Raw genomic sequence first — 57,671 nt, forward strand, 5'->3', positions numbered from 1 at the left:
TGCCGTACACTGCGCCCGATTGTACAAGCACTATATCATTGGCCTGCAACGTGTAGCCGATGCGTTCCAGTTCATCTTCTACCTCCTGCGCGGTCACGACATGCCCTGCGGGCAGATGCGAGAAATCAAGTTTTACCCCGGGCCGGAAAAACAACTCTAGCGGAGCTTCGTCTATCGATGGGGCAGGGGTTGCGCCGCTATCGGTCGTGGAATGAAAGTGCCAGGGCGCATCCATATGCGTCCCGTTATGCGTACTCAGGGTCAGGTTTTCGACTGCCCATCCTTCGCCGTCGGGTAAATCCTCTTTTTTCAGCCCGGGAAAGAACATCGCGATCTGTTCCCATGTCGTGTCATGTGTCATGTAGGTAATCTGCGGACGCATGACGGGCGGGTCGGACACGACATCATTGGTAATCGGTATAGACAGGTCGATAAAGCGGGACATGCGGATCTCCTCTGCCCGAAAGCTTAGGGCCGTTGTGGATAAACGCAATAAGCCGCTTGAACCGCGCATGGTTCGCGATAAGACAGGACCAAGAGCTAGAGGGGAAAAACATGGCGGATGCTGCTGCAACCGAAGTCACGCTTGATCCGAAACGGGATCGGCTCGTTATTACCGCATCATCTTTGGGCACCGTGTTCGAATGGTATGACTTTTTTGTCTACGGTATCTTGGCGGCCCTGATCGGAAAACTGTTCTTTCCAGCGGACAACCCTACCGCAGCCACCTTGGCATCGCTGGCTATATTCGGGGCCGGTTTCGGCGTCCGTCCCTTCGGTGCCATTCTCTTCGGTTATTTCGGTGACAAGATCGGCCGCAAATATACGTTCCTCGTCACCATCACCTTGATGGGTCTTGCAACGGCCGCAATCGGCATTTTGCCGACATTCGAAACCGCCGGCCTATGGGCCGCTGGAATGTTGCTGATACTTCGTTGTTTGCAGGGTCTGGCATTGGGCGGTGAATATGGCGGCGCGGCAATCTATGTCGCGGAGCATGCCCCAGACGGAAAACGCGGCCAATATACCAGCTGGATCCAGGCTTCGGTTGCGGGCGGCTTTCTGCTCGCCGTCATTGTCGTTTTGGCAACGCGTCAGTCAATGAGCCCGGAGGCTTTTGATGCATGGGGCTGGCGGGTGCCGTTTCTGACCTCAATCCTGCTTCTGGCCATTTCACTCTACATGCGGCTCAAATTAGCCGAGAGTCCTGTTTTCAAGGCGATGAAAGAGGCGGGCACAACATCCAAAAACCCCTTCGTCGACAGCTTCAAATATCCCGGAAATGTGAAACGGATTTTCGTGGCGATGTTCGGCGTGGCGGCAGGCCTGACGGTAATCTACTACACATCGCAATTTGGCACGCTGTATTTTTTGACGGGCACGGCGCGTGTTCCCGAAACAGATGCGCTACTCTACATGGCCGTTGGCGCGGCATTGGCAGCCCCTACCTATGTGGCGTGCGGATGGTTGTCCGACAAATGGGGGCGCAAGCGCCTGTTGCTGCTGGGCTATGCTCTCGCGATCGTCGGCGTTTTTCCCATTTTCTGGATGATGGCCGATGCCGCCAATCCAGCGCTGGAGCGGGCAACCAAGAGCAACCCTGTTACACTCTCGCTACCCGAATGCGATTTCAACGCGCTCAACAGGGTACATGAAAGCGAATGCGCAAAGGCTCTCAACTTCCTGACCAAACGCGGAATTGCGTATAGCAAGGTCGAGGGCGACACTGTTGCCCTGAAGGTGGGATCGACGGAGCTGAAGGGCTTTGATGAGAAAGCCTATGTGGCAACGTTAGAAAAGGCGGGCTATCCTGACAAATCGGACCCGGCGGAACGGCAACCGTGGAAGATAATCTTGTCGGTGTTCCTGATGGTCGCCCTGTCCGGCATGACCTATGGGCAAGTCGCCGCGATCATGGTCGAGATGTTTCCGGCAAAGATACGTTACACATCCATGTCGATACCCTATCATATCGGCACCGGCTATTTTGGCGGTTTTCTGCCCTATATTTCGCAATATATTGTCGCGCAGACAGGCCAGCCTTTCTCAGGTCTCTGGTACACCGTGGGCGTGACGGCGATGGCGTTCATCGTGGCGCTTATCTGGTTGCCGGAAACATCGGGCAAGACCGAGCTGGATTGACAGGACAGTCCGTGCGCGCAATGGGCGGCTATGACCGATTTTGAGCCCCCGTTGCGCCTAACTCTCGATGGTGAAGCGCTGGTATCCAACTGGCGTTATCTCAAAGGGCAGGGGCAAGCGGGTTGCGGAGCCGCAGTTAAGGCAAATGGATATGGCCTGGGCGCGGTGGATGTGGTCCGGCGCTTACGCGATGCAGGGTGCCGCGACTTTTTCGTCGCACATTGGGGAGAGGCGGCGGCCATTTCGCATCTGGTCGCGCCGGATTGTATTTCGGTTCTGAATGGAATCACGGCAGCCGATATTCCCCATATCCGGCAGATCGGGGCAATTCCGGTCCTGAATACGCCTCAGCAGATTGCCTTGTGGCGCGCGGCTGGCGGCGGGCGGTGTCATGTCATGCTGGACAGCGGGATCAACCGTCTGGGTATAGGAAACGAGCAATTTGCCGCGCCTTTGTTTGAGGGGCTGGATATCGATATCCTCCTGTCCCATCTGGCCTCCGCAGATGAAGACAGCGCGCAGAATAGCGCGCAGCTGCATCTTTTTCGCCAACAGACCAAGCTTGTCAAAGCCAAGCGGTTCAGCCTGGCAAACAGCGCAGGAATCATGCTGGGACGCGATTTCCATTTCGATCTCACTCGCCCCGGGCTTGCGCTCTACGGCGGCGTACCGCGAACTGAAATGGCCCCGCAAATTAAACCGGTAGTATCGCTGTCCTCGCGAATATTGCAGGTGCGGACTATAGCGGCCGGAGAAAGCGTGGGTTATAACGCCACCTATACATGCACGGCCCCGACCAAGGTTGCCACCATTTCACTCGGCTATGCGGACGGCTATCTTCGCAGCTTTGCCGGAAAAGGAAGTTTGAGTGCCCATGGCGTGCCTGTTCCCATCATCGGACGGGTGTCGATGGATTTGGTAACCGCAGATGTCACGGCATTGGTCGACCTAAAGGAAGGCGACTGGATTGATGTCGCCTATGATCTGCCCCACATGTCCGGATTGACCGGGCTTTCCCAATATGAGTTGCTGACCAACCTTGGTCACAGATTTGGCCGGATCTGGAAATAAATTACCGAACATAAAACAAAAAGGGCGCCCCGAGAGGCGCCATTTCTGTTTGCAGTTTAGCTTCGTTTAGAAGTTTGCTTCCAGACCGAAGAAGAAGTTACGGCCGAAGCTGTCGAACGGATCGCCTCCGGCCGTTCCGAGCAGACCGAGCGGCGGCTGGGTATCCAGAAGGTTATTAATGCCAGCATAGAAACGGAAATCTGTGTTTACGTCAAAGCCGATACGGACATCATGATACAGAATGTCCGGAAAGAACTTTTGCGGAAACTGGTCAGCATTCTGTGGAGCAAGCAGAACGATATTGCCCACTACGGGATCGCAAGTACCGCCATTCAGCCCTGTCTGCCCCCGGAAAGCTCCAGCCAACGGGCATTGACCGTAGAAATTGTTCTGCGCCTCAAATGCGCCAATAGTCTGTTTCCCGATATAACGCGCTGCATACAGGATGTCGAAGTCGCCAAAGTCATAATTAAGAGAGAAACTTGCCGACCAAGCCGGGTCCCCCAACTCACTCAACTGGCGATTCGGATTAGCCGGGTTTGTCGGATCGGTGAAATTATTGAGTTCCAACACTTTGGTGGCGATCAGTCGACTGGTAAGACGATGTCCGTTATCGAAGGTTTTGCGATAAGCGAGGTCAAAATCGATACCCTTAGTTTTTTGGGCGGCAAAATTCACACCCCCGGAAATGACCGCTGGCTCGACAAAAAGACCTGTTGCGGGATCGCGCGATACAGTTGCGCAGAACGGATTATTGATGCCTGTTGCGTTGGTGTAGCATAGGTTGATGATCTGTTGTGCGCCCAAGGCTGCAATCAAGTCTTCCACCTTGATGCGATAGAAGTCGATGGTCAGGTTCAAGCCCGGAATGAAGCTGGGTTGTACAACTACGCCCAACGTCAGACTTTTTCCTTTTTCTTCGATGAGGGTCGGATTCCCCCCAGAAAGGAAACCCGTAGATGATGTTCGCGCGGTGCAGTTTACAAAAGGTGCGCCTAATGTAACGGGAAAGGCGGTGCTGGCACAAGCAGCCACAAGTGCCGCATTGGCGGTAGCAGGTACACCATCAGCGGCACAGTTGGTAGCGGTGATGCTACCCGGCGCTGGCAGGTCGCACGGGTCTGTGATCTGGGCAAAATTCTCTGAAGCTGTTGCGAACAGGTCGCCTTGGGTCGGAGCTCGTACCGATGTCGCATAAGCCGCGCGCAGACGAATGTCGTCTATGGGTGCATAAATACCCTGAATATTATATGCATAAACCGTACCGGTAGCGGTGTTATAGTCGGAAGCACGACCCGCTAGGTTGACCGACAATTCTTTTGCAAAACGCACATCTTTCAGCAACGGGATCTGCAATTCCCCATAGATCTCTTTGACCGTTAGCGCCGGTGGTCGGAAATCCTGCAGCGCGTTCAAGAATGTCGCGCCACTTGACGTCAGGTCATCGAAATCAATTGAGGCTTTTTCTTTGCGATATTCTGCCCCCAACGCAAACGACACGGGCCCTCCTGGCAGTTCGAAAATTTGTGACAAATCGCCCCCGATAAAAGCCGACGCGACAAACTGGCTTGCGAATTCGTCTGTGCGACCTTCCGTGTTTACGAAGTCGAGCGCACGAGGATCTGCATTGCCTTGCCCGAAGATGTTGATTGGTACGCATCCTGGATTAACATTGGAAACCGCATTCATTGCGCAAATGACCTTTTGGCCCGCGCTATTGAGCGCGAAATTGGATCCAGTAAAGGATGCAGGTGCCAGTACAGCCTGGACAGCTTGGTTGAAGCCATCAAGATCATTGCCATCTTGTGTGAAGAGTACAAGATTGTTGGTGTTGAAACCCGTGGCTTCAAACCGTCCGTAGTTAAGGGCAACCTCATATTTCCAGTCGTCGTTGAAATTACCTTCAACACCCCCGACGAGACGGAATGTTTCACGGGTGCCGCGGAACGAACGGCCGCCCAGATCGATATTAAAACGTGATAAGGGCAAGACGGCATTCGGATCAAAGATACGCTTTCCAGCAGCATCGAGAGCAAAACCGGTAACCGCACCTGCCGCGTTGCGCGTTTTAAGAGCGCAAGAAGTTCCTGCGCTGGTCAGGCTGCTATCGCCATTGACGAGCAAATCACGATTTTGCGCTGACAGAAATGCGTTGTTGCAGCGCAATGGAAGTCCGCCCAACGTCGATGGGATGCTGTTAAAAAAGCTCGGCTGCCCTTCGCCAGAGACATCAACGCGCACATATTTCCCCTCTAAAAAGGGCTTCAGGGCTTCCGAAACATCATAATGCGCCAGAATGTTAAACGCATAACGGTCAACGGCCGACAATAAGCTGCCTGTGTTTCGCAATGTTGAACCCAGGCCACCTTGCACATTTCCCGACCCGAACGCAGAAAAATTCTGGGTTGGAGCATCGACCACCAGATTACCAGCATCATCAAAACGTAGGAATCGGCCACCTGTGAGCGCTCCTACGGTACCCCCATCCGAAATCGCCGCGTTGCGTATGCCGCACAGGAAGCTGTTATCGGGAATTCCATCAGTTGCGCTAAAACCAACCTCACCACCCGCAGCACCTTGTATATCGGTCAATTGAAACTGGCACCGTCCGCTGGCCGCGCCTGTCAGGCTGTCACGATCACGTAGCAAAAGCGGTTCTTGCCGCGTGTATTCCGCTGAGATCGCAACGTTTCCCCTGCCATCAGCAAAATTGCGTCCGGCAAGAGCGCTGACAAAATAGGTGCCACGATCACCTCTTGATGAAATTCCGCCCTGTGAACGCAGCGCAATTCCGTCATAATCGCGCTTCATGATGAAATTGACGACGCCAGCAACCGCATCGGAGCCATAAACTGCTGAATTACCTCCAGTAACGATGTCGATTCGATCAACAAGGTCGGTTGGTATAGTATTGACGTCGAAACCATTGTCGCCAGGAGTAGAGGTGACATGCCGGCGTCCATTGACCAAGACGAGGGTTCGATCGGTGCCAAGTCCGCGTAAATCAAGAAGGCTTAGACCGGCTGTGCCAATGAAACGGCTGGAGTTGCCTGAGCTGAATGTTGAACGAAGAGATGGCAGATCGTTCAAAGCGTCGCCTAACGAGACCTCCCCCGTTCCAGTGAGGTCGTCGACCGTAACGGATGTCAAAGGAACGGCAGACTGCAAAGTCGGCCTCGCAATGCGTGTACCTGTTACAAGGATGGGTTGATCGTTAACTTCTTCCTCACCTGGTTGTTCGTCTTGAACAGCAACTTCGGTTATTTCCGTTTGTCCATTACCCTGAGCAAAGGCGGGCAGGGCGCCCACCAATGCCAGACTGAGTGCTGAGCCAGTAACCAATAGGCGTGATGTTTTCATGTGGATGCTCCCTGACATTAACTTTATATAACTTTGGATATATCTAAAGTTATAGTCAGGCAAAGCGCAAGATATAAACTGCACTAAAAACAATTATTTCCTGAACCACCCGTCAGACGACGGTGCCGGAATCAAAAAGGGCGCCCCGAGAGGCGCCCTTTCCGTTAGCAGTTTTGCTTCGCTTAGAAGTTTGCTTCCAGACCGAAGAAGAAGTTACGGCCGAAGCTGTCGAACGGATCGCCACCGGCGGTTCCGAGCAGACCGAGCGGCGGCTGCTTGTCGAGGAGGTTGTTGACGCCTGCGTAGAAGCGGAAGTCATTACCAACATCGAAGCCCAGACGGATGTCGTGGTACAGCACGTCAGGATAGTAGATCTGCGGGAACTGGTCTGCGTTCTGTGGTGCCAACAACACGATGTTGCCTAAAACCGGATCGCATGTTCCGCCGTTGATACCAGTCTGTCCACGAAAAGGACCGACGGCAAGAGGACACTGCCCATAGTAGTTGTTTTGAGCTTCAAATGTTCCGATGGTCTGCTTGCCAATGTAGCGCGCGGCATACAGGATGTCGAAGTCGCCGAAATCGTAGCTCAACGAGAAGCTTGCCGACCACTCAGGATCACCCAGTTCGCTCAATTGACGGTTCGGGTTCGCCGGGTTGGTCGGGTCGGTGAAGTTGTTCAGCGACAATACCTTGGTGGCTATCAAGCGTGCGGCCAGACGATCACCATTGTCGAAGGTCTTCCGATAAGCGAGGTCGAAGTCGATACCCTTGGTCTTCTGTGCGGCAAAGTTTACGCCACCAGAAATTACCGCTGGTTCAACGAAAAGGCCAGTGGCCGGATCACGTTGTACGGTTGCGCAGAACGGGTTGTTGATCCCCGTAACGTTGGTGTAGCAGAGGTTGATGATCTGCTGCGCGCCCAAGGCTGCAATCAGGTCTTCCACCTTGATGCGGTAGTAGTCGACCGTCAGGCTGAGGCCAGGCACGAAGCTCGGCTCAATCACAACGCCCAGCGTCAAGCTCTTGCCGCGTTCTTCGACCAGAGTGGGGTTACCGCCCGAGAGGAAGCCGGTCGATGCAGTACGCGCCGTGCAGTTGATGAACGGTGCGCCCAGAGCGACAGGGAAGGCTGTGCTTGCGCATGCTGCAACCAATGCCGCATTAGCCGTAGTTGGGATACCAGCCGCGGCGCAGTTTGTGGCTGCTATACTGCCAGGAGCAGGTAAATCGCAAGGATCACCAATGAATGCGAAGTTTTCCGACGCGGTCGAGAACAGGTCGCCCTGTGTCGGTGCGCGTACCGAAGTTGCATAGGCTGCACGGAAACGGACGTCTTCGATCGGTGCGTAAACGCCCTGGATGTTGTAGGCGTAAACGGTGCCGGTTGCGGTGTTGTAGTCCGAAATGCGGCCAGCGAGATTTACCGACAGTTCCTTCGCGAAAGGCATATCCTTAAGCAGAGGGATCTGAAGTTCGCCGTAGACTTCCTTGACGGTCAGTGCAGGCGGACGGAAATCCTGAAGCGCGTTCAGGAAGGTCGCGCCGCTTGACGTCAGATCGTCATAATCGACCGAAGCCTTTTCCTTACGGTATTCAGCGCCGATTGCGAATGCAACGGGACCACCGGGCAGTTCGAAGATCTGCGACAAGTCACCGCCGACGAACGCCGATGCGACAAACTGGCTCGCAAATTCGTCGGTCCGGCCTTCGGTGTTGATGAAGTCCAGGGCGCGGGGATCAGCGTTACCCTGACCGAACACGTTGATGGGAACGCAAGCCGGGTTAACATTTGTTACTGCGTTCATGGCACAGATAACGCGCTGACCAGCGCTATTCAAAACGAAGTTGGTGCCCGTGAAAGATGCTGGAGCCAGAACAGCTTGAACCGCTTGGTTAAATCCATCAAAATCACTGCCGTCCTGTGTAAACAATACCAAGTTGTTTGTGTTGAAACCCTTGGCCTTGAACCGACCATAATTGATGGCCAGTTCATATTTCCAATCTTCGTTGAAATTGCCTTCAACGCCGCCAACGACGCGGTAGGTTTCACGTGTACCTTCGAAGCGACGACCACCCAAATCAATGTTGAAGCGGGCCAATGGCAAAACGGCATTCGGATTAAAAACACGATTGCCCGATGCATCTAGTACAAACGCAATAGGCTGCCCTGCCGCGTTGAATACTTTTTGAGCACAAGCTGTGCCGGCGCTTGTTAGGCTCGTATCGCCATTAACCAGCAAATTGCGGTTCTGGGCAGACAAGAACGGGTTGCTGCAACGAAGTGCGTTACCACCTAGCGTACCGGGGACGCTGGTAAAGAAACTCGGCTGACCTTCACCCGACACGTCTGTACGGACATATTTCGCCTCAATGAATGGCTTAAATGCGTCCGAAACGTCATAATGCGCCAGAACATTAAACGCATAACGGTCTACAGCAGCCAGCAAACTGCCTGTGTTACGCAGGGTTGAGCCAAAACCGCCCTGCTGGTTGCCGGAGCCTACGCTAGCAAAGTTTTGGGTTGGCGTATCAATAAACAGGTTGCCTGCATCATCGAAGCGCAGAAAACGTCCGCCCGTAAGGCTTCCGACTGTGCCTCCATCGGAAATGGTTGCGTTGCGGATACCGCACAGGAACGAGTTGTCGGGAATACCGTCGGTTGCGCTGAAGCCTACTTCGCCGCCCGCTGCACCTTGTGCGTCGGTCAACTGGAACTGGCAACGGCCGCTTGCTGCGCCGGTCAAACCGTCACGATCGCGGAAGTAAAGCGGCTGTTGACGGGTATATTCTGCCGATACGGCGACGTTACCACGGCCATCGGCAAAGTTTTCACCGGCGAGGATGCTGGCGAAATAGGTGCCACGGTCACCGCGCGACGAAATGCCGCCCTGTGCACGAGCAACAATACCGTCATAGTCGCGCTTCATGATGAAGTTCACAACACCGGCCACAGCGTCCGAACCGTAAATAGCCGAGTTACCACCGGTAACGATGTCGATACGGTCAACCAGGTCGGTCGGGATCGTGTTGACGTCGAAGCCATTGTCGCCCGGGGTCGACGTTACGTGACGACGACCGTTAACGAGAACCAGCGTACGGTCGGTACCCAGACCGCGAAGGTCGAGAAGGCTCAAACCGGCGGTGCCGATGAAACGGCTCGAGTTACCCGAGCTGAAGGTCGAACGCAGCGAAGGAAGATCGTTGAGCGCGTCACCCAGCGAAACTTCGCCGGTGCCGGTCAGGTCTTCAACGGTAACCGAAGTCAGCGGAACAGCGGACTGCAGGGTAGGACGCGCAATGCGCGAACCGGTAACCAGAATAGGTTGCGACGGGCCTTCTTCCTCTGCCTCGTCGTCACTTTCTTCTGCCGCAGCTTCCTCGCTTTGCGAATCCTGCGCGAACGACGGCATAGCCGCGAACAGCGCAAGGCTGATTGCCGAACCCGCAATCATCAGGCGTGACTTCTTCATATATATAGCTCCCCAGCTAGTTTGTTCATTTAGAATTAATGCGCCGGTTAAGCGCACGTCTTTTCGATGCGCAAGAGGCAAGGGAGTATATTTTTCGTTTTTGGTGATTTGTTGCCGCATTGCAACAATGTCACCATGATGCCACCGACCAGAGAACGCAATTATGAGGCGAAGTAAAACTTTTACTTGAAATATAATTACGAACAAACCCGTAAAGATGACGCATAAATTCCATTAATTGCACAACACTCAACTTGTCGATTTTCTCTGCATTCGACGGCAGTGATTGGTAAACAACACAGCAATGGGATGTCGAACAGGCTTATCCTAGCCCATTTCTCGGGCAAAAACGCCAAAGTGATTCGCGACCCCTTTGTGCGAAATGTTGCAGTGCACGATAAACTAGTGCTACGAGGCGGTGGACTATCCCGAAAGGAAAACAGTTCATGGCACGCGCAGCCAGTAAAAATGGTGATGGCCCGATCATCATTAAAAAATATGCCAACCGGCGGCTTTATAACACGCAGTCGTCCAAATATATTACGCTGGATTTCCTGGCCGATCTCACGCGGAAAGAAATTGATTTCAAGGTTTTGGATGCCAAGACCAATGAAGATATTACACATGGCGTCCTGACCCAGATCATCATGGAAGAGGAAAGCAGCGGCCAGCAGATGCTGCCTGTCGGTTTCCTGCGGCAACTTATAGCAATGTACGGAGATTCGATGCAGGGAATGGTGCCCCAGTTTCTCGAAAGCTCCATGGAAAACTTCCGGAAAAACCAGAAGCAGGTTCAGGAAGTCATCGAAACGGCCATTACGTCCGGTCCCTTCGGCCATATTGCCAAACAGAATATCGAATTCATGCGCTCCGCAAGGGAGGCATTGATGCCCAATTTGACGGGCAAAAAGCCCGAAAAAGCCGAGAGCATTGACGATCTGAAGAAACAGATGGCCGCCTTGCAGGCAAAAATTGACAAATTGTCGGCCGAATAAATTTACAATTCATAATAAATATCGCGGATAAGAACTTGATAAAACATGCATTAAACGTAACCCGGGCCCAGAATTTTGCGGGCTGGTACCAGGAAGTTATCTCCGAAGGCGATCTAGCAGAGGAATCGGGTGTCCGGGGTTGCATGGTCATTCGTCCATGGGGTTACGGTATTTGGGAACGCATCCAGAAATTGATGGATGCGGAAATCAAGGCTGCTGGTGTCGACAACTGCTATTTCCCCTTATTCATTCCGCTGTCCTTTTTTGAAAAGGAAGCCGACCACGTCGATGGTTTTGCCAAGGAAATGGCGGTCGTTACGCATCATCGGCTTGTAGGGGACGGCAAGGGAAAGCTGATCCCCGACCCTGAATCGAAGCTGGAAGAGCCTTTGGTCGTCCGTCCGACCTCGGAAACCGTGATTGGCGCCGCCATGAGCCGATGGGTCCAGAGCTGGCGCGATCTGCCGTTGATGGTCAACCAGTGGGCAAATGTCGTTCGCTGGGAAATGCGTACCCGGATGTTTTTGCGAACGAGCGAATTTCTCTGGCAGGAAGGGCACACGGCCCATGTCGACCGGGAAGATGCGCTGAAGGAAACGATGCGCGCGCTCGAAATGTACCGCGCCTTTGCCGAAGGTCCGCTGGCCATGCCGGTTGTCGCCGGCGAAAAGCCTGAGAATGAACGTTTCCCAGGGGCCGTGGCAACATATTCTATCGAAGCCATGATGCAGGATGGAAAAGCTTTGCAGGCAGGAACCTCGCATTATTTGGGTACCGGCTTCGCAGAATCCTCCGGCATCCGATACCAGGACAAGGAAGGTGGCCAGCAATATGCGCATACAACCAGCTGGGGTGTCTCGACGCGGCTAATCGGCGGGGTCATCATGACCCATGGTGACGATGATGGTCTGCGCTGCCCGCCCCAAATCGCGCCTCATCAGATTATCATCATCCCGATGCTGCGCGATAATGACGATGATGAAGCTGTTCTGGAATATTGCCGGACACTTCGCGCAGAATTGCTGGCGCTTTCGGCATTTGGCGAACCGCTGCGCGTGTTGCTGGACACGAAAGCGACGAAGGCTTCAAACAAGCGCTGGTCCTGGGTGAAAAAGGGCGCACCGGTTATAGTCGAGGTCGGTCCTCGCGATGTTTCCGAAGGTAAAGCTGCGGTTTTGCGACGGGACCGACTGTACAAAGACGATGGAAAGCTTGCCACCGCCTTTACCCCGCGCGCAGAATTTGTGAGCGCCGCCGCTGCCATGATCGAGGATATTCAGGCAACGCTATATGCAGAGGCGAAAACGCGCATGGAGGCAAATATCCGCCGCGACGTAACCGACCTTGCAACGCATTTTGCGGGCGATGAAGCCGGTTTTGCCGGATGGGTCGAAGTTCAATGGGCACGGCCTAGCGGACCCGCACTCGACAAGATTGTGGAACAGTTGAAGGCCCTGAAACTGACCATGCGCAACAGCCCTCTCGACGCTGCACCGGTAGAGGGAAGCTGCTTCTTTACCGGCGAGCCTGCGGTCGAACGGATACTGATCGGGCGGACTTATTAATGAACAAAGTGGGGTCAGCGGTCGTAAAAGGTTTAGCTGGCGTTCTTCAGTTCAAAGGCCGAAGTAGCCGTACTGATTTCTGGGTATATGCGATTTTCGTTTTTCTCCTGGCACTTGGACTCTGGGGTGTCGTCATGGCAGCAGAAATGTCGCGCACCTTTGTTGAAGTTCAGCAATATGCTGATGCACATCCCGATAAAGTCACGATTACATCCAGCCCAAGCGGTATTTCCTATCACATTGACGGAAACGTGCAGGGAATAGGGCCCGATTTCAAATATTTGATGGCATGTATTGCGGGTATTGCACTAGTTTCAATAGCTCTGCTTGCCGCAGCAGCCGTTCGTCGATTGCATGATGCGAATAGAACTGGGTTGTGGATTCTGCTTCCTTTACCCTTTTTATTCGGAGGCTTTTGGCTGATGTCTTTGGTTTTTCATCAGGTTCAAACTACCGCTCGGCCGCAGATGGGTCTTTTCGCTCTGGGGTTTGTCAATAATCTGGTTTACTTAGCAACCGTGGGATTCGTCACTTTTCTTTTGCTGCGATCGGGCAGTTCAGGCGAAAATCGCTTTGGCGAACGTAATATTGCAGAAGCAACTTGACTAAGAAACACACATTGGGTCTTCCAACCCGCGACCAGATCATGGCCTTTATCCAATCGTCCAACGAGCCCGCCGGAAAGCGGGAGATTGCGCGTGAATTCGGGTTGCGGGGGAATGAGAAGATAGCGCTCAAGGCGCTGCTTAAGGATATGACCGATGAGGGGCTGCTGGATATGGCCCCGGGGCGGGCATTTCATAAGATGGGCGGTGTTCCCAAGGTTACGGTCCTCAAAATTGTCGACATTGATGGCAACCAACCTGTTGCCGTCCCCGAAAGATGGGAGGCCGAAGGCATCCCAATTCCCAAAATCTGTGTTGTAGAAGCCAAGGGCAAGCGGGGAGCACTCGGGATCGGAGACCGTATATTAGCCCGCACGGAAGAACGCGGCAACGGCTGGACGGCGCATGTTATGAAAAAACTCGCAAAGGGAAGCGAGCAGATTTTGGGCGTTGTCGAAGGCGGCGAAAATGGTCGTTTCTGGTTGAAATCCGTTGATAAAAAAGCCCGTTTCGACACGGCTATTGGTGATGTTGGTGAAGCAAAAGCAGGGGATCTGGTCCTTGCGGAGCTGACGGGCAATGCACAACGTAAATCGGCGCGGGTCACACAGGTGCTGGGCGATCCTTTCGCGCCGAAAAGCTTCAGCCTGATAGCGATCCACAAATATGGCATCCCTTTCGAAATGCCTGAAAATGCGGAAAAGGAGGCCACGCTGGTTAGCCGCTTGCCGGTTACGGCCGACCATCGCGAAGATTTGCGGCATTTGCCGATCATCGCCATAGATCCACGTGACGCCCGTGATTTTGATGATGCCATTTGGGCAGCCCCCAATGCCGAGACGGGTGGTTTTGATGCGATCGTCGCCATCGCCGATGTCAGCTATTATGTACGGCCCGGAAGTGCGCTCGACCGCGAAGCCATCAAACGCGGCAACAGCGTTTACTTCCCCGACCTTGTCGTCCCGATGCTTCCCCACGCCTTGTCGTCTGATAAATGCTCACTACGCGCAGGGGAAGACCGCGCGGTGATTGCCTGTCATCTGGTCATCAGCAAGACCGGACAAGTGACGTCATGGCGTTTTACCCGCGCTGTAGCGCGGATTTCCGCCAATATTCCCTATCCGGATGCGCAGGCCGCCATTGACGGGAAGATGGAAAATCCCTTGCTGGAGACAGCGTTAAAGCCGCTCTGGGCTTGCTGGCGATTACTGGCGAGGGCGAGGAATAAGCGGGCACCTCTGGAACTCAACCTGCCGGAAAAGCGGATCACGCTTGATGAGCAGGGGCGCGTTACCGGCGTTGCCGAGAGGGAGCAGCTGGAGGCCCACCGGTTGGTTGAGGATTTCATGATTGCTGCCAATGTCGCCGCAGCGAAAGCTCTGGAAGCAAAGAAGTCACCGCTGATATACCGCGCACATGAGCCGCCAAGCCGCGAAAAGCTGGTGGCGCTCAAGGAATATTTGCAGACTTTCGACATTGATTTCGCGCTCGGACAGGTGATCAAGCCCGAGACGTTCAACGCGATCCTTGCCAAAGTTATCGATGAGGAAATCCGCCCGCAAATCATGGAAGCTGTGCTCCGCAGCCAGACCCAGGCCTATTATGGACCGACCAATGTAGGCCATTTTGGCCTTTCTCTGGGCAGTTACGCCCATTTTACGTCACCCATTCGCCGCTATGCCGATCTCGTCGTCCATCGCGCGCTGGTCAGTGCCTATGGCCTTGAAATGCCCAAGCCGAAGCTAAAAGATGTTGAGCCTCTGACCGGCCTCACTGAATCGGCGGTTGCAAAGCTTGCCGCAACGGCAGAGGCCATCAGCCGGACGGAACGACGCGCCATGGAGGCGGAGCGGGAGACGACCGACCGTTACATCGCGGCCTATCTTGCGGCGCATGTCGGTGAAATCGTGCAGGCCCGCATCACAGGCGTCCAGAATTTCGGCTTTTTTGCAACGGTTGAAGGCGTTGGTGGCGATGGCTTGGTCCCGGTCTCAACTCTGGGCAAGGATTATTTCCACTATGATGAGGCCAGCCAGACCCTGATCGGGGAAAAAACGCGGCAGGAATTCCGGCCCGGCATGCGGCTCGAATTGAGGTTGGCAGAGGCCAACCCCGTATCGGGGTCTTTGCGATTTGAGCTTCCCGATGGCGCGACCTACGCGCCGGACCGTCCGAAGCATAAGCAAAAGCACAAGGCCGGCAAATATGAGGTCGGTAAACGTGGCCGTCCGAAAAACATCCGGCATCAGGGTAAGCGCCGCTAAATACTGTGCGATCAGCTCAATTCGTCAAGTGCATCGTCGGTCAGTGAACCGGGAATGACCATGACCGGGCAGGGCAATGTCCCCGCATTTATGCCGGTAAAGTGCGCGATGAGCGGTCCGGGCGCGCCCTGCGCCGCGGCGCCGAGGACCAGTGCTGCGATTTCGGGTTGCTCTGCCAACATGGCTTTGACAACTTCGATCGCATCGCCGGATTTGACCGTGATGGCAGGGCGCACCCCCATCTCCTCGAAGATCGAACCAGCAGCGGCCGTCACCAGTTCTTCGGCCCGTACGCGCGCTTCCTCTTCCATGGTCGCCTGTACACCGCCCCAGGCTACGAAGTCCGCCTGTTCCACCAGCGCCAATATATGCACTGCCCCGCCGGTCTTCGCCGCACGGCGCGAGGCGAAACGTAAGGCCAGCCTGGCTTCTTCCGTCTCGTCGATAACTACCAGATATGTCCGCATCTGTACCCCCTGGCTGGCCCGTTACAGTCCAACCACTATGAATTCGTATAGCCTGCGCGATATTTGCAGCCTTGGCAACCTTATCGCGCTTGACGCTGGGGAATGCTTGGCTATTCGGTGAAGTGAAATCTTGACCCAGAAAAGGCCTTTAGGATGCCCATCGAACTTAAAATGCCCGCTTTGTCGCCGACCATGGAGGAGGGCACACTTGCAAAATGGCTGGTGAAGGAAGGGGATAGTGTTTCGTCCGGAGATTTGCTCGCCGAGATCGAGACGGACAAGGCCACGATGGAATTTGAAGCGGTGGATGAAGGGGTTATCACCAAGCTTCTGGTTGCCGAGGGCACCGATGGCGTAAAGGTAGGCACCGTGATTGCCGTGATTGCCGGCGAAGATGACGACAGCGCTTCTGCTTCCAAAGCCGCTCCTGCAGCGCCCAAGGCCGAAGCCGCCGCGCCACCGCCGCCGCCACCAGCAGCCGCGCCGGTTGCTTCGGCGCCTGCACCTACCCCTGCTACAGCATCGGCTGACGAACGCATCAAGGCCAGCCCGCTCGCCCGCCGTATTGCCGCCGAACGCGGTGTTGATTTGTCCCAGATTTCGGGCAGCGGCCCCAATGGCCGTATCGTCAAGCAGGATGTCGAAGCGGCGATAGGCGGCGCCTCTGCTGCGCCCCAAGCCGCTTCCGCGCCTCAGGCTGCTCCTGCACCCAAGCCCGCGCCAGTGGCCGCGATCGAGACCGATATTCCGCACGAGGTCGTCAAGCTCAGCAATATGCGCAAGACAATCGCGCGCCGCCTGACCGAGAGCAAGCAGCAAGTGCCGCATATCTACCTCACCGTGGATGTCCGGCTGGATGCCTTGCTCAAATTGCGTGCCGAACTGAACGCCAGCCTTGAAAGCCGGGGCGTGAAGCTGTCGGTGAACGACATGCTGGTCAAGGCACTGGCCCTGTCGCTGATCCAGGTGCCCAAGTGCAATGTCAGCTTCGCCGGTGACACCATGCTGCAATATAGCCGCGCCGACATCAGCGTCGCTGTGTCGGTGCCGACAGGTCTGATCACACCGATCGTAAAGGGCGCGGATAGCAAGACCCTGTCGGTCATCTCGACCGAGATCAGCGAACTGGCCGGTCGTGCGAAGGAAGGCAAGCTGCAGCCCCATGAATATCAGGGCGGCACCGCGTCTATCTCCAACATGGGCATGATGGGTATCAAGCAATTCGAAGCCGTCATCAACCCGCCACAGGGCATGATCCTGGCCATAGGTGCAGGTGAAAAACGCCCCTATATCGTCGACGACGCCCTCGCGATTGCGACGGTCATGAGTGCAACCGGCTCCTTCGACCACCGCGCCATCGACGGAGCGGACGGCGCCGAATTGATGAAGGTGTTCAAAGAACTGGTAGAGAAGCCATTGGGGCTGGTGGCCTGACCGGACAGGAGGTCAACGGCGGAATTCGTTCGAAATCTGGAGTAAAATTGTGAGCAATTACGACCTTATCGTTCTAGGTTCCGGTCCCGGTGGCTATGTGGCCGCGATCCGTGCGGCGCAGCTTGGTTTGAAGACGGCCATTGTCGAGCGGGAGAATCTCGGGGGTATTTGCCTGAACTGGGGATGCATTCCCACCAAAGCGCTGCTGCGGTCGGCGGAAATCTATCATTATATGCAGCATGCCGGCGACTATGGCCTGACCGCGTCGAATATCAGTGCGGATATCGATGCTGTGGTGAAGCGTTCGCGCGGCGTTGCAAAGCAGCTTAATCAGGGCGTCACGCATCTGATGAAGAAGAACAAGATCACCGTCCATATGGGCGACGGCAAGCTGACGGCCCCCGGAAAGCTGAGCGTGACCAAAGACGGCAAGGTGGAAGAGCTCACCGCCAAGAACATCATCATCGCGACCGGCGCCCGCGCCCGCGATCTGCCCTTTGCGCCTGCCGATGGGAAGCGCATCTGGACCTATCGCCACGCTATGGTGCCACCGGAAATGCCGAAAAAGCTGCTGGTTATCGGCTCCGGCGCTATCGGTATCGAATTTGCGAGCTTCTACAACGACATGGGCGCAGAGGTGACCGTTGTCGAAATGATGGACCGTATCGTCCCGGTCGAAGATGCCGATGTCTCAACATTCCTTGAAAAGTCCCTGAAAAAGCAGGGAATGACGATTATGACAGGTGCCGGTGTCGAAAGCCTGAAGGCGACCGCAACCGGCGTGTCTGCCGCGATCAAGGGCAAGGATGGCACTGTTGTGAATGGCGAATATTCCCATTGTATCGTCGCCATCGGCATTGTCCCCAATACCGAGAATATCGGATTGGAAGCGCTCGGTATTACCACAACAAAGGGCCATATCGATACCGACCCCATGTGCCGTACCAATGTGCCAGGCATCTGGGCCATCGGCGATGTGACCGCGCCGCCCTGGTTGGCGCATAAGGCCAGCCATGAAGGCGTTATCGCCGCCGAAGCCATTGCCGGAGGGCATCCGCACGCCATGGACCCGAAAAACATCCCGGGCTGCACCTATTGCCACCCGCAGGTTGCAAGCGTCGGCCTTACCGAGGCGAAGGCAAAGGAAGCCGGCTATGATGTGAAGGTGGGTAATTTCCCCTTCATCGGGAATGGCAAGGCCATCGCGCTGGGTGAGGCAGAGGGCTTCATCAAGACTGTTTTCGATGCCAAGACCGGCGAATTGCTGGGTGCGCATATGGTTGGCGCCGAAGTGACCGAACTGATCCAGGGCTATACCATCGGGAAAACGGCCGAATTGGTCGAAGCCGATTTCATGCACACCGTCTTCCCCCATCCGACCTTGAGCGAGATGATGCACGAAAGCGTGCTCGGGGCTTATGGCAAGATGTTGCATATGTGATGGCCAAGGGCACGCAGGATTTCACACCCGATCCGCGTAACGAGCGGATTCTGATCAACGTCAATGGTGTGCTTACCCCGCGCGCGGAGGCGGTTGTCTCCGTATTCGACAGCGGTTTCATGCTGGGTGACGGCGTGTGGGAAGGAATTCGCGTCTACAAGGGGCGGATGGCCTTTCTAAAAGAGCATCTCGACCGGCTCTGGGAAGGGGCAAAGGCGATCGCGATGGATATCGGGATTAGCCGCGAAGAGCTGACCCAGCGTCTGGAGCAAACAATCGCGGCAAATGCCATGGACGCGTGCCACATTCGCCTGATGGTCACCCGCGGCGTCCGCTCCACCCCCTATCAGGACCCGCGCGTCGTAGTCAGCCCGGCCACTATCGTCATCATTGCCGAGCATAAAGAACCGCATGCCGAAGTCATCGAAAAGGGCATCAGCCTGTTCACGGTGCATGTACGCCGAGGCGATCCCGCAGTGCAGGATCCGAAACTTAACTCGCATAGCAAATTGAACTGCATCACCGCCTGTATCCAGGCGACAGAGGCGGGTGCAAATGAAGGATTGATGCTCGATCCACATGGCTTTGTTGCCACCTGCAATTCGACCCATTTCTTCATCGTGCGGAAAGGTGAAGTCTGGACCTCCACCGGCGATTATTGCCTAGGCGGAATCACGCGCGGCAATGTCATTAAAATCTGCCGGGAGCAGGGGATTCCGGTATTCGAGAAGAATTTCTCCCTGACCGAAGTCTATAGTGCCGAAGAAGCCTTTGTCACCGGCACCTTTGCAGGGGTTTGCCCTGTACATACAATTGACGGCCGCAGGATCAGCGAGAGCAGGGGCCCGATGGTCGAACGGCTGCAATCTCTCTATAAGGAACTGGTCGAGCGGGACATTGCCGGATGAGTGTCCATATTGCGATGTGGTCTGGCCCGCGCAATATTTCCACCGCGATGATGCGCAGTTTTTCCTCGCGCAGTGACTGCCATGTCACCGATGAACCATTTTATGGTGCCTATCTGAAGACTACGGGCGAACCGCATGCAATGGCCGCCGAGATCATGTCGGACATGGATGTCGACTGGCAATCCGTTGCCGCCGCCATGCGCGGACCAATTCCGGATGGAAAGACGCTCTGGTATCAGAAACATATGTCGCACCATATGGAAGGGCCGGTCAGCGTGGATGATTTTCCGGACCATCAACATGTTTTCCTGGTACGTGATCCCGACCTGATGGTTGCCAGTTACCGGCAGAAGAACGACCTCAAACACGCCAACCAGTTGGGCTTTGAACGTCTGGTCGAATATCATGACAGGGTTTCGGCAAAAATAGGGCGCCCGGCACCGGTCGTCGATAGCAACCGCCTGCTTGCCGACCCTGAACATGGGCTGCGTGCATTGTGCGAGGCAATCGGCATCATCTGGGACCCTGCAATGCTGGGCTGGCCAAAGGGCCCGCATCCCAGCGACGGAATCTGGGCATCGCACTGGTATAACGCCGTGTGGAACAGCACCGGCTTTGGACAGCCCACAGCGCCGTCGGAACTGACCCTGCACGAACAGCAAATCGCCGACCAGTGCCGCCCGCATTATGATGCACTGACGCGCTATTGTATTTGATACGCTATGTGCTCATACAACGTCGCGTAGGCTGCAGAAACGTTTGTCGAGGTTTTTCAGGTAAGATGTTGCGGATCTGATGAAAAGGCGACCCGGGCCGGTTACAAGTCTCTACGTCAGAACCGACTGGGGCTTCGTCCGCATATTATATATTCCCGCCTTATTTTTAACTATCGCGGCCTTTAAGTTCATTCCTGCATTGGCAGCCGTAAAATTCAAGGTCAGCGTAGGCCTGTGCGGGCTTTACTCCATATTCAAGCATTGGGGACATCGCGCAGAAGAATGGATAAACGCTAAACCGCTTTTCGAAATTTGTAATGATGGTCTCGCATACGAAGATGGTGGAGAAAGGGTTGTTTTCCCTTTTCAATCCATAAAAGGCATCGCTATGCAACGGCGCATCCGACCTGATAAAACCAACGGACATTTAAGCATCAATCCGCCGGTATGGCTAACTTTGAAAATTGAAAATCCGGATCGGGAAAAGCCAAATAAAACGGATTTCTTGGGTAGAAACACGTCTGAGTACCTTTATATCGATGTGTGGCCGCGCGAGATTTATGGTGGCATTTTCACACTTCGGCGCTTTTCCAAAAGTCTGGTAAAACAAATTGAAATCCATAAACAATCGAATTTGACGGGTGGAATTGATGTTAGCTAAGCGCCTGTTCTTTATTGCTGGCATTCTTTTCGTCATGGTCATTGCCCTCGGTTTTGCAGTGAACCACGGCTATTTCCGTTCCTTCGATCTTGCCATTTCCCACGCGCTGAACATGCAGCGTGGCGTTACGCCGGAATGGCTAATCCTGTTCATGCAGGGTGTCAGCTGGATCGGCGGCGGGGTTCAGCGTTATGTGATTGTGACCATCCTGACATTGGCCCTGTGGCGCTGGTGGGGGTGGGGTGCGGCGCTCGCAATGGGACTGACAACCTTGGTTTCCGCCTTTACGTCTGACGTCATGAAGGCATTATTCGGTCGCGCTCGTCCGGATCTGGTGCCGCAACTGGACATCATCCACAGCCCCGCCTTTCCCAGTGGCCATTCAAACAATGCCGCTGTGGTCTATATCCTGTTCATCATGCTCGTTCCGCAGGCGCGTCATCCCTTGTGGCAGGCAGCGGCAGCCATCATGATCCTCCTCACCGGATTGTCGCGCATCATGCTGGGCGTCCATTGGCCAACCGATGTTGTGGGCGGCTGGATGCTCGGCGCGGCCTTTGCACTGGCCGCCGCCGCCGTCATTGCGTATCGCCAGCATCAGCGAACAGCCCACTTTCCATCGGTGCTGTCGCCTTAGTCGCAAGGATCGCGTTTTTCTCTGTCCCCCGCGCCGTGTTTTTGCCATCGTGGCGACATTCGGATTCTATAGGATGGGAAACATGAAAAAGACGGGGAATTTCGAGAGAAACGCGCGCATTTTGGCTCTGTGCGGTGCGGCACTTTTTGCGACGGCAGCTAACGCGCAGAATACAGTGATTACCGCCGACAAGATGATTGATGTGCTGACCGGCAAGGTCATCGAGTTTCCAGCCATTTTCGTGGGCGAAGATGGCCGTATTGCCAGTATTGCCGATGCCCGGACGGTGCGCTGGGGCAGCGATGTCAAACATATCAACCTGTCGGGTAAGACATTGCTTCCCGGATTGATTGACATGCATGTCCATCTGGATGGCCCCGCCGATATTGGCGGATATCGCGGTCTGGAATTTACTGACAGCTTTTGGGGCATGACCGCCGTTGGTAACGCGCATGCCATGTTAAAGGCCGGGTTTACGACTGTTCGCAATGTGGGTTCGGGTAACCGGAACGATATCGGTCTGAAACAGGCAATTGAAAATGGCTATGCCGTAGGGCCGCGTATCGTGCCGGCGGGCTATGCCCTGGGCGCGACGGGCGGGCATTGCGACTCGACCTTCCTGCCGCCCAGCCTTGAAAAGGCCGAGAAGGAAGAGGGGATTGCCGACAGCCCGGACGAACTGCGCTATCAGGTCCGCCGTCAGCGGAAATATGGCGCCGAAGTCATCAAAGTATGTGCAACGGGCGGCGTATTTTCACGCAATACAGAGCCCGGACAGCAGCAGCTTTCCGAGAGCGAATTGCGCGTGATTGCAGATGAAGCGCATCAATGGGGCCTGCGGGTCGCGGCGCATGCCCATGGTGGTGATGGGATCAAGGCCGCGATTAAAGCCGGTATTGATACGATCGAACATGCTAGCCTGGTGGATGATGAAGGCATCAAGCTTGCTGCGGCGCGGGTGCGGCCGGTCTGGTTTTCGATGGATATCTACAACACCGAATATACGCAGTCCGAAGGCGCGAAGAATGGCGTGCTCGAAGATAATCTCAGGAAAGACCGCGAAGTAGCTCAAATACAACGCGATAATTTCCGCAAAGCGCACAAGGCAGGTGTCAAGATGGTCTTCGGATCGGACGCCGGTGTGATGCCGCATGGCGAAATCGGCAAACAATTCCGCGTCATGGTGGAATATGGCATGACCCCGCTGGAGGCTATTCAGGCCGCGACCCGCAACGGTGCGCAGGCGCTGGGCCGGGAGAAGGATGTGGGTGCAATTGCGGTTGGCCGATATGCCGACATCATTGCAGTCGACGGCGATCCGCTGACCAATGTACGTGAACTTGAGTCGGTCGACGCGGTTGTAAAAAGTGGCAAACTGATCGATTGATTTGCACGCATTCAGCTTACCTGCAGCCATGTAAGTGCATTGATTGCGGGACCGCGTATGTGGTATTAAAAATGGGCAAGGTTCACAGAACCGCGATGAAAATGTAGCTGGGGGTTACGAATATGTTGACTTTGGTCGCAGCAACAATGCTGAGCATGGCTGCCATGAAGGCCGATCCGTTGGACGACGCCCGTAAGGCGTTTAACAACTGCATGATCGAGACGCACAATAAAGGAATAACCGAGAAAATGTCGCCGAGCAGCTTTACCAAGGCTGCGGATGAGGCGTGCATGACGGAGCGCACCACCTATCGCGATATCCTTATCAAGTCCGAGCGTTCTTATGGCTCAAGCCAGAAAGATGCCGAAAAATTCGCGAATGAAGAAGTGCAGATGATCGTCGACTCGGTTGTTACGAGCTTCAACGAGAATGTTGAAAACGGCGCCAAACTGACGCCCGAGAAATAAGTGGGAAGGGGGCGGCTAACTGGCCGCCCACCCCAATGCCAGACCGGCAAGGCTGGTAATGGCCAGCGTCTGTATGACGTTCCACTTCAGACGGAATATCAACAAAGCTGCCAGTAGCGAGAGCAGGGCAGCCTGTCCGTTGAAACTGGCGATATCCGGCCAGTAGAGCCGTACGGGACCGATCTGAAGCTCACCGATCTTCGAAAACAGCACATGCAGGGCGAACCAGACGGTCAGGTTGGCGATGACGCCGACGACTGCGGCGGTCAGGGTCGCGAGGCCGCCTTTGAGCCAGCGGGCGTTTTCTAGACGCTCGATCCACGGCGCGAAGGCGAAGATCCACAGGAAGCAGGGCGCAAAGGTCACCCAGGTGGTCAGGCCTGCGCCCAATATCCCCGCGATCAGCGGCGTAAAGGGCTCCGGCGCGCGGAAGGCTGCGAGATAGCCGGCAAATTGGGTCACCATGATCAGCGGCCCCGGTGTGGTTTCGGCAAGGCCTAAGCCATCCGCCATTTCCCCGGCACTCAGCCAGCCAAATCCCTGCACCGCCTCCTGCGCCATATAGGCCAGCACCGCATAGGCCCCGCCAAAGGTAACGATCGCGAGCTGCGAAAAGAAACTGCCGATCTGCCAGAGCACATGGTCCTGCCCGACCGTCAGCAAGACGACCGCCATCGGTGCGGCCCAGATGGCCAGCCAGACCGCGATGGTCGTCGCCGTCTTGCCCCAGGGTCGCGGGGTCGTCGCGGCAACGGCGCCTCCGGCCTTCAGCGCGAGCCAGTCGGGCCGATAATGCGCCACCGCGATGCCCACCGCACCGGCACCCAGTACGACGAGGGGGAAGGGCAGATTGAGGAAAAACAACGCCACAAAGGCAAGGACAGCCATCACCTGCTTGAACCGCGTGTTCAGCGCCCGTCCGCCGATCCGGATCAGTGCCTGCACCACGATCGCTAGCACGGCGGCCTTCATCCCCAGAAAAAGCGCGGCGAACCAGTCGAGATTGGCGGCATAGGCATAAAGGATCGACAAGGCGAGAATGATCAGCGCGCCTGGCACCACGAACAGGAGGCCCGCCGCCAGCCCGCCCCGGATCCCGTGCATCCGCCAGCCAATCCATGTCGCCAGCTGTTGCGCCTCAGGGCCGGGTAACAGGTGACAGAAATTCAGCGCGTGGAGATATTGCTCTTCATCGATCCACTTGCGTTCCTCCACCAGTTCGCGGTGCATCAACGCAATCTGCCCCGCAGGACCGCCAAAGCTGAGGCAGCCGATACGAGTGAACACGCGGACAAGTTCGGAAAAGTCGGGGACAGTTAATTGGGACGCCATATTCATTCCACGCCTTAAGCATCCGGAAAACCGGATGAAAAGACAACACTTGGGCGAGGCGCCTGAACGGGAGGTTGCTTTACCCCGATAGGCGGCTGTTACGCGGAAATTCTTGGGGGATGCAAGACAAAAACAGCCCGAAACTGTCCCCAACTGGCCCGCCAGCCTAAGCCATATGGCCGATGCCCCGACACCATCTCACGGTTAGGGACATTGCTTTACTGCCAAATTTCAGGGAAAGAATATGACGCATTTTGCAAAGCTTATGGGCGTAACTGCCCTCTTACTGGCCGCGACAGCACCTGCCGTCGCCGCAGATGAGGACCCCAATATCTGGCTCGCCCAATCGGCAACAATTGACCTGGGCGGCGATATGCTGCTGGGTCTGGAGGCCCAGGAGCGCTTTACCAACGATGCATCGCGGCTCGGGCAGTTTCTCTTCCGACCTTCCATTGGCTATAAGCTCGACAAAAGCACCTCGATCCATCTCGGCTATGCCTATGTTTACAGCGACCCGCAAAACGGGGCGTCAACCAACGAACATCGTGCGTTTCAACAGTTATCCTTTCGCGTCGCCGGTGATGGAAAGGGCGTCACAGTCACAGGCAGAACCCGCTTTGAGCAACGTTTTCTCGAAGAAACGGACGGAACCGCGCTGCGTATCCGCCAGCAATTCCGCTTAACCGCGCCCTTGTCCGAAAAAGTCCGTGCGATTGCCTGGACCGAAGCCTTTATCGGCCTGAACCAGACACGTCTCCAACGGGACGGTATCGGGCTTTGGCGCAATTTTGCAGGTGTTTCGGTTCCGTTGGGCAAGGGCGTGTCGCTCGAACCCGGCTACCTCAACCAGTATGTCGTCAGGACCGGCACCGACCGGATCGACCATGTGGGCAATCTAACGCTATCGGCCAGCTTCTGACGGGAATGGAAGGGAATATAGTGGCGGACAGGGTGGGACTGTTAAATCTCACCCTGAAATGGCCGATTTCCGTGAGTTTTGAGGCTCCGGTATGTGCCAGTATGTGCCACCTTTCGGTGATCTCCACAACTTTGAAGTTGTGTGTTTCGAGTTCATTTGATCTGGCACACCCATACGGGAAGTAACTGCCGCAGATAAATCTGTTGTCGTGACGGCAGCTTCGTCGACTAAGCGGACTTAGCAGCGCAAACTAGCGGCGCTAAAACGTTTACGAGACTGTATATCAACAAGCTGTTTGAGGCTTACAACGCTCCTAAATACGTCCGTATCGTGCGAACAGCCAAAGACCATTCGCACGACACCGCGCATTCAAATTCTAGAAGTTAAATGTGCCTGAAACACCATAAGTACGTGGTTGAGCGACATTGCACCTGACGCCTGTGCTGCCCGGAAAAACGCCATTTCGTAATCCGAAAGCTGCATCGAGCACTTGATAGAACTGTGCGTTGCAATAACCCTTGTTAGTCAGATTGTTACCGAATAACGCAACACTCCAACGATCATCGGGGCCATTGATCTGAAGGCGCGCTCCAACCAAAGCATAACCATCCTGGATGGTTTGCCGATTATTGTCGGTGACACCGCCGTTGTTCTGGTCGGAAACTAAGGCAAGATTGCCGTTAAGCGACCAGCCAAGACCGGAACTGCCGATGTCCCCAGTCCATGTTGCACCAAGACTGCCGGAAAATTCCGGAGCATAGTTATTCCGCGTGCCGGCAAGATTCTGAACGCCGCCCAGACCGGGAAGGCCTGCACCGCCCGGGTAAGAGGTGAATTCGGAATCGAGATAAGCGAGCGAAGCGTTGATCACGAAGTTTCGCGAAGGAGCGATGCGCGTGTCAAACTCAAACCCTTGGTGTCGCAAATTGCCGGCATTGCGAACGACAAAGCTGACCCCGTCAAAGCTACGATCTTGAAATCCGCCAACGTCCATGCGGTAAAGTGTGAGATTCGCCTGAAGGGCATTGTCAAGCCAACTCGTCTTTGCACCAATTTCGTAGTTCTTCACCGTTTCCCGCCCAAAGAGGCGCAATTGGTTCAACGCTACAGCCCCGCCGCCGGAGTTAAATCCCCCCGATTTGAAGCCGGTCGAATAGCTCGCAAATATCATTACGTCGTCGTTCGGCTTGTAATTGAGAGCTGCGCGCCAGGTGAAACGATCATCCTTCAATTCAAGAATGGTATTTTCCGTTGCACGTAATCCGGCTGCAAACGGATTGCCGCGCAGCTGAACATAGGTTGCGTCCTTCTTCTCTTTGGTCCAGCGACCGCCCAGAGTGAAAGTTAGAGGTTCTGCGATCCTAAAATTGGCCTGACCGTAGACTGCAAAGCTATCGACCGACTGCGCGAAATCCTGATCGGTTGCATTGACTCCTCCACCAGTCGCGAGGAGTCCATTACACGCTGGGCGGGAAGCAACCGGTACCAACGCATTGCAGAACTGGCTTCCGAGCTGGAGCCGCTCATCAATGACGAAATCTTCACTGAAGTAGTAGAGGCCAGCAACGAAATCTAGCGCGCCGCCCAAGAGTTCATCCTTGGGTGAGATCAATTGCAACTCGTGATTATGGCTTTTGGAGAGATAGCCACCTTCCCGTGACGCCAATGGAACAGGAGTGAAGATTACATCGCCGTCAATTTGCGAACTGTCCCAACGGCGATAACTGTTGATCAACCGCAGCGAGAAACTGCCGACCTCCAACGTTGCATCGCTGGAAAGGCCCCAATTCTTGTCATTATAGTCTGCAGTAATCCTTTGCCGCACATTTCGGTCGAACAGTACCGTGTCATTGGCCGAGCCCGACAACGCATTCTGAAGCCCAAGAAAACTCGTCAATTGGGCTGTGGAAACCGAATTTGGCTTGAATTCGCTGGGAACATAACCGTCTCCATTGCTCTTGGCATAATCACCGCGGATCAGCCATGTAAGATTACCCAGTTCCGCTTTAACCGAAAGCCTGCCGGCATAATCGTCCGAGCCACCATAAGTCTGGCCGTCAAGTTGGTTAAGCCAATATCCGTCGAACCAAGAACCGAGACCGGCAAAACGCATCGCGACATTTTCTCCAAGCGGGAGATTGACATGTCCACGCATCATGTAGCGATCGCTGTTGCCTGCCTCGGCGCTGATCCGGCCTGAAAATTCGTTTTCTGGCTGGGCGCTGCGGAATGACAGCGCGCCGACGCTAGCATTGCGGCCGAACAGTGTTCCTTGTGGCCCACGTAAAACCTCGACACCTTCGATATCAAGGAAGTTTCCGATGATAGAACCCGGACGCGGAACATATACACCATCCAGAAACGCCGCGACGCTTGGCTCGGTAGCGGTGTTACCGGGCGCGCCGATGCCACGAACAGTCAACCGGATACTGGCGGCCTGCGAACTGCGTGTCGCCGAAAAGTTGGTAGCGATGCGTGGTAGGTCCTGAACGGTCAGGACATTTTCTTGCTCCAGTTTTGCAGCACCGAATGCGGCGACCGAAATTGGAACGTCCTGCACGTTTTCACTACGCTTTTGGGCGGTGACGACAATCACGTCGTCAGCATAGCTTTCTGCCGCTTCGTCGCTTTCATTCTGCGCTAGAGCCGGTTGTGCCCCAAGCAAAGCAACAGTTGAACAAGCCAACGACAATTGCCCCTTCAGATAGGGCTTTTTCCAGTTACTTCGATTCATTTTTTCCTCCCTTTGATACTTCGAACTCTAACGATCATCGTTGCTTTACAGTCACTTAAGACATCAGCGATTGTTGACCAAAAGGCACTCACCAGAAGCCGCCGCCCAAACTGAACTTTCTGGACGTTTTCCACGGCAATCACTGAGATTCGAACATTCCGCACCTCGCATACCCAACGACATGACGGATCAACTTAACGGGCAGACGGCCGACGGGATGTCATCTAGTTGACACACCGTTATCATTCCCATGGAATTTGATTGGCGCATTAGCGCATGTTTAAAATTGACCTAGCTCTAGGCTCGGAACGATATCGCTAAGTTGATTTGACCTCGCGCCTCAAATTTAGATCTTGCGCCAAAGTGTGATTAGTCTGTCGTGCCTTCTGTCAAGGTGTGACATGATGCACGGCGAAGATGAACGGTAAGCTTGCAAGCGTCTGCTTGGGATTATCCAAAGGTTGGGACCAGTGGATGCGTGAGCAATGATCCATGGCGATCAATGCCAGTTGCATTTTATTGCTCGCACCTGCCGGCTTATCAACCCCTCGGCTTGCAACTGGCTAAGGACGATATTTACAGCCTGCCGAGAGGCACCAAGCATTGATGCAAGTTCAGCTTGGGTAACGTCCAGTAAAAGACTGCCTTCCTCGCGGACCATACGGCGCAGCCTCGCCTCCGTACGTTCGCGCAGGGGCATCAGGCTCAGTTCCTCCATGATAGTTAACAAGTTCCGCACATTGGCTGCCGAAACCTTAGCCAAAGCTCGCTCGATTTCTGGATGTCGCGACGTTAGGCGGTGGACATCTGCTGCCACGATAAGCGACACCATAAGCTCACTGCGCGCTTCGACGGATACCGGTGCCGGAAGCAAGTCGTACATGGCTGCTTCTCCGAAAAGCTCATTCCGACGGATGATTTTCAACAGTAAGTGCCGCCCATTCTCCCCGTCTAGACAAAAAAGAGCTGTGCCTTGGCGCACGACATAAAGGCCGTCGGGTAACTCGGTGCGAGTGTAGATCAACGTCCCGCGAGCAAAGCTGCGCGATACCATTGCCGCTTCAACATCGCGGCGGGCTGGTTCAGGGAGATCGTCTATCCAGTTTGGGGGAGCCGGAGAATTCATGTCATCTAGGTGACATCTTAACACGAAAGAGCACAGTATGACAAGCTCTGCAAATTAGCGGAGGAAGTATGCGCCTGTCAAAATCTGCGATTATCGTTCTAGGTTTGGTAGTTGCAACTGCACTGCCGCCGCAAATCATTGCTGCGCAGGAACTAGTCGCACAGAGTTCGCCTGCGCCTGACTGGCGTGAAACCTATGCCTATAACGTCGGCATGCAGGCATTCATCTATGGTTATCCATCACTTAAGCTCGCCAGTATGCGTCAAGCATGGATCGATGGCCCGAAGACCGATTTGAGTCTCGAAGGAGGCAACGTCTACAACCACTACCGCAAGTTGTCTGATCATACTTATCGGTACGGCAACTCCATGAATCGGGATACACTCTACTCAGTATCTTTTTCAGATGTTAGCAAGGAGCCCCTGATCTACACGTTGCCGGCGAACCCAGATGGCCGCTACATGTCTATCGAGTTCACAGACTGGTATACGGATGCCTTTGCTTACATTAGTCCCCGGGACCACGCGCAAAACAAGCCCGTATCTTACATGATCTACTATGGCGAATGGAATCGATCTGTTCCCACCGGAGTTGACAAAGTCATTAAATCCCCAACGCCATGGATAATTGGGCTTGGGCGTACGTATACCACCAATACCAACGCTGACCTTAGGATCGCCCATGCGGTACAGGATGGCATGACAATTTTTCAATTGAGCGAATGGGGCAAGGACAACCCGCAAAAAACAAGGCCAGTGCGTGATTTTGTTCGCAATACACAAACTACGGATGAGCTTTCGGCGATGAAATCGATTTCGGCACTGCTTATCGAGAATCCGCCGCCAAAACGCGATGAGGCTCTTATGGTTCAGTTCGGTCTTGTCGGCATTGGGCCAAAGGCAATTCTATCAATCGCCCAGATGGATGCCGCCACGAAGCGGGGTTTGGTTCGCGCTCAGGCGGATGCAATGAAGCTGCTCGAAGCGGTAGCTGAAGACATGGGGTCGGTGACCAACCAGCGCAAGAAAGTGAATGGTTGGGTTTATAATCCTCAGAATTGGGGCCGCATGGCAGAGAACGGTGACTTCCTTGGTCGCGCTGCCACACAATCGCTGGCGGGCGGTATGGAAAACTGGGTTGAAGAAGCCGTCAAGCTCAGGAGCTTCCACGATAACGGGGGCGCCAAACTCAATGGTGCCAATACCTACATGCTCAAGTTCAGCCAGGATCAGATACCCAAGGTAAAATCCTTCTGGTCGATCACGCTTTACGACAACGAATTCAACTTGGTAGATCCTGGGACTGGTAAGTACGCAGTACGGAGCATCGATCCGGACCTAGTATTCGGTCCGGATGGTTCCCTAACAATATTATTGTCGCCTCAAAAGCAGAAGGTAAAGGGATTGAACTGGTTGCCTACACCGCAGAATGCGGACTTCAACCTCTTCTTTCGGGCCTATCTCCCGGCACAGGATTTGATCAATCAGAGCTATGTCCCCCCGCCCATTACCCGGGTCCCCTAGGGCAGCCAAGGGATGCGGGTGTATTCGCCAGCGCTTTTAGCTGCCGCAGTGCTACCGTCTCGAACCAGCCATTGTGTCTGATCCCGGGGTCATTGCTAGGCGCGACGAAGGCGGTGCGAACGGCAGCAATGTACGCTAAGCTGTCGCGTATCGGCTTCATTGGCATCGGCTGCCCGGTCTAGTATGCTTATATGGGTTGCGGGTCCCATTAGCCAGAATAAGGGGGTGCCACCCCGGTGGGAGCACGTCAGGAAGGTTTTTACGATGGGGTGGGGGTGCCATTTGGCGCGAGGTAGGCGTTGGCTAGCCCTTGTAAAAAGGTGGGTAGGAAGGTGAGTATAGCCCCTATATTCATGACAAGTGTTTGAATTTATTAGGGTTATGGCGGACAGGGTGGGATTCGAACCCACGGTAAGCTTGCACCTACGACGGTTTTCAAGACCGTTGCCTTAAACCACTCGGCCACCTGTCCGCGAAGGAAATGCCCCTAGCCAGCAATGCCCGTGCTTGCAAGTGCTTCGCGCTTCCGCAACTTTTCTTCACATGGTTTAGGGGGCGGGCCATGCCGGAACGCCTGTCAAATGCGGCAAAGCGCAACGGATTGCGATTCCCATATCCTCTGCACTGTGGCACACTGACGTCAATAAGGCTTACAGGGGATAGATTTTGGTCACGCGTAAGATTCTGTATTCATTGGGCATCTGCGTCATGGCCTTTCAGGTGCCGCAAGGGTCGGAAGCGCAGGAATCGATCATGCCGTCGCAACCCGCAATTGCGATGGAAACAGGCTTCCGCGCCTATCTCACCGAGGTGCGTCAGAAGGCGCTTGCCCAAGGCGTAACCGCCGCGACGCTGGACAGGGTCCTGCCGTCTATCAGCTATAATGAGCGGGTGGTCCGGCTGGATCGCGCGCAGCCTGAGGGAGCTGCAGATGCGCCTATCCCCAATTTTGCGCCCTATAAGGCCCGTCATGTCGATGCCTCGCGCATAACGCGCGGCCGGGCGAAATATACCGAGCTGCGCCCCTTGCTCGCGCGGATCGAAGCCGAAACCGGCGTCCCTGAAGAAATGATGATTGCGATTTACGGGCATGAGACAAATTACGGCACGGTTACCGGCAATTATAACGCGCCTGAAGCGCTGGCTTCGCTCGCCTATGAAGGCCGCCGCCGCGCCTTGTTTGAGGCGGAATTGATCGCGGTCCTCAAGATGATTGACCGTGGTGTGCCCCAATATGCCATTACCGGAAGCTGGGCAGGGGCGCTGGGTAAACCCCAGTTTCTGCCTTCGGTCTATTTACGTTTGGCCCGCGATGGTGACGGGGACGGCTATGCCGATATCTGGAAAAGTGAAGTCGATGCGATGACGTCGATCGCCAACTATTTCGTCAACGCCGGCTGGCGCCGTGGCGAGGAATGGGGCTTTGCGGTCAATGTGCCGGCGACGCTTGATCGCCGCGCCATCCAGTCGCGCATGACCGCACCGCGTTGCCCGCGCGTCTTTTCCCGCCATAGCCAGTGGAAGACCATTGCCGAATGGCGTCAGCTTGGCGTCGTTCCCCAACGGGGATTCTGGCCGAAAGATTCCATGCTGGCGACGTTGATCGAGCCCGACGGACAGGGGCAGACCGCATATTTACTCGGTGGCAACTACCGCGTGATATTGGACTATAATTGTTCAAATTTTTACGCGCTTTCCGTGGGGTTATTGGCTGATGAGGTTCGCAACTGAGACATTAGGCGCAGTCGCAAGTCTTGCGTTGCTGACATCGTGCGGTGTTGTGGGCGGCGAACGTCCTTCGCCTCCGTTAAGCACCGTTGCCGCCGCGCCGGAAACCGTAACGGACGGTCAGGTCATTCTGGGTTCGCCCTTTACCGAAAATGGCGTCACCTACACGCCGCAGGATAATCCGCTGTATGACGATGTCGGCTATGCCGGTGTCATTGCCGCCGACCGGGTTGGAAAATCGACGGAAAATGGTGAAACCTACAACGCCTCAAGTATCTCGGCCGCGCACCGGACTTTGCCCGTTCCAAGCTATGTCGAAGTCACAGCTCTGGACAGCGGCCGAACCATCCTCGTGCGCGTGAACGACCGTGGTCCAGTCGCCAAAGACAATGTGATCCAGCTTTCCCAAGGCGCGGTGGAGCAACTGGGGCTGAACAGTGCAGCACCCGCAGCCGTAAGGGTCCGGCGCGTAAATCCGCCCGAACAGGAAAAGGCGGTACTGCGGTCCGGTGCACGGGCAACGGAGCGGATCGAAACCCCGGATCAGTTGTTACGGGTTTTACGCAATAAAATCGCAAAGCCGCCAGTCCTGACCGCTGCTGCGGACGATAGCGCGGCTGTGAAACCGGCGACGCCACCGGTAAAGACAGCAAAAGCGACGGTACCGGCCAAAAAAGCGCCTGCGGCCAAAAAGGACAGCGCGTCGGCAAAACCCGCAGAGCCCGCAAAAGAAAAAGCCAAAGCGCCGGCAACAGGCGGCTATATCGTCCAGATCGCCGCCCTATCATCACGAGCGCGCGCTGACGCCTTGGCGGCGAAGGTGGGGGGATCGGTATCGACCCTGCCAAATTCGGGTCTGTTCCGTGTCCGTCTGGGGCCCTTTGCAAGCAAAAGCGAAGCGGACCAGAAACTGGCATCGTTACAGAAAAACGGCTATCCGGCCGCCCGATTGTACCGCGAATAATTTACTAGCGAAAAGGAAGAGCGCCTCGCTATGAAGACGTCATGCGTCTTTGTTTTGCGGCCTTTGCCCTTGTTTGTGCTTACCCTGCACAGTGTCAGCCGACCGTCCGCACCACCGCACCGATAGCCTATCTTGTCGATATGTCGTCCGGCACCGTCCTGCTGGAGAAAAATGCGAAACGCGCGATGGCGCCAGCCTCTATGACAAAGATGATGACGACCTATGTTGTTTTCGATCTCATCAAACAAGGTAAATTAGACCCCGCCAGCAAGGTGCAGGTTCGGCCGGAAAGCTGGCGCAAATGGCAGCGTGTCGGCTCGACCATGTTCCTGAAACCGAAACAATATGTTCCAATCTCTGACCTGCTGCATGGCGTTGTGACGCTGTCGGGGAACGACGCGGCGGTCGTGCTGGCCGAAGGTGTGTCGGGTTCGGAAAAGGAATTTGTGGCACTGATGAACCGGACGGCCCAACGGCTGGGCATGAAGGACAGTGTTTTTGGTACGGCGAATGGCTGGCCTGACCGTCGGCGAACTGTGTCGACCGCGCAGGATATGGCGATCCTCGCCCGGCGGACAATCACCGATTTTCCGGAGTTGTACCGCCAATATTACGGGCTGCGGAAATATAGCTGGAACGGAATAGCGCAGACAAATCGCAACCCCATTTTGCAGCGGGTCGACGGCGCCGATGGCATGAAAACCGGACACAGCCACGAGGCAGGCTTTTGCTTCACAGGCACAGCCGTACAGAATGGTCGCCGGCTGATATTGGTGGTGGCAGGTTTGCCAAGCGAGGAAGAAAGGCAAAAGGAATCAATTCGTCTGCTCAACCACGGATTTAACGACTGGCGCAGCCTGCTTTTATATCCTGCCGGGGCCCATGTGGCCTCTTTGCCCGTATATCAGGGTGTTCAGGACAGGATTTCCGTAATTACCCCTCGTAATTTCGCACTTTCCTTGCCAGTGGGTTCCGCACAGCGTTACAAGCTTGTGGTGCGGTATGACAGACCCGTCAAAGCACCGATAAAAAAGGGAAGTAGCTTGGCCAGACTTGTTGCCGTTTTTGATGATGGGACCAGCAGGGAAACTGCATTGGTCGCCGCATCGTCGATGGAAAAAGCCGGATTTTGGCTGCGCACATGGAACAGTCTGAAAAATTGGATGGAGGGGTCATGACGCGCGGGCGTTTTCTGTCGGTCGAAGGGGGCGAGGGGGTCGGAAAAACGACGCAGATTATCGCCCTTGCCGAAGCGATCCGGAAGGCCGGGTTTGAAGTGATCATTACGCGCGAACCCGGCGGCACGCCCGGTGCCGAGACAATCCGTCAATTGCTTTTGGGCGGCAGCGAGGAACGCTGGCTTCCCCGCACCGAGGCACTGTTATTCGCAGCTGCACGCAGCGACCATGTCGAACGCCTGATTGAACCGGCTCTTGAAAAAGGCACATGGGTGATCTCGGACCGCTTCATCGACAGCAGCCGTGCCTATCAGGGCACCGGCTCGGGCCTTTCCGATACCGATATCATGGCGCTCCACAACTTCGGTAGCCGAGGATTATTGCCCGACCGGACACTGGTTTTGCGGCTGGATCCTGCCGAAGCGGGCCGCCGCGCCGCATTACGCGATCAAGGGCAGGCCGACCGTATCCAGAGCCGCGATCCCTCATTCCATTCCGAAGTCGATATTGCCTTTGTCAGCTTTGCCGAAAATGACCCGAGGGTGCGTCTGGTCGACGCTTCCGGGGATGCGACGACCGTAACCGCGCGCTTGCTGGCCGAAATCGACGATTTGCTTACGCGTCCATGACAAATCTGATCGGACATGATGCCGTATGGCGACAATTCTCGTCCGCCCTGGATTCGGGCAAGCTGCATCATGGCTGGATTTTGGCTGGGCCGCGCGGCTTGGGAAAGGCAAGTTTTGCCTTGCGGGCGGCTGCATCGCTTGTCGATCCCGATGACCGCTATTCGAATCTGATCGCGCGCGGCACCCATCCCGATATCCTCACCGTTAAAAGGCTTCCCAAGGAAGCTGCAAAGGATGATGACGAACCCGATGCCAATGCCGAATTGAAACGCAGCATCACCATCGAACAGATACGCAATCTGCAGGCAAGCCTGACCACACGACCGGGCCTTGCCGACAAGCGGGCGATTATCATTGATTCCGCTGATGATCTGGAACGGGGCGGAGCAAACGCGCTCCTCAAGTCCCTGGAAGAGCCGCCAGCAGATACCTATTTCCTTCTGGTCAGCCATGCGAGTGACCGGTTGCTGCCGACAATCCGTTCGCGGTGCCAAATGCTGCGTTTCGAACCACTGAACCAAATGCAGATGGAAGCGGCCTTGTCGGATGCGGCATCGGAGATCGATCCGGAAGACCTGGATGCCCTTATCCGCGCAGGAAAGGGGTCACCGGGGCAGGCGATTGATTTTATGGGGCTTGATCTCGGCAAGTTGGACAGCACCATGCACGCCATTATCCAGACGGGCGATCCCGGCAACGACATGCGCATCGCGCTTGCCGAACAATTATCGCTGAAAGCCGCGCAGCAGCGTTATGAAGCCTTTTTGCGGCTGGCCCCGTCGCTGATCGCGGATCGGGCGCGCCAGATGGACGCCGCAAATGTGCTTGCCGCCACCGAAGTCTGGACCGCAGCCTCGGCCCTTGCTAACCGGGCGATTGCGCTCAGTCTTGATAAGCAGAGCGTCATTTTCCAAATGGGAAGCTTGCTGGCTTCGCTTCAAACCCATAAGGCCGCTTGAGCCCCGAACATTAAGAGTATCCATGTCTCAGCCCTTTTATATTACCACGGCCATCGCCTATCCCAATGGCAAGCCTCATATTGGCCATGCCTATGAGGCTATCGCGACCGATGCCATTGCGCGGTTTCAGCGGCTTCAGGGCCGCGACGTCCGCTTTGTTACCGGCACAGACGAACATGGCTTGAAAATGGTGCAAACGGCGCGTGCCGCAGGGCGCGACACGCTGGAGTTTGCGGACGAAATGTCCTCTTATTTCAGGGATATGTGCGACAAACTGAACATATCTTATACAGCATTTATGCGCACCAGCGACGAACGCCACCACAAGGCGAGCCAGGCCCTCTGGAACGCGATGCAGGAGCGCGGCGACCTGTATCTCGACCGTTATGAAGGCTGGTATTCGGTCCGCGATGAAGCTTTTTACGATGAAAGCGAACTGGTCGAGGGGGAAGGGGACGTCAAACTGTCCCCGCAAGGTACGCCGGTGGAATGGACCGTTGAGGAAACATGGTTTTTCCGCCTGTCGCGCTATCAGGATGCGCTGCTTGCGCTTTACGCGCAAAATCCCGAATTCATTCAGCCGGAAAGCCGCAGGAACGAAGTGTTGCGCTTTGTAGAGGGCGGCTTGCGTGACTTGAGCGTGTCGCGGACCAGTTTTGACTGGGGCGTCAAGGTTCCGGGGTCGCCGGATCATGTCATGTATGTCTGGGTGGACGCCCTGACCACTTATATGTCGGGCATCGGCTATCCGGATACGGACGGCGAATTTGCGCGGTTCTGGCCGGCGGATGTGCATATCATCGGTAAGGACATTGTGCGTTTCCATGCGGTCTATTGGCCGGCCTTCCTGATGTCGGCCGGTCTGCCATTGCCCAAGCGGGTGTTCGGACATGGCTTTTTGCTGTCACGTGGCGAGAAAATGTCCAAATCGCTGGGCAATGTCGTTGATCCGATGGAGTTGGCGGACCTGTTCGGTGTCGATGCGCTGCGCTATTTCTTCCTGCGCGAGGTGAGTTTCGGGCAGGATGGCAGCTATAGCGCCGAAGCCATTGTTACGCGCGTAAATGCGGACCTCGCCAACAGTTTCGGCAATCTGGCGCAGCGTACCTTGTCGCTGATCTTCAAGAATTGCGATGGTTATTTGCCGGCCATTCGTGGCCATGCCGCCGAAGATTCTGCGTTGTTCGACCTGGTGGGATCGGTTGTTGCCACCGAAATACCGGCGCATTTTGAAAATCTGGCCATGTCGCAGGCACTGGAAAGCTGGATGAAGGCGGTCTTTGCGTGCAACGCCTATATTGACGCACAGGCGCCCTGGGCGCTCAAAAAGAGCGATCCGGAGCGGATGGAAACGGTGCTGGCGACGCTGTTCATCTGCATTGCGCAACTCGCCTTGGCCGCCCAGCCCATCATTCCGGAGGCCGCAACAAAGCTTCTCGACCAAATGGGCGTGCCGGAGGCGGTCCGGAACTTCGCGCAAATCGGCTCGCACTGGTACTCGCCCCTGGCCGAGAGCGATTACCGGCTGGAACAGCCCAAAGGCCTGTTCCCGCGGCTCGAACTGGCCCCTGAAGATGGCGGAAATCCTTGATGTACATCGATTCCCACTGCCATTTGAACTATAAGGGCCTGGTCGAACAGCAAGCCGACGTCCTGACCCGCGCAAGGTTCAGCGGAGTTAACAAAATGCTGAACATCGCAACCCGGGAAAGCGAATGGGACGAAATTCTCTCTCTTGCTGAGCAAGAACCCGACATCTGGGCCAGCGTAGGCATCCACCCCCACGAAGCCGACAGCCACACCGGCGTCGACAGCGCCAAGCTTATTGCCAGAGCGGAACATCCCCGCGTCATCGGTATCGGCGAAACGGGGTTGGACTATTATTACGACCACAGCGACCGCGCCCAGCAACGCAGTTCCTTCGTCGAACATATCGTCGCCGCGCGCGAAACGGGATTGCCACTGATTGTCCACACCCGCGATGCCGAGGAAGATACGGCGGCCATCCTCACCGAACAAATGAACGCCGGCGCTTTTTCCGGTGTTATCCATTGCTTTACCGCAAGCGCGGATTTCGCACGTATTGCGCTGGATTTGGGGTTGTACATTTCACTTTCCGGTATCGTGACCTTCAAAAATGCGAAGGATTTACAGGAAGTTGCACGATGGCTGCCTTCGGATCGACTGTTACTCGAAACCGATTCCCCGTTTTTGGCCCCCGTTCCCCATCGGGGTAAAACAGGGGAGCCGGCGTTCGTTGCCGATACCGGCAGATTTGTGGCAGATTTGCGTGGAGAAGGGGAGGAGTCCCTCGCCCGCCAAACCACCGAAAATTTCTATCGCCTCTTTACGAAGGCCAAACCATGAACGTTATGGAGGACGGTCCTTCGCTGATTTGGGGCGTCACATGCGCAATATTATTGATCGCATCGCTTGCTGCACGCCGATTGCCGCTGGGACAAGTTGCCAAAATGAGCTTGGCTTGGGTCGCAATATTTGCGGCGCTGTTTGCGGTATTCAGCTTTCGGTTTGAATTCCAGGCCATCTGGCAACGTGTCAAGGCGGACATAAACGGCACGGCCGGGCAGAATGTGTCTGGTGAAGCTGTCACGCTCCGTCGCCAGGACGACGGGCATTACTGGTTGCAAGTTGGCGTCAACGGCAAAGATGTCCGGTTCATGATCGACAGCGGCGCCACTACGACAGCGGTTAACGCGAACACAGCTGCCGCAACAGACGTAGAAGTTGATAGCAGTGGTTATCCGATCATATTGGATACGGCCAATGGACGTGTCACGGCAAAGCGCGGAAACATAAAAGTCTTACAAATCGGTCCGCATAAAATTCTGGACCATCATGTAGTTGTGTCAGAGAATTTTGGCGAAACAAATGTCCTTGGTATGAACTTTCTGGATTCCATGCAGAGCTGGAAAGTTGAGGGGAATGAAATGACCCTGCAGCCCTGATAACAGATATTACTTAACATAATAAATATTATCGAACTAAATTTAGGTATGATATGAAACAGGCCGATATCACCCCTCTCACCGAAATAATGGCCCGGCTGCGCGATCCGGTTAACGGATGTCCGTGGGACATAAAGCAGAATTTTCGGACGATCGCGCCATATACTATCGAAGAAGCATATGAAGTCGCCGACGCTATTGAGCGCGATGAAATGGACGACCTGAAAGACGAGCTTGGCGATTTGCTGTTGCAAGTTGTCTTCCATAGCCAAATGGCCTCGGAAGCCGGAAGCTTTACCTTGCAAGATGTCATTGCATCTATTTGCGACAAAATGACCCGCCGCCATCCGCATATATTTGGGCATGTTACTGTAAACGAAGCTGCTCAGGTGTTGCAGAATTGGGAAAATATCAAAGCACAGGAACGAAGTTCGCATTCCGACGGCAGTGCCTTGGCGGGCGTAGCAAAAGCTTTACCCGCCTTGCTTCGTGCCCAGAAAATACAGAAGCGTGCCGCGCGGACAGGTTTTGACTGGCCCGATGTGGATGGAGCGAAGTCCAAGATATTTGAAGAATTGGAAGAAATTGAAAGCGCCAAGTCGGATGCCGAGCGGTTTGACGAAGTAGGCGATCTGTTGTTTGCAGTCGTCAATCTGGCCCGATTTCACAATGTAGAAGCCGAAGACGCCCTTAAACATGCAACTGCTAAATTCGACCGCCGTTTTCGTGCTATGGAAGATATAGCAGGTCCAGACTTCCCGGCGCTATCGCTCGACGACAAAGAAGACCTTTGGGGTCGGGCAAAACGCCAGGAAAAAGAGAGTGACTAACTCCCCTCCTCGTCTTTTGATTGCAACTTGAATTTCTTTTCGAACTGCCCCCAGAACTGCCGGCTCAAGGATACATCCAGATGAAGCGTGTCCTTTGTTTCACGCTTCACATCGACTTTCCCCCGTGCATGCAACCACGCCAATGCCGCGCCGTCGCTTGAAGGCAAAACAATTGAGTGCGTCACATTCTTCTTCGCGATCAAATTCGAAAGATGGAGCTTGAAATTCTCAATCCCCTCACCCGTCACCGCCGATACCAATAAAATATCTGAACTTCGCTGTGCAATTCCTCGCAATTCGGTCAATTTATCCACATCCAGCAGATCAATCTTGTTCCAGATCTCAACCATTTCAGGCTGCACACCGCCTTCAACATCGCTTCCGATCCCCAAATCGCGCAATATTGAGAGAACATCGTTTCGCTGTGCATCCGTTTCTTCATGCGCGATATCCCGGACGTGGACGATAATGTCCGCTGAGATCACCTCTTCTAAAGTCGCACGAAAAGCAGCCACAAGTTGCGTCGGCAAATCCGACACAAAGCCGACCGTGTCCGAGAAAATTGCCTTTTCCACACCCGGCAATGAGATTTCACGCATTGTGGGATCGAGTGTTGCAAACAACATGTCCTCTGCCAACACCGCAGAGCTCGTTAAACGATTGAATAATGTCGATTTACCGGCGTTTGTATAACCTACCAGCGCGATGACTGGCCATGGAGCACGCTTGCGCCGGGCGCGATGTAGGGAACGGGTCCGCTTTACTTCCTCCAATTCCCGCCGCAACCGCGCCATCCGGTCGCGTATCATGCGGCGATCGGCCTCAATCTGGGTCTCACCGGGACCGCCGAGGAACCCGAAGCCGCCACGTTGCCGCTCCAAATGGGTCCAACTGCGGACCAACCGGCCTGCCTGATAGTCGAGATGGGCAAGCTCGACCTGCAAACGCCCTTCTGCAGTAGCAGCCCGTTCGCCGAAAATTTCCAGGATCAAACCCGTGCGGTCAATCGTCTTGAGGCCCGTCTTCTCTTCCAAATTGCGCTGCTGAATGGCGGTCAGGGTAGCGTCGATCACAAGAAGGTCTATTTCCAAAGCACGGCCGGTCTCGGCTATTTCATCGACCTGCCCGCCCCCAAGCAATGTAGATGCTCGTGGATTCCGGACACGGTAGTGCGTTTTCCGCACAACATCCAAACCGATGGCAGACGCGAGACCCTCGGCTTCCGCTAATCGTGCAGTCGGGCCAACTGCCGCTTTCCCGGGAAGCTCGGGATAAATGATAAGAGCGCGGTCGCCACGTGCAAACTCGTCGGCGTCGCTCCGGTCAAAAACGCTCAATCATCGCCCTCGTCTAGGCCCTGATTATATTCGGCCAGGTTGACGGGATGTGCGGGCTGAACGGTCGACACTGCATGTTTGTAAACAAGCTGCGTCGTCCCATCGCGCTCAAGCAACAAAGAGAAAAGATCATATGCCGCAATAACGCCCTGAAGCATCACGCCATTCACCAAAAAAGTCGTGACTGATTCGCGTTTGTCACACATGGCATGAAGGAACACGTCCTGCAGCATCCCTGCCCTGTGGCTCGTTCGTGACATTAATTCTTCAAATAATGCACGATCTGGAGAGCTGGACGGCATAATTGTTGAAATCGAATGCTTGTATACAAGCTGCGACATTCCGTCGCGACGCAGTAAAACCGAAAAATTGTCAAACCATGTAACAACACCCTGTAGTTTAACGCCTTTCACAAGGAACATTGTTACCGGTGTTTTTGACTTCCGCAGGGAGTTTAGGAAGAGGTCCTGTAGACCGTTATTCTTTTCAGTCATTGTCATTATCCGATTATTTTATATTTATTCGAAAATGCTCCTGCACTTCATGGAAGATGCCCTTGCACGTACTCGGTGTAATTTACTTACATCAACAGCCATGTTTTCGCAATTGATGGATTCAGTCCTCTTCATCGCCTGCTTCATCGCCATTTTTGCGCACTGAAATGCCCAGCAGCTTGAGCTTACGATGGAGCGCGGACCGCTCCATACCGACAAAAGCAGCAGTTTTGGAGATATTGCCGGAAAAGCGTTTAATCTGGACACGAAGATATTCGCGTTCAAAAGCTTCTCGTGCCTCACGCAAGGGGGCGCCCATCAACGAAGTTACGTTATGTTCGGCGCCTTCATAACTATTGATGATTTCGGAAGGCAACATATCGGCCTCGATCCGGTGTATCCTGTTCGATGGCGCTAATATGATGGTGCGTTCGATAATGTTTCGTAACTGCCGGACATTGCCTGGCCATTCACAAGCCTGAAGAGCGGCCATTGCATCGTCGGAAATGACCGGCGGAGCGATACGGTGTTCGGATGCAAACCGCGCAGCATAGTGATTGGCGAGATCAGGTATATCTTCGCGGCGGCTTGCAAGTGGCGGTATTTCGACGGGCACCACATTCAGGCGATAGAACAAATCTTCGCGAAAACGTCCTTCCGCGATTTCCGTGGCGAGGTCGCGCGCGGTTGCCGAAACAAACCGGACGTCCACCCTGATTTGCCGGTCGCCACCGACGCGGACGAAGCTTTGATCGGTCAGGACGCGAAGGATCTTCCCCTGGGTCGTCCATGGCATGTCGGCAACTTCATCCAGAAACAGCGTGCCGCCGTGCGCCTTTTCAAGCATCCCGGCCTGAACCAATCTCCCGTCCTGTTCGATACCGAACAATTCTTCATCGAAACGTTCCGGTGATAGTCGTGCCGCGCTGACGGAAACAAAGGCGGATTCAGCGCGGGGGCTCCAACTGTGCAAGAGACGCGCAGCCACTTCTTTCCCGACCCCTGCAGGACCGGTAATCAGCATTCGGCTTCCCGTGCCTGACACCTTTTTCAGAGTCGCGCGGACTGTGTTGATGGCGCCCGAGGATCCGTTCAGTTCTTCTGCATGCCCCACTCTGGCCCTTAAGGATGCATTCTCTGCCCTCAAACGTTCGGTTTCGGTCGCCTTTGCCACCAGATGGAGAAGTTTGCCCGCTTCGAAAGGCTTTTCGATAAAATCTACTGCACCTTGTGAAATTGCCGCGACAGCCGTGTCGATATTTCCATGGCCTGAAAACACGATAACAGGGATCTGGGGATCACGGCTTTTGATTGCCTTCAAAAGCTCGATACCATCCATGGACGAGCCACGCAGCCAGACGTCCAGCAATATGAGCGAAGGTAAACGCTCATCCAAAGCCGCGAGCGCTTCGTCCGCTGTTGCAGCCGTTCGTGTTCCGTATCCGTCATCATCGAGAACGCCGGAAACCAGATCACGAATGTCCTGCTCGTCATCTACAATTAAAATATCCAGAGCCATGTCTAAGCTTTGTCCTCTGCCAATTTACCTTGACCACCCGCCTTTAAGTCGGAGCCAACTTTTTCCGCCACCATTAGTGGCGCAAACTTCAGTGATACGATTGCCCCTCCCCCCGGCGCATCCCGCAAAGAAATTTCCCCAAAATGTTCTTCAACGATTTTCTTGACGATCGCCAAGCCCAAACCGGAACCTGTCGCGCGGTTCGTTATATAGGGCTCCATGATGCGATCGCGATCTTCCGGCAGACCGATACCATTGTCTCCAATTTCAATGGTTATTCTCCCATCGTTTTCGACGATTTCTGCCGTGATTGCGCCTTCTGCAGGGTTGTTCTTTTTCCGCTCCTGTATCGATTCCACTGCATTTTTGAGGATGTTCGTAATCGCCTGTCCTAATTGACGACGGTCGGAAATAAGCATTGGTGCAGTAGCAGGCGGGTGGAAACGAAACTGAATATCAGGATGCGCCACTTCAAACATGAAGACCGCATGCCCCACAATATCCTGCAGATTCTCATTTCGGAAAACCGGTTTGGGCATACGCGCAAAGGAAGAAAATTCGTCTACGATGTTCCGCAGATCGCCAACCTGCCGAACGATTGTGCTGGTCAACTGTTCGAATACCCCGCTGTCCTGCTCGACCTGTTTGCCGAAGCGCCGCTGCAAGCGCTCTGCAGCCAATTGAATAGGTGTCAGGGGGTTTTTGATTTCATGCGCTATCCGCCTCGCAACATCCGACCAAGCTGCACGCCGTTGGTCTGCCAACTGCTGACTGATATCTTCAAAGGTGACAACAATGCCCTTTTCACGCTGGGTAGCCTTTACCGCTACGGTCAACGGTTCCGGCCCATCACCTAATTGAACAACTCCACGCGATCTATCTTCGGTTAGTTCGGCGAGAGCAGGAGCAACCGCCTTGAAATTCAGCCCCACGATCGTTTGCGCTTTACCGCGGAGCATCTTTTCCGCCGTGGAGTTAGCCAGCTCAATTTCACCATTTTCATTGACCGACACCACCCCTGCCGAAACAGATTCAAGAACCGTTTCGATGAAAATTCGCCGCTCGCCCAATTGGTGGTTTGTTGCCAGCAAAGCACCGGTCTGCCGTTCAAGCCGCTCTGTCATGCGATTAAATGACTTGGACAGGAAACCGACTTCGTCGGCCCGATACTGGTCTTCACTAACCCGCGCCGAAAGGTCGCCATCGGCAATTCGTTGCGCGGCATCGACAAGATTGTTGACCGGTCGAACGAGACGGTCTGCTACCCTTAAGGCTATCCATAATGTGATGCCGATGATCAGCAATGAGACTACATAGAGAGCAATGTTAAACTGGAGCTGCAGCGCGCGGGATCGGGCGACCATCTTGTCATAATCCTGCAGTACGGACTGCGCTTTTTCCCCTAATTCAAAAGACGGCACGGAAAGTGCGCGGCTTGCATATAAATAGCTGCGCGGGGAATCGAACAATACCGTTACGACCTCGATACGGTCGGTGCGGTTGGTGACGACAGTGCCCTCCCCTGCTTGCAATTTGCGCAGGATGTCTGGCGCGATCCATTCTTGTGTACGGTTCTGGTTTTCTGTCGCAACGGCTTCGGTGCGCTGGATTCCATCAGCCCCGACTGAGACAATAGCGGATTCGCTTAGTCGACGACGGAATACCTGTTCAAAATAATAACTGAGAAAGGCGGGGTCATCAGGGCGCGTCTGGCTCAGTGCGGTGCGAAAATCGCCGGCCATAGTCAGGGTTTCGTCACCGACATCGCGCGCGTTGACTTCGTAATATCCCTTGGCCAGCTCGCCGGCGTTTTCCAGCATTCCCCGTGCGGAACCCGAAAACCAGAATTGGACGCCGCTCTGAAACAGAAGAGATGCAAACACCACTAACAGCAATGTCGGGACGGCCGTTATCGCCGAGAAAATCGCAACAAGGCGGACATGGAGAAGCTGTTGGCTATCAATATTGCTGCCGACCGCACGACGCAAAGCGATACGCCTGCCAAACAGCACCAACAGCAAAGTGGCAGGAAGCAAGTTGGCAACAAGCATCGTGGCCGATGCGGCAGGAGACAAAGGTTCAGACTGCGGACCCTGATCCAGCAGGATATAAGCTGTTGCTCCGGTAATGAGCAACAGCAGCAGGGCACTGCCTATTTCCAGAAACTTGATCGACTGGCTGTTACCCAGAGCGTATACGATGAACTGAAGGGAGCGTTTGGCAAGCGACTGCCCTTGCTCATCCTGGATCATCGGGGTTGTTGCCATATTGCCACTGTGGCACCGAAAGCGTTGCCTGAAAAGCACAAAATAGTGACCGAAAAATCACATTGTCGTGCAAGTGGGTCGCTTCACCCTCCCTGCCCGGTGCCAATTCCGTAATCGGTCAACTTTTTGCGTAGCGTGTTGCGGTTGATCCCGAGCAGCGCTGCTGCTTTGAGCTGGTTTCCTTTCACCTGCCGCATCACATGCTGAAGCAGCGGGGTTTCGAATTGGGCCAGCGCCTTTGGATAGAGTTTATCGCGCGATGTCCCCCGCAATTTATGATCGCGAAGAAATTGCACGACCGCGGCTTCGAAACTGGCGCCCTGAACGGGGGCATCAGATTCTGGCGCGCTTTCCACATTTTGCGCAATGGTAGCCTCGGTGATTGTATCCTCACGGCACACCAGCGCCAGTCGATAAACAAGGTTCCGCAATTCCCGGATGTTGCCACGCCAGGGCATCGTCATCAGCGCTGCGATGGCGCTGTCGTCGATTTTGCGCAAAGGCAGTCCGTCCTTTGCCGCCAGTAGCAGGAAATGCTGCGCGAGAAGGCCAATATCATCGGTCCGGTCACGCAAGGGAGGCATGTGGATCGGCACTACATTTAGCCGATAGAACAAATCCTCCCGGAATTTACCGCTCGCAATCAGTTCCTCCAGCTTTTGGTTGGTTGCCGCGATGATGCGGACATCAAGGCGGATACTAGCCTTTCCGCCGATACGGCTTATGACGCCACTTTGCAGCGCACGTAGCAGACGCGTTTGCGCATGCTTGGGCATGTCGCCGATTTCGTCGAGGAACAAGGTCCCGCCTTGCGCCTGCTCAAAGCGACCTATGGCCTGGCCGACGGCACCGGTAAATGACCCCTTCTCATGCCCGAACAATTCCGCCTCGATAAGTTCGCTCGGAATAGCGGCCATGTTGACGGCGACAAAAGGTCCGGTTTTGCGATGGCCCAGACTGTGGATGGCTTCGGCCACAAGTTCCTTACCAGTGCCACTTTCACCGGAAATCAGCACGGAAAGATCGTTGCGGAGCAGGCGTGCGACCATCCGGTATACATCCTGCATGGCAACACTTCGCCCGATCATCGGCAGATTGGCTTCAGACAGCGTATCCGTAACACTCTCCGGAACCGAACGGCGCTTATCGATACCTTGTTTAACTGCCAGCACGAGATCATTGAGATCAAAGGGCTTGGGGAAATATTCGAAAGCATTGATTTCGCTCGCCCGCACAGCCGTCTCAAGCGTGTTTTGTGCGGACATGATGATTACCGGCATATCCGGCATATTGGCCATAACCTCTTTCAAGGTTGCCAGACCATCGCTGTCTTTCAGTACAACGTCTGTCAGCATTAGATCGAAATGGCCGTTTGCGAGCGCGGCATCACGCGCACTGACGGAATCGCAAATCTGGGTATCGATACTCTCAGCCGTCAATGCAGCACTGACGACCAGGCCAATCGATGCATCGTCCTCTACGATAAGGACTTTGGGATTATTCATGTTTCACCCTTCTTTGATGCCACCGGCAAAAACAACCGGAACACCGTTCGCTCTTTCTGGGTATCACGCTCGAACACAATGCGGCTGTTCATCTGCTGCACAAGGTTACGCACAATGGCGAGCCCGAGCCCCTGACCATCCCTTTTCGTGGTCACGAACGGCGAGAATAGTTCATCTTCGATATGTTGGGGCACGCCAGGGCCATTATCGGAAATGGCGATTTCGACCGGCAGCTTGACGGTCCTCCGCTCCATATCGGCTTCACGCAATGCTCCGCTCATGACAAAGCGCGTAGAAATACCGATGACGCCATCCAACCGGCCCTTGAGAGCATCGACGGCATTTTGAAGCAGGTTGATCAAGATCTGGACCATACCGTCCGCATCGATGACTACTTCGGGCAAGGAGGGGTCATAGTTGATCGAAAGTTCCGGCATCGCCCGGTTCGCGGCACGCAAAGAGCGGATAGCCCTTTCAATGAGCAGATGGACATTCGCAGGTGCAAGTTCGGGTTCTTCGGACCGGCTTAATTTCTGCATCTGGTCGAGCAGTCGGGCGATACGGTCCACCTCGTTCACGATCAGTTCGGTCAATGGCTGATTTTTCTCATCCACATGACGGGCGAGCAATTGGGCCGCACCCTTGATACCCGCGAGCGGATTTTTGATTTCATGCCCGAGGATAGCCGGGGCACCCATTGCCTGCTGCTGACCGCTGTCTTTCTGTTCGCCAATATGCTCCCTCCCCCCGTGGCGGGGTGAAATGATAGCGATACGCCAATCCGTTTCGCCCGGTAAAAGGGAGATATTGATATCCACGGTTATGCTGCCATGGGCCGACTTTAATTCCATGTCCTGCGCCGAAATATCGTTTTCGGACGAGGTAAGCGCATTGTTCATACGCTCACTATCAAAGCGCAGGACAGCCGCCGTGGGCTGCCCTTCAAGACGCTTGCGGCTCCGCCCAAAAAACGCTTCGCTCGCGTCATTTGCGTAGGCGATACTGTTATCGGGAGCAATCAGCAGGACGGGAACAGGAATATTGGCCAGAACATGGCCATTATCCGGTCTGCTCCCCCCGACATTCACCATCAGGCTGCCGTACGTGTCAGGAATGGCTCATAAAAGCGGGTGAGCTCGTCAATAACCACTTCCGCATCATCAATGCGGTTGACGAAGTTCCGGAATTCTGCGGATCCGGTAAGCCCCTTTGTATACCACCCGATATGTTTGCGCGCGCAACGAAGACCCACGTCACTGCCATAATGATCCAGCATCGCCCGATAATGTTCAATGATGAGTTCATATTGTGCGTCAATGTTCGGATCGGGCAACGTTGTACCGGTGCGGAACCAATGCATCATCTGCCCCAACAGCCACGGTTTGCCATAGGCGCCACGCCCTACCATGACTCCATCCGCCCCGCTCTGCTGCAAAGCAGTTTCAGCGTCCGCTATGGTGCAGATATCTCCGTTCACAATTACCGGGATCGATACCGCCTCTTTTACCTTGCGTACAAAGGCCCAATCTGCAGATCCTTTGTACATCTGGTTGCGCGTGCGGCCGTGAACGGTGACGAGTTTGGCGCCAAGATCTTCCGCAATATGGGCAAGTTCTGGGGCGTTGAGACTGGAATGATCCCAACCCATCCGCATCTTGACGGTCACGGGAACAGATACTGCCTTTACCGTCGCCTCAATCAGGCTGGCAGCAAGGGGAAGATCGCGCATCAAGGCAGAACCAGCATCCCCGTTCACCACTTTTTTTACCGGACAACCCATATTGATGTCGATAATTGCGGCACCCCGATCTTCATTCAATCTCGCCGCCTCACCCATCTCATAGGGTGTGCAGCCAGCCAGTTGCATCGAAACCGGCTCTTCAATCGCATCCCATTCGCATTTCTGAAGCGACTGGCGCGTTTCACGAATCATCGCTTGGCTGGCGATCATTTCCGTGACGTTCAAGCCAGATCCAAAACGCCGGACTATCTTCCGGAAAGGCATATCGGTGACGCCCGTCATCGGTGCCAAAATGACAGGACAGGCGATCTCAATATTGCCAATATTTATCGGTGAAAGTTTCATTGTGCCAACATTGCCTAAAATTTAGGCAGGCCGTTACTCGGTTTCGGCTTGGCGTGCAACAACGGGATAGCTAAGGCGCGGCAATGGCCTTAAGTCCACATATTGTTGCTCTGATCGTCGCAGCCGGTTCAGGCAGTCGCGTGGGTGGGGACATTCCCAAACAATTCCGCGTTGTAAATGGTCGCCCCATGCTGGCGCACAGTTACGCTACGCTTTCCAAACATGGCGAAATCGGAACGGTAGTTGTTGCTATAGGTGATGGACAGGACGGTCTGGCGAAAGATGCGTTAGACGGCCTGCCCACTCCGGTGTTGGTGCAAGGCGGCCTAACACGGCGGGAAAGCGTACATCACGGGCTCGAGGAAATCGCACGTCAGGGTGGCGCGGATTTTGTCTTGATCCACGATGCGGCGCGGCCGTTTCTTCCAGAGTCCGTGATCGATGACCTCATCCGTGCTTTGGATACTTCTGCCGGTGCGGTTCCTGCATTACCTGTCGTGGACAGCCTTTCGCGCGGAGACGATATGTTGAGCGAGACCGTCGATCGGTCTCAATTGTGGCGTGTACAGACCCCACAGGCTTTCCATTTTGACGCCATTCTCGACGCTCATCGTTCCTGGACCGGCGAAGAACCCACAGATGATGCCCGGATGTTGATGGCGAAGAACGGGAAAGTCCGCATCGTTCCGGGTTCGGAGCGTTTGTCCAAATTTACATTTTCGACTGATTTTGCAGGAAATGATATGACCCCCACCATCCGCAGCGGCACAGGCTTTGATGTGCACCGCCTGGTTGCAGGCGAAGAACTATGGTTGTGCGGGATCCGCATTGCACATGACAAAGGCTTATCCGGGCATAGTGATGCAGATGTTGCCATGCATGCCCTGACCGACGCCATTTTGGGTGCGCTGGCCCTTGGTGATATCGGCGATCATTTTCCGCCTTCCGACCCGCAGTGGAAGGGGGCATCATCAGACCGGTTTCTCAAGCATGCTCTGACACTTGCCACAACTGAAGGTTATGTCTTGGCGAACGCGGATGTAACAATCATATGTGAGGCCCCTAGAATAGGCCCGCACCGTCAGGCGATGCGTATACGGCTTTCAGAAATAATGGGCGCCGAGCTGTCGCGCATATCGGTTAAGGCGACGACCACAGAATTGCTTGGCTTTACAGGGCGCGGCGAAGGTATAGCGGCGCAAGCGATCGTGACATTCGAGAAATCCAACCCATGAAATCCGTACTTCCCCAAAAAATAGCCAAACTTGCCGAACGTGTTGTTGCCGAAAACAAGGCTGCGGGACGTGTTATTGCAACCGCGGAAAGTTGCACAGGCGGTCTGGTCGCTGCGGCGATAACCGAGATACCCGGCAGCAGCGCTGTCTTGGGTAGCGGCTTTGTTACTTATTCGAACGAAGCCAAAATGAAGATGCTCGACGTCAACGCCGACATTCTTGACACCTTTGGCGCTGTATCCGTTGCTGTTGCATGGGCGATGGCACAGGGCGCGCTTAAAAAAAGTGGCGCCGATATAGCTGTGGCAATCAGCGGCATTGCTGGTCCCGATGGCGGTTCCGAGAAAAAGCCGGTCGGCACAGTTGTTTTCGCTGTCGCTGAAAAAGGGAAAGACGCGGAAGATATGGTCGGGGATAAAATTCAGTTTGGATCGGACAAAAGCCGTGCCGATATCCGCGCCTACGCGACCCTTCATGCGCTTGGATTGCTGCTCCCGCCGGAACCGTAAAGTTTGTCCGCCCGCTCGATAAAAGCGGACGTCATTTTTCTTAACGCAGAGTCAAAAAACTGTCCCGCCAAAGCCTCGAACATTTTGTTTCGAAACGAAAAATCGACGGTAAAGTCGACCGTGGATCCACCTTGTGGCAAATCCGCAAATTTCCACGCATTATGGAGATGCTTCATTGGCCCGTCGAGATAATCGACGACTATCGATGATTTCGGCGTTTTGAGAACACGGCTGCTGAAGGTCTCGCGCAAGGATTTAAAGCCGACGACCATGTCGGCGAGCATTTCATGTTCATCATCCTTGCGTATACGGATTGCACTGACCCAGGGTAGAAATTCGGGATAGCGTTTTACGTCGGCCACCAGATCGAACATCTGGCCTGCACTGTGTGGCAGAATACGTTGCTCGTGATGGTGCGGCATGCCCCTGCCCTTTATCGCTATCCAGCCTTGGCCAGCTGTGCCGCCCGTGCGTCACGCATCTTGGCGAAATCTTCGCCTGCGTGATAGCTCGAACGTGTCAGCGGGCTTGATGCGACAAGGAGGAAGCCCTTCGCACGAGCAATGGCCGCATAAGCATCAAAAGCCTGCGGCGTTACAAAATCCATGACCTTCGTATGTTTGGGAGTAGGCTGCAAATATTGGCCCATGGTCAGAAAATCGATATCGGCGCTGCGCATGTCGTCCATGACCTGATGCACTTCCAGTCTTTCTTCACCCAAACCCAGCATCACGCCTGACTTGGTGAATATGGAAGGATCATGCCGTTTGACCGACTCAAGCAACCGTAGTGACGCATAATAGCGCGCGCCCGGGCGTATCGTGGGATAGAGGCGCGGCACGGTTTCGAGATTATGGTTATAGACATCGGGTCGTGCAGTCACGATTGCTTCGACTGCGGCTTCCGCTTTATTGCGGAAATCCGGGGTCAGAATTTCAATTGTGGTTTCGGGTGTATTCCGGCGCAGCGCTTCGATAACTTTAACAAACTGGCTCGCGCCGCCGTCCGGCAAATCGTCCCGATCAACCGATGTGATAACGATATGCTCCAGCCCCATTTTGGCGGCAGCAATGGCAACATGTTCAGGCTCTAACGGATCGACCGCCTTCGGCATGCCTGTCTTCACGTTACAAAAGGCACAAGCTCGGGTGCACACATCACCCAAAATCATGACGGTTGCGTGCTTTTTCGTCCAGCACTCACCAATATTCGGGCACGCAGCCTCTTCGCACACCGTATTCAGGTTCAAATCGCGCATCAAGCGGCGGGTTTCGTTGAAACCGGCGCTTGTCGGCGCCTTTACGCGAATCCAATCGGGTTTACGTTCGCGCGGAGCACGTTCAGGCGGTGTAACGGGTGCATTCATGGGGTCCAGATAGCGACGCAACAGCTACTTGCCAACTGCAACTTCGCTGCTATCGGAGGCATGTTTTTGCAATCGGGAGACTGTATGATCATCGATACGCTAACTTCCCCGGTTATTTTGTTCTTCGTGCTCGGTTTTTTGGCCGCGCTTGCGAAGTCGGACCTCTCGATTCCCGAAGCTTTCGCAAAGGCCATGTCCATATATCTTATGGCCGCTATCGGACTGAAAGGCGGCGTTGAAGTTGCTTCGAGCGGGATTACGACTGACCTGATTGCCGCAGCGTTGGCTGGCCTCGCATTGAGCTTTCTCTTACCGGTCATAGCGTTCACCTTATTGCGCAGCGTCGGTAGACTTTCTCAGGTCGATGCCGGGGCCGTTGCGGCCCACTATGGATCCGTTAGCGTGGTCACATTTGTGACGGCCAAGGAAATATTGACCGGACAGGGGCTCGGCCCTGCTGGCTACATGGTGGCGGTTTTGGCTCTTATGGAGACCCCAGCCATAATCAGTGGCCTGGTCCTTGCGCGACGCGGACAGTCGTCTGCTGGGAATGGCGTACCATGGCGCGAAGTGTTGACCAACGCGTCTGTCGTTCTGCTGGTGGGCAGCTTTTTGATTGGCATGGTTGCCGGAAAAGACGGTTTTGCGCCGGTCAAGCCATTGTTCGACACGGGTTTTCGCGGGGTATTGTGCTTGTTCCTGCTCGACATGGGGCTGATTGCCGCACGGCGGTTGGTGCAGTCACGAAAAATCACTTACAGGTTAGTGATGCTCGCCGTAGTCCTTCCGCTTTTAAATGGAGCCATCGGAACAACTGTAGGTACTGTGATCGGTTTGGATGTTGCATCGTCTGCTGCTCTGGGAATTTTGGCAGCAAGTGCATCCTATATTGCGGTTCCTGCGGCCATGCGCATGGCCTTACCGGAAGCCGATCCGGGTATCTATTTGAGTATGTCGCTTGGCATCACTTTTCCCTTCAACATCATATTCGGCATTTCACTTATGGCTGCCCTCGCGCAGATTATAGGATAAACTATGGTTGAGACTGTTACCCGGAAACGCATAGAGATCCTCGTCGACACGCCGCTGGTTCCCCGCATCACGGGACACATAAAGGCCGTCGATATTTCAGGGTGGAGTGTCATCCATGTTGATTCCGGAGGCGGACGCGCCGGACAATGGCAGCATGATGATGTTACGGGTGCCGCCGCCAAGACTATTGTCCTTGTCGTTGCATCAACAGAAAAAGCAGATCGGCTGGTGGACGCACTCGCCCCTTTGCTGGATAGCTATCGGTTACTCCTCACAATCGGTGAGGTGCAGGTCGTACGTGGAGAACGATTTTAATGCCTGAATTTGCTTCTTTGATCGAAGGTTACAAGCGGTTCCGCAGCGATGCTTATGTGAAGCAAAAGGCACGCTTTGATGCGCTGGCGAGTGACGGTCAATTTCCTCCGGTCATGATCATTTCCTGTTGCGACAGCCGTGTCGATCCTGCGACCGTGTTCGATACCGTTCCGGGGCAGGTTTTTGCCTTGCGCAATGTCGCAAATCTGGTGCCCCCCTTTGAAACTGGGGGCGGTCTGCATGGTGTGTCTGCAGCCATCGAATTTGGCGTGCTCGGGCTTGAGGTCCGCCATATCGTCATCCTCGGCCATGCCCAATGCGGTGGCATTAAAGCATCGTTATCCGGGAGTGATCTGGGTCAGAAAGGGCACAGTTTTGTCGACAAATGGGTCGGCATAATTGACGATGCCCGGGAGGCCGTTCTGGCATCCAATGTCGAGGATCCGCAGCATGCACTTGAGTTGGAGACGGTGAAAGTCAGCCTCGCCAATTTGCGGACTTTTCCGTTCATTGTGGAACGTGAAAAAGCGGGCCTGCTCAAATTGCACGGTGCCTATTTCGGTATTGCCGAGGGCCTGTTGCATGTATTGGACGAGACGACAGGCATTTTTACGCCGCAATGACGACCATCCCTGCACTACCCGACTTTTACAATGATTTGGATCTGAGCTTTACAAAGGCATGGGATCTGATCGAACCCGGAGCCAGCAAAAGGTCGTCACCTGCGCATACGCCGGTTGTGGGTAGCGTGGACGCCGCTGGTCTATCGCAATTGCGCGTCATGGTGTTGCGAGAAGCGGACCGTAACACCCGTCGTTTGCGCTTTCACACCGATAGCCGCTCGGCAAAGATTGAAGATTTCGCGGAAGACGATCGCGTCTCCATTCTGATGTATGATGCAACGGAAAAGCTTCAGCTGAGGCTATTTGGAACCGTATCCGTGCAAACCGAAGGGGCGGCAGTCGATGCCGCATGGGCAAGCTCAACCACATTTGCCCGGCGTTGCTACTTGGCCGAAAAGGCACCGGGGATTGGGTCCGATTTACCGACATCGGGATTGCCAGCATGGATCGAAGGCAGGCAGCCGCTGGAGGAACAACTTGGCGAAGCGCGGGCGAACTTTGCCATTTTGTGGTGCGACATAACAGAGATGGAGTGGCTCTATCTCGCAAACGCCGGACACCGTCGCGCGCGATGGACCTGGGACGGCTCGCTTCAAAGCTGGTCAGGGCGCTGGCTGGTTCCCTGACGCGCAATTGGCAAGATAGGCTTCAATCATAACCTTGTGCCGAGCAGCGGCTATGGCCAGATCGATTTCGGCACGGCTTTCTGCGTTGAAATAAGGGATGTCGGGTCTGTTCAACACCAGATAGTTGGACATCGAACCATCACTCTTCGCCACGCGTTCGTGCCAGAAATGTACGCCAGCATTGGCGATTTTCTGTCCGCATTCCCGGGCAGAAGGTGACGGCGATCCGTCCTGCGCCCGGTACGCTGTCAGTCCCAGCGTATCAAAATTTGCCATAGTCTCACTGGGTGAGACGGCAAACAATGCGCCCTCCCTTGGCGACGTTATACCCCGGCGAAAGGCCGCTTGATCAATGATTGTAATATCCCCTCGCCCGCCATGTCCGTCACCCGCAAAACCGGGACTGTTTGTGTGCAGGGCGATAATAGGTTGCCCTACCGGACGCTGGTCCAGGATAGCCGCCGTATAGCGCGGCGATTGCGCTTCAAAATTCCTGTTGGGATCGCAACTGGACCGGACGCCATAGCGAACACCACATAGTCCCGAACCCGTCTGCATCCGCATGCTGTCGGGACCTGAATTCACAGCTACGCCAACTCCGCCATGCTCTTTCAACGCGGTGATCATGGCATCGAAAGCGGCGTTCTCATCGTCATGGGGAACCAACCACAGAGGACCGGTTTTTCGGTCAGCCCTTTCAAAACGAAAGAGATGCCAGTCAAACCCATTCTCTGAAAATCGAACCTCGCGAATTTCGATATTGTCGAAAAAGTTGACCTGCTGTGCGTTTCGCCGGATGTCATCATCCACATCCAACAACCGGGCCGGTTCGGCCTCTGTCCAATCCAAAGCGGTCTGCGTGGAAGTGCTCGCGGTGGCGGCGAGAATCTGTGCCCAAAGAAACAGCGTAATGATCATTGCGATTGATGTACCAAAAAACGGACCTCGGACATAGCGGCGTGGCAATGAATGGGCACCGCCAATTCGGACGTTTCTCCGTCTATAAGGACGGATGTTTGAGTTTCCGCCGAGGCAATAGTGACATCCTGCATTATGCCGAGATCCGCGTGCGGACCATCCCTGAAGTCCCTTCGCAACCAGGCCAAGCCATGACCGACCATGTCCCCAATATTCGAGGCCAGAAAGCCGATCACCGACAGATTATCGCCATCCACAGGCTCAATGAACAAGCTGGCAAACTGATTTTCGCTGTCGTTTCCGACCCACACACCTGCATCGGCCAGGGTTTCGGACCAGGCTGCGGGTATGGTTTCGGCCAGGCTTTGCAAATTGGCATGACGCATGCCCTCGCGAACTTCGGCCCAGCGGGTCGAAGGCCCAACCGTAAGCCCCGTCAGGATATGCCGGTCAGACGCAATGATCAGCGGAATTTGCTGCGCACGCAGCGTATCCTTGTTCAGCTCATCCAGTAGAGTCGCCAATGGCCGATCGCCGTGCAACCGGCGCGAGAGGAGATTCATCGTGCCGCCGGGCAGGACCAAGATAGACCCGGACCATTTTGCGAGATTCGCATAAAGATTACTGATCGTCCCATCGCCCGAAATGACCGCGACGACTTCGATCGCGCTGTCGGACAACTCGTCTTGCGTGGGCAAATCCTGATCCGGGAGAGATCGTCTTTCAACGATTTCCAGTCCGGCACGATCCAGACTGGAAGAGACAGCCTGCTCATCAACACCATTTGCGTTACCGCTATTGGCGTTGGTGATGAGCAGGGTCCGTTTCATTCCGTCTTAACGTGTCATCTTCTTATAAGTTGCACGATGGGGACGAGTTGCCTCTTCGCCGAGACGCGCAATCTTGTCTTCTTCATAGGATTCGAAGTTGCCTTCAAACCATTCCACATGGCTATCGCCTTCAAATGCGAGGATGTGGGTTGCCAGACGGTCAAGGAAGAAGCGGTCGTGGCTTATGACCACGGCACAACCGGCGAAGCTTTCCAAGGCTTCTTCCAAAGCCGAAAGAGTTTCGACGTCAAGGTCGTTGGTCGGTTCGTCGAGCAGAAGTACGTTTCCGCCTTCTTTGAGCATCTTGGCCATATGGACACGGTTACGCTCACCACCCGAGAGCAGGCCAACCTTCTTCTGCTGATCGGTTCCCTTGAAATTGAACGCACCCACATATGCGCGGGTAGGCGTCTCATGCTTGCCGAGTTTCATGAAGTCCGCACCGCCTGAAATTTCTTCCCAGACATTCTTATTAGGATCAAGGTCGTCACGGCTTTGGTCTACAAAGCCGAGTTTAACCGTTTCACC

At 54.8% G+C, this 57,671-nt stretch carries 50 protein-coding genes and 1 tRNA gene (2 of these 51 cut by a window edge); 31 read left to right on the top strand and 20 right to left on the bottom strand.

What is annotated here, in order from left to right; genetic code table 11:
* On the bottom strand, positions 1 to 445 hold the 5' portion of the coding sequence (locus tag FOM92_RS04495; RefSeq protein ID WP_143775568.1) for a cyclase family protein. 329 nt of this gene lie to the left of the window's left edge; 445 of the gene's 774 nt are visible here — the first part of the coding sequence; it begins with the start codon at positions 443 to 445; the stop codon falls past the left edge of the window.
* Positions 446 to 555: 110 nt separating this feature from the next.
* Between FOM92_RS04495 and FOM92_RS04500 the strand changes: the two genes are divergently transcribed.
* Together FOM92_RS04500 and alr are read left to right on the top strand one after the other, a co-directional pair.
* The gene (locus tag FOM92_RS04500) at positions 556 to 2,142 is read left to right on the top strand and encodes an MFS transporter (RefSeq protein WP_143775569.1); all 1,587 of its coding nucleotides are present in this window, start codon (positions 556 to 558) and stop codon (positions 2,140 to 2,142) included.
* Positions 2,143 to 2,172: 30 nt separating this feature from the next.
* Positions 2,173 to 3,213, top strand: coding sequence for an alanine racemase (alr, locus tag FOM92_RS04505; protein WP_143775570.1), 1,041 nt, complete (start codon positions 2,173 to 2,175; stop codon positions 3,211 to 3,213).
* Between the two features lie 66 nt (positions 3,214 to 3,279).
* Here the strand turns inward: alr and FOM92_RS04510 are convergent, their stop codons facing one another.
* Both FOM92_RS04510 and FOM92_RS04515 read right to left on the bottom strand, forming a co-directional pair.
* Positions 3,280 to 6,573 (bottom strand): TonB-dependent receptor domain-containing protein, encoded by a 3,294-nt coding sequence (locus FOM92_RS04510; RefSeq protein ID WP_170226787.1) that lies wholly within the window; start codon positions 6,571 to 6,573, stop codon positions 3,280 to 3,282.
* 182 nt (positions 6,574 to 6,755) lie between these two features.
* Positions 6,756 to 10,046 carry a TonB-dependent receptor domain-containing protein gene (locus FOM92_RS04515; protein WP_170226788.1) on the bottom strand — a complete coding sequence of 1,097 codons (3,291 nt, stop codon included), beginning with the start codon at positions 10,044 to 10,046 and terminating at the stop codon, positions 6,756 to 6,758.
* Positions 10,047 to 10,492: 446 nt separating this feature from the next.
* On the opposite strand from FOM92_RS04515, the gene phaR reads away from it, so the two are divergent.
* Genes phaR through rnr form a run of 4 tightly spaced genes read left to right on the top strand, consistent with a single transcriptional unit; the run spans position 10,493 to position 15,475 of the window.
* Entirely contained in the window at positions 10,493 to 11,041 is a 549-nt protein-coding gene (gene phaR / locus FOM92_RS04520; RefSeq protein WP_143775573.1) for a polyhydroxyalkanoate synthesis repressor PhaR, read from the top strand.
* Positions 11,042 to 11,076: 35 nt separating this feature from the next.
* On the top strand, positions 11,077 to 12,606 hold the full coding sequence (gene proS / locus FOM92_RS04525) for a proline--tRNA ligase (RefSeq protein ID WP_143775574.1): 1,530 nt from the start codon (positions 11,077 to 11,079) through the stop codon (positions 12,604 to 12,606).
* Complete coding sequence (locus tag FOM92_RS04530) at positions 12,606 to 13,211, top strand: DUF805 domain-containing protein (protein ID WP_143775575.1); 606 nt, start codon at positions 12,606 to 12,608, stop codon at positions 13,209 to 13,211. Before proS ends, FOM92_RS04530 begins: the two co-directional genes overlap by 1 nt.
* Complete coding sequence (rnr, locus tag FOM92_RS04535) at positions 13,208 to 15,475, top strand: ribonuclease R (RefSeq protein WP_281285556.1); 2,268 nt, start codon at positions 13,208 to 13,210, stop codon at positions 15,473 to 15,475. Before FOM92_RS04530 ends, rnr begins: the two co-directional genes overlap by 4 nt.
* An 11-nt stretch (positions 15,476 to 15,486) precedes the next feature.
* Here the strand turns inward: rnr and FOM92_RS04540 are convergent, their stop codons facing one another.
* Positions 15,487 to 15,942, bottom strand: a complete 456-nt coding sequence (locus FOM92_RS04540; RefSeq protein WP_143775576.1) for a universal stress protein — start codon at positions 15,940 to 15,942, stop codon at positions 15,487 to 15,489.
* A gap of 153 nt (positions 15,943 to 16,095) precedes the next feature.
* On the opposite strand from FOM92_RS04540, the gene FOM92_RS04545 reads away from it, so the two are divergent.
* From FOM92_RS04545 to FOM92_RS04580, 8 genes are all read left to right on the top strand, one after another.
* Positions 16,096 to 17,376, top strand: a complete 1,281-nt coding sequence (locus tag FOM92_RS04545) for a pyruvate dehydrogenase complex dihydrolipoamide acetyltransferase (RefSeq protein WP_143775577.1) — start codon at positions 16,096 to 16,098, stop codon at positions 17,374 to 17,376.
* 46 nt (positions 17,377 to 17,422) lie between these two features.
* Complete coding sequence (lpdA, locus tag FOM92_RS04550) at positions 17,423 to 18,817, top strand: dihydrolipoyl dehydrogenase (RefSeq protein WP_143775578.1); 1,395 nt, start codon at positions 17,423 to 17,425, stop codon at positions 18,815 to 18,817.
* The gene (locus tag FOM92_RS04555) at positions 18,817 to 19,725 is read left to right on the top strand and encodes an aminotransferase class IV (protein WP_143775579.1); all 909 of its coding nucleotides are present in this window, start codon (positions 18,817 to 18,819) and stop codon (positions 19,723 to 19,725) included. Before lpdA ends, FOM92_RS04555 begins: the two co-directional genes overlap by 1 nt.
* Entirely contained in the window at positions 19,722 to 20,441 is a 720-nt protein-coding gene (locus FOM92_RS04560; protein ID WP_143775580.1) for a sulfotransferase-like domain-containing protein, read from the top strand. The genes FOM92_RS04555 and FOM92_RS04560 overlap by 4 nt, the downstream gene beginning before the upstream one ends.
* Positions 20,442 to 20,520: 79 nt before the next feature.
* Complete coding sequence (locus FOM92_RS04565; RefSeq protein WP_143775581.1) at positions 20,521 to 21,102, top strand: hypothetical protein; 582 nt, start codon at positions 20,521 to 20,523, stop codon at positions 21,100 to 21,102.
* Positions 21,092 to 21,739, top strand: a complete 648-nt coding sequence (locus FOM92_RS04570) for a phosphatase PAP2 family protein (RefSeq protein WP_143775582.1) — start codon at positions 21,092 to 21,094, stop codon at positions 21,737 to 21,739. Before FOM92_RS04565 ends, FOM92_RS04570 begins: the two co-directional genes overlap by 11 nt.
* A 73-nt stretch (positions 21,740 to 21,812) precedes the next feature.
* Positions 21,813 to 23,126, top strand: a complete 1,314-nt coding sequence (locus FOM92_RS04575) for a Xaa-Pro dipeptidase (RefSeq protein ID WP_143775583.1) — start codon at positions 21,813 to 21,815, stop codon at positions 23,124 to 23,126.
* A gap of 122 nt (positions 23,127 to 23,248) precedes the next feature.
* A complete protein-coding gene (locus FOM92_RS04580; protein ID WP_143775584.1) occupies positions 23,249 to 23,593 on the top strand; it encodes a hypothetical protein in 345 nt (114 codons plus the stop codon).
* A 15-nt stretch (positions 23,594 to 23,608) separates the two neighbouring features.
* Here the strand turns inward: FOM92_RS04580 and chrA are convergent, their stop codons facing one another.
* A complete protein-coding gene (gene chrA, locus FOM92_RS04585; protein WP_143775585.1) occupies positions 23,609 to 24,925 on the bottom strand; it encodes a chromate efflux transporter in 1,317 nt (438 codons plus the stop codon).
* Between the two features lie 244 nt (positions 24,926 to 25,169).
* Here chrA and FOM92_RS04590 point away from each other — a divergent pair, with 244 nt between their 5' ends.
* On the top strand, positions 25,170 to 25,844 hold the full coding sequence (locus FOM92_RS04590; protein ID WP_246087146.1) for a DUF2490 domain-containing protein: 675 nt from the start codon (positions 25,170 to 25,172) through the stop codon (positions 25,842 to 25,844).
* Between the two features lie 376 nt (positions 25,845 to 26,220).
* On the opposite strand, the gene FOM92_RS04595 is transcribed toward FOM92_RS04590, so the two are convergent.
* Together FOM92_RS04595 and FOM92_RS04600 are read right to left on the bottom strand one after the other, a co-directional pair.
* Positions 26,221 to 28,578, bottom strand: coding sequence for a TonB-dependent receptor (locus FOM92_RS04595; protein ID WP_143775586.1), 2,358 nt, complete (start codon positions 28,576 to 28,578; stop codon positions 26,221 to 26,223).
* A 499-nt stretch (positions 28,579 to 29,077) separates the two neighbouring features.
* Positions 29,078 to 29,704 carry a Crp/Fnr family transcriptional regulator gene (locus tag FOM92_RS04600; RefSeq protein WP_143775587.1) on the bottom strand — a complete coding sequence of 209 codons (627 nt, stop codon included), beginning with the start codon at positions 29,702 to 29,704 and terminating at the stop codon, positions 29,078 to 29,080.
* Positions 29,705 to 29,772: 68 nt separating this feature from the next.
* On the opposite strand from FOM92_RS04600, the gene FOM92_RS04605 reads away from it, so the two are divergent.
* Positions 29,773 to 31,227 (top strand): DUF1254 domain-containing protein, encoded by a 1,455-nt coding sequence (locus FOM92_RS04605; RefSeq protein ID WP_143775588.1) that lies wholly within the window; start codon positions 29,773 to 29,775, stop codon positions 31,225 to 31,227.
* Between the two features lie 382 nt (positions 31,228 to 31,609).
* Here the strand turns inward: FOM92_RS04605 and FOM92_RS04610 are convergent.
* Positions 31,610 to 31,699, bottom strand: a tRNA-Ser gene (locus tag FOM92_RS04610).
* A 281-nt stretch (positions 31,700 to 31,980) separates the two neighbouring features.
* Here FOM92_RS04610 and FOM92_RS04615 point away from each other — a divergent pair.
* Genes FOM92_RS04615 through mazG form a run of 9 tightly spaced genes read left to right on the top strand, consistent with a single transcriptional unit; the run spans position 31,981 to position 40,481 of the window.
* Complete coding sequence (locus FOM92_RS04615; RefSeq protein WP_246087217.1) at positions 31,981 to 32,958, top strand: lytic murein transglycosylase; 978 nt, start codon at positions 31,981 to 31,983, stop codon at positions 32,956 to 32,958.
* Positions 32,942 to 33,919 carry a septal ring lytic transglycosylase RlpA family protein gene (locus tag FOM92_RS04620; protein ID WP_143775593.1) on the top strand — a complete coding sequence of 326 codons (978 nt, stop codon included), beginning with the start codon at positions 32,942 to 32,944 and terminating at the stop codon, positions 33,917 to 33,919. Before FOM92_RS04615 ends, FOM92_RS04620 begins: the two co-directional genes overlap by 17 nt.
* A 41-nt stretch (positions 33,920 to 33,960) precedes the next feature.
* Positions 33,961 to 35,097: a D-alanyl-D-alanine carboxypeptidase family protein gene (locus FOM92_RS04625; RefSeq protein WP_143775596.1), complete on the top strand. Its 1,137-nt coding sequence runs from the start codon at positions 33,961 to 33,963 to the stop codon at positions 35,095 to 35,097.
* Positions 35,094 to 35,726: a dTMP kinase gene (gene tmk, locus FOM92_RS04630; RefSeq protein WP_143775599.1), complete on the top strand. Its 633-nt coding sequence runs from the start codon at positions 35,094 to 35,096 to the stop codon at positions 35,724 to 35,726. Before FOM92_RS04625 ends, tmk begins: the two co-directional genes overlap by 4 nt.
* Positions 35,723 to 36,685: a DNA polymerase III subunit delta' gene (locus tag FOM92_RS04635; protein WP_143775601.1), complete on the top strand. Its 963-nt coding sequence runs from the start codon at positions 35,723 to 35,725 to the stop codon at positions 36,683 to 36,685. The genes tmk and FOM92_RS04635 overlap by 4 nt, the downstream gene beginning before the upstream one ends.
* A gap of 22 nt (positions 36,686 to 36,707) precedes the next feature.
* A complete protein-coding gene (metG, locus tag FOM92_RS04640; RefSeq protein WP_143775604.1) occupies positions 36,708 to 38,276 on the top strand; it encodes a methionine--tRNA ligase in 1,569 nt (522 codons plus the stop codon).
* Positions 38,276 to 39,052 (top strand): TatD family hydrolase, encoded by a 777-nt coding sequence (locus tag FOM92_RS04645; RefSeq protein WP_143775607.1) that lies wholly within the window; start codon positions 38,276 to 38,278, stop codon positions 39,050 to 39,052. Before metG ends, FOM92_RS04645 begins: the two co-directional genes overlap by 1 nt.
* A complete protein-coding gene (locus tag FOM92_RS04650; RefSeq protein WP_143775610.1) occupies positions 39,049 to 39,651 on the top strand; it encodes a retropepsin-like aspartic protease family protein in 603 nt (200 codons plus the stop codon). The genes FOM92_RS04645 and FOM92_RS04650 overlap by 4 nt, the downstream gene beginning before the upstream one ends.
* Before the next feature lie 53 nt (positions 39,652 to 39,704).
* Positions 39,705 to 40,481 (top strand): nucleoside triphosphate pyrophosphohydrolase, encoded by a 777-nt coding sequence (mazG, locus tag FOM92_RS04655; protein WP_143775613.1) that lies wholly within the window; start codon positions 39,705 to 39,707, stop codon positions 40,479 to 40,481.
* Here the strand turns inward: mazG and hflX are convergent.
* From hflX to dusB, 7 genes are all read right to left on the bottom strand, one after another.
* Positions 40,478 to 41,818: a GTPase HflX gene (gene hflX, locus FOM92_RS04660; RefSeq protein ID WP_143775615.1), complete on the bottom strand. Its 1,341-nt coding sequence runs from the start codon at positions 41,816 to 41,818 to the stop codon at positions 40,478 to 40,480. The two genes, mazG and hflX, sit on opposite strands and share 4 nt — an antisense overlap.
* Complete coding sequence (gene hfq, locus FOM92_RS04665; RefSeq protein WP_143775618.1) at positions 41,815 to 42,312, bottom strand: RNA chaperone Hfq; 498 nt, start codon at positions 42,310 to 42,312, stop codon at positions 41,815 to 41,817. Before hfq ends, hflX begins: the two co-directional genes overlap by 4 nt.
* 121 nt (positions 42,313 to 42,433) lie before the next feature.
* Positions 42,434 to 43,831, bottom strand: coding sequence for a nitrogen assimilation response regulator NtrX (gene ntrX / locus FOM92_RS04670; protein ID WP_143775621.1), 1,398 nt, complete (start codon positions 43,829 to 43,831; stop codon positions 42,434 to 42,436).
* 2 nt (positions 43,832 to 43,833) lie between these two features.
* A complete protein-coding gene (locus FOM92_RS04675) occupies positions 43,834 to 46,083 on the bottom strand; it encodes a sensor histidine kinase (protein WP_143776315.1) in 2,250 nt (749 codons plus the stop codon).
* A 98-nt stretch (positions 46,084 to 46,181) separates the two neighbouring features.
* Positions 46,182 to 47,603, bottom strand: coding sequence for a sigma 54-interacting transcriptional regulator (locus tag FOM92_RS04680; protein ID WP_143775625.1), 1,422 nt, complete (start codon positions 47,601 to 47,603; stop codon positions 46,182 to 46,184).
* Positions 47,600 to 48,694: a two-component system sensor histidine kinase NtrB gene (locus tag FOM92_RS04685; RefSeq protein WP_143775628.1), complete on the bottom strand. Its 1,095-nt coding sequence runs from the start codon at positions 48,692 to 48,694 to the stop codon at positions 47,600 to 47,602. The genes FOM92_RS04680 and FOM92_RS04685 overlap by 4 nt, the downstream gene beginning before the upstream one ends.
* The gene (gene dusB / locus FOM92_RS04690) at positions 48,694 to 49,689 is read right to left on the bottom strand and encodes a tRNA dihydrouridine synthase DusB (protein WP_143775631.1); all 996 of its coding nucleotides are present in this window, start codon (positions 49,687 to 49,689) and stop codon (positions 48,694 to 48,696) included. The genes FOM92_RS04685 and dusB overlap by 1 nt, the downstream gene beginning before the upstream one ends.
* A gap of 83 nt (positions 49,690 to 49,772) precedes the next feature.
* Between dusB and FOM92_RS04695 the strand changes: the two genes are divergently transcribed.
* Together FOM92_RS04695 and FOM92_RS04700 are read left to right on the top strand one after the other, a co-directional pair.
* Entirely contained in the window at positions 49,773 to 50,924 is a 1,152-nt protein-coding gene (locus FOM92_RS04695) for a bifunctional 2-C-methyl-D-erythritol 4-phosphate cytidylyltransferase/2-C-methyl-D-erythritol 2,4-cyclodiphosphate synthase (protein ID WP_143775633.1), read from the top strand.
* Positions 50,921 to 51,433: a CinA family protein gene (locus FOM92_RS04700; protein ID WP_143775636.1), complete on the top strand. Its 513-nt coding sequence runs from the start codon at positions 50,921 to 50,923 to the stop codon at positions 51,431 to 51,433. Before FOM92_RS04695 ends, FOM92_RS04700 begins: the two co-directional genes overlap by 4 nt.
* Here FOM92_RS04700 and FOM92_RS04705 read toward each other — a convergent pair.
* Positions 51,397 to 51,855 carry a type II toxin-antitoxin system RatA family toxin gene (locus tag FOM92_RS04705; protein ID WP_143775637.1) on the bottom strand — a complete coding sequence of 153 codons (459 nt, stop codon included), beginning with the start codon at positions 51,853 to 51,855 and terminating at the stop codon, positions 51,397 to 51,399. The genes FOM92_RS04700 and FOM92_RS04705 overlap by 37 nt on opposite strands.
* Positions 51,856 to 51,872: 17 nt before the next feature.
* The gene (lipA, locus tag FOM92_RS04710) at positions 51,873 to 52,799 is read right to left on the bottom strand and encodes a lipoyl synthase (RefSeq protein WP_143776316.1); all 927 of its coding nucleotides are present in this window, start codon (positions 52,797 to 52,799) and stop codon (positions 51,873 to 51,875) included.
* Between the two features lie 84 nt (positions 52,800 to 52,883).
* On the opposite strand from lipA, the gene FOM92_RS04715 reads away from it, so the two are divergent.
* Genes FOM92_RS04715 through FOM92_RS04730 form a run of 4 tightly spaced genes read left to right on the top strand, consistent with a single transcriptional unit; the run spans position 52,884 to position 55,395 of the window.
* Entirely contained in the window at positions 52,884 to 53,831 is a 948-nt protein-coding gene (locus FOM92_RS04715) for a sodium-dependent bicarbonate transport family permease (protein WP_143775638.1), read from the top strand.
* 3 nt (positions 53,832 to 53,834) lie between these two features.
* Complete coding sequence (locus FOM92_RS04720; RefSeq protein WP_143775639.1) at positions 53,835 to 54,146, top strand: P-II family nitrogen regulator; 312 nt, start codon at positions 53,835 to 53,837, stop codon at positions 54,144 to 54,146.
* Positions 54,146 to 54,769, top strand: a complete 624-nt coding sequence (locus FOM92_RS04725) for a carbonic anhydrase (protein WP_143775640.1) — start codon at positions 54,146 to 54,148, stop codon at positions 54,767 to 54,769. The genes FOM92_RS04720 and FOM92_RS04725 overlap by 1 nt, the downstream gene beginning before the upstream one ends.
* Positions 54,766 to 55,395, top strand: a complete 630-nt coding sequence (locus tag FOM92_RS04730; RefSeq protein ID WP_143775641.1) for a pyridoxamine 5'-phosphate oxidase family protein — start codon at positions 54,766 to 54,768, stop codon at positions 55,393 to 55,395. Before FOM92_RS04725 ends, FOM92_RS04730 begins: the two co-directional genes overlap by 4 nt.
* On the opposite strand, the gene FOM92_RS04735 is transcribed toward FOM92_RS04730, so the two are convergent.
* The 3 genes in view from FOM92_RS04735 to ettA are tightly spaced (at most 6 nt apart) and all read right to left on the bottom strand, a layout consistent with a single transcriptional unit that may run on beyond the window.
* Positions 55,372 to 56,313: a hypothetical protein gene (locus FOM92_RS04735; RefSeq protein ID WP_143775642.1), complete on the bottom strand. Its 942-nt coding sequence runs from the start codon at positions 56,311 to 56,313 to the stop codon at positions 55,372 to 55,374. The genes FOM92_RS04730 and FOM92_RS04735 overlap by 24 nt on opposite strands.
* Positions 56,310 to 57,143 carry a diacylglycerol/lipid kinase family protein gene (locus FOM92_RS04740; RefSeq protein ID WP_143775643.1) on the bottom strand — a complete coding sequence of 278 codons (834 nt, stop codon included), beginning with the start codon at positions 57,141 to 57,143 and terminating at the stop codon, positions 56,310 to 56,312. Before FOM92_RS04740 ends, FOM92_RS04735 begins: the two co-directional genes overlap by 4 nt.
* Before the next feature lie 6 nt (positions 57,144 to 57,149).
* Positions 57,150 to 57,671: the 3' end of an energy-dependent translational throttle protein EttA gene (ettA, locus tag FOM92_RS04745; RefSeq protein ID WP_143775644.1), read on the bottom strand. Its footprint extends 1,158 nt past the window's final position; only the last 522 of its 1,680 coding nucleotides appear in the window; its start codon lies off the right edge, out of view — the gene reads right to left on this strand; it ends in the stop codon at positions 57,150 to 57,152.

This window comes from Sphingorhabdus contaminans, assembly GCF_007280415.1.
GTDB lineage: Bacteria > Pseudomonadota > Alphaproteobacteria > Sphingomonadales > Sphingomonadaceae > Sphingorhabdus_B > Sphingorhabdus_B contaminans.

What these genes read in the sequence shown, in the direction of transcription:
- FOM92_RS04720 (WP_143775639.1), top strand. Translation starts at nt 53,835, where the DNA reads ATGGTTGAGACTGTTACCCGGAAACGCATAGAGATCCTCGTCGACACG.
- FOM92_RS04555 (WP_143775579.1), top strand. Translation starts at nt 18,817, where the DNA reads ATGGCCAAGGGCACGCAGGATTTCACACCCGATCCGCGTAACGAGCGG.
- FOM92_RS04510 (WP_170226787.1), bottom strand. Translation starts at nt 6,573, where the DNA reads ATGAAAACATCACGCCTATTGGTTACTGGCTCAGCACTCAGTCTGGCA.
- FOM92_RS04635 (WP_143775601.1), top strand. Translation starts at nt 35,723, where the DNA reads ATGACAAATCTGATCGGACATGATGCCGTATGGCGACAATTCTCGTCC.
- alr (WP_143775570.1), top strand. Translation starts at nt 2,173, where the DNA reads ATGACCGATTTTGAGCCCCCGTTGCGCCTAACTCTCGATGGTGAAGCG.
- FOM92_RS04530 (WP_143775575.1), top strand. Translation starts at nt 12,606, where the DNA reads ATGAACAAAGTGGGGTCAGCGGTCGTAAAAGGTTTAGCTGGCGTTCTT.
- FOM92_RS04650 (WP_143775610.1), top strand. Translation starts at nt 39,049, where the DNA reads ATGAACGTTATGGAGGACGGTCCTTCGCTGATTTGGGGCGTCACATGC.
- ntrX (WP_143775621.1), bottom strand. Translation starts at nt 43,831, where the DNA reads ATGGCTCTGGATATTTTAATTGTAGATGACGAGCAGGACATTCGTGAT.
- FOM92_RS04675 (WP_143776315.1), bottom strand. Translation starts at nt 46,083, where the DNA reads ATGATCCAGGATGAGCAAGGGCAGTCGCTTGCCAAACGCTCCCTTCAG.
- hfq (WP_143775618.1), bottom strand. Translation starts at nt 42,312, where the DNA reads ATGACTGAAAAGAATAACGGTCTACAGGACCTCTTCCTAAACTCCCTG.
- FOM92_RS04500 (WP_143775569.1), top strand. Translation starts at nt 556, where the DNA reads ATGGCGGATGCTGCTGCAACCGAAGTCACGCTTGATCCGAAACGGGAT.
- FOM92_RS04625 (WP_143775596.1), top strand. Translation starts at nt 33,961, where the DNA reads ATGCGTCTTTGTTTTGCGGCCTTTGCCCTTGTTTGTGCTTACCCTGCA.
- FOM92_RS04515 (WP_170226788.1), bottom strand. Translation starts at nt 10,046, where the DNA reads ATGAAGAAGTCACGCCTGATGATTGCGGGTTCGGCAATCAGCCTTGCG.
- FOM92_RS04560 (WP_143775580.1), top strand. Translation starts at nt 19,722, where the DNA reads ATGAGTGTCCATATTGCGATGTGGTCTGGCCCGCGCAATATTTCCACC.
- FOM92_RS04605 (WP_143775588.1), top strand. Translation starts at nt 29,773, where the DNA reads ATGCGCCTGTCAAAATCTGCGATTATCGTTCTAGGTTTGGTAGTTGCA.
- FOM92_RS04565 (WP_143775581.1), top strand. Translation starts at nt 20,521, where the DNA reads ATGAAAAGGCGACCCGGGCCGGTTACAAGTCTCTACGTCAGAACCGAC.
- FOM92_RS04540 (WP_143775576.1), bottom strand. Translation starts at nt 15,942, where the DNA reads ATGCGGACATATCTGGTAGTTATCGACGAGACGGAAGAAGCCAGGCTG.
- FOM92_RS04645 (WP_143775607.1), top strand. Translation starts at nt 38,276, where the DNA reads ATGTACATCGATTCCCACTGCCATTTGAACTATAAGGGCCTGGTCGAA.
- FOM92_RS04685 (WP_143775628.1), bottom strand. Translation starts at nt 48,694, where the DNA reads ATGGTGAATGTCGGGGGGAGCAGACCGGATAATGGCCATGTTCTGGCC.
- FOM92_RS04700 (WP_143775636.1), top strand. Translation starts at nt 50,921, where the DNA reads ATGAAATCCGTACTTCCCCAAAAAATAGCCAAACTTGCCGAACGTGTT.
- chrA (WP_143775585.1), bottom strand. Translation starts at nt 24,925, where the DNA reads ATGGCGTCCCAATTAACTGTCCCCGACTTTTCCGAACTTGTCCGCGTG.
- FOM92_RS04580 (WP_143775584.1), top strand. Translation starts at nt 23,249, where the DNA reads ATGTTGACTTTGGTCGCAGCAACAATGCTGAGCATGGCTGCCATGAAG.
- FOM92_RS04735 (WP_143775642.1), bottom strand. Translation starts at nt 56,313, where the DNA reads ATGATCATTACGCTGTTTCTTTGGGCACAGATTCTCGCCGCCACCGCG.
- mazG (WP_143775613.1), top strand. Translation starts at nt 39,705, where the DNA reads ATGAAACAGGCCGATATCACCCCTCTCACCGAAATAATGGCCCGGCTG.
- FOM92_RS04725 (WP_143775640.1), top strand. Translation starts at nt 54,146, where the DNA reads ATGCCTGAATTTGCTTCTTTGATCGAAGGTTACAAGCGGTTCCGCAGC.
- FOM92_RS04730 (WP_143775641.1), top strand. Translation starts at nt 54,766, where the DNA reads ATGACGACCATCCCTGCACTACCCGACTTTTACAATGATTTGGATCTG.
- FOM92_RS04620 (WP_143775593.1), top strand. Translation starts at nt 32,942, where the DNA reads ATGAGGTTCGCAACTGAGACATTAGGCGCAGTCGCAAGTCTTGCGTTG.
- dusB (WP_143775631.1), bottom strand. Translation starts at nt 49,689, where the DNA reads ATGAAACTTTCACCGATAAATATTGGCAATATTGAGATCGCCTGTCCT.
- lipA (WP_143776316.1), bottom strand. Translation starts at nt 52,799, where the DNA reads ATGAATGCACCCGTTACACCGCCTGAACGTGCTCCGCGCGAACGTAAA.
- FOM92_RS04600 (WP_143775587.1), bottom strand. Translation starts at nt 29,704, where the DNA reads ATGAATTCTCCGGCTCCCCCAAACTGGATAGACGATCTCCCTGAACCA.
- FOM92_RS04570 (WP_143775582.1), top strand. Translation starts at nt 21,092, where the DNA reads ATGTTAGCTAAGCGCCTGTTCTTTATTGCTGGCATTCTTTTCGTCATG.
- FOM92_RS04695 (WP_143775633.1), top strand. Translation starts at nt 49,773, where the DNA reads ATGGCCTTAAGTCCACATATTGTTGCTCTGATCGTCGCAGCCGGTTCA.
- phaR (WP_143775573.1), top strand. Translation starts at nt 10,493, where the DNA reads ATGGCACGCGCAGCCAGTAAAAATGGTGATGGCCCGATCATCATTAAA.
- FOM92_RS04595 (WP_143775586.1), bottom strand. Translation starts at nt 28,578, where the DNA reads ATGAATCGAAGTAACTGGAAAAAGCCCTATCTGAAGGGGCAATTGTCG.
- FOM92_RS04590 (WP_246087146.1), top strand. Translation starts at nt 25,170, where the DNA reads ATGACGCATTTTGCAAAGCTTATGGGCGTAACTGCCCTCTTACTGGCC.
- FOM92_RS04680 (WP_143775625.1), bottom strand. Translation starts at nt 47,603, where the DNA reads ATGAATAATCCCAAAGTCCTTATCGTAGAGGACGATGCATCGATTGGC.
- FOM92_RS04715 (WP_143775638.1), top strand. Translation starts at nt 52,884, where the DNA reads ATGATCATCGATACGCTAACTTCCCCGGTTATTTTGTTCTTCGTGCTC.
- metG (WP_143775604.1), top strand. Translation starts at nt 36,708, where the DNA reads ATGTCTCAGCCCTTTTATATTACCACGGCCATCGCCTATCCCAATGGC.
- FOM92_RS04740 (WP_143775643.1), bottom strand. Translation starts at nt 57,143, where the DNA reads ATGAAACGGACCCTGCTCATCACCAACGCCAATAGCGGTAACGCAAAT.
- FOM92_RS04545 (WP_143775577.1), top strand. Translation starts at nt 16,096, where the DNA reads ATGCCCATCGAACTTAAAATGCCCGCTTTGTCGCCGACCATGGAGGAG.
- FOM92_RS04705 (WP_143775637.1), bottom strand. Translation starts at nt 51,855, where the DNA reads ATGCCGCACCATCACGAGCAACGTATTCTGCCACACAGTGCAGGCCAG.
- tmk (WP_143775599.1), top strand. Translation starts at nt 35,094, where the DNA reads ATGACGCGCGGGCGTTTTCTGTCGGTCGAAGGGGGCGAGGGGGTCGGA.
- FOM92_RS04575 (WP_143775583.1), top strand. Translation starts at nt 21,813, where the DNA reads ATGGGAAACATGAAAAAGACGGGGAATTTCGAGAGAAACGCGCGCATT.
- FOM92_RS04615 (WP_246087217.1), top strand. Translation starts at nt 31,981, where the DNA reads ATGCCGTCGCAACCCGCAATTGCGATGGAAACAGGCTTCCGCGCCTAT.